This window comes from Arsenophonus sp. PmNCSU2021_1, from assembly GCF_036919435.1.
GTDB classification, from domain to species: domain Bacteria; phylum Pseudomonadota; class Gammaproteobacteria; order Enterobacterales; family Enterobacteriaceae; genus Arsenophonus; species Arsenophonus nilaparvatae.
Genome location: NZ_JAZHPL010000011.1, coordinates 469,426 through 522,207 on the forward strand (window position 1 = coordinate 469,426; position 52,782 = coordinate 522,207).

The following is a 52,782-nucleotide window of genomic DNA, read 5'->3' on the forward strand; positions in this document are numbered from 1 at the left end:
CTTTTTAAAATACGGCGGGGATAATGGCGATTCTCACGCCAGGCACTCACGCGACGTCCGGCATTGACCCGTTCAATGTGGTGAAACCAGCGCCCACTGTCGTGACCGAGACGTTTGGCCAACTGAAGGTCACGCTGCACCCAGCCCAAACCGCCGTTGTAGGCCGACAGGGTCATCGCCATACGTTCACAGCGATTGACCGCCGATAATCGTTGCCATAGCTAGTTATCAAAACTCACCACCGCACGTAAACTCCAGCTGGGATTGAGTGGCGCTTTGGCCGCCAGTGCCGGCATTACCTCCCCAATCCAGGCCGTGGTCGCGGGCATAAACTGCCCCAGACCCTGCGCACCGATACGGTTGGTGATGGCCGGCTGCCAGCCACTTTCGTGCTCAATCTGGGCGGCAAAATCCGCCACTGGCGCATTAAGCCCCCACACCAGACGGGCGTTGCGTATCAGCTCAGCCCGGTATGGCAGTGCGGCTTGTGGGGGACGCGCCGCATCGGCATCAAGCGCGCCACCAAGGAGCACTATCAGCAAAAGGAATAACAGCCATCCGGGGTCGCCCTGCGGACGTTGATAGCGGTTCATGGTCATAACCCCATCGCCACACTCAGACACACTGCTGCCACAATCACCGCGCGACGCAGTTGGGCTGCCGCAAACACCTGATGGCAGCCGCCGCGTACCGGATGTCGACCCTGTGCCACCTCCGGGTGGTCATGGTGCAGATATTGACCGGGGCGGGCCTTGGGGAACAGCGAACGGTCAAGCCAGTAACCCACGACTGCCGCCAGGGTGATTAAGGCCAGCTTGTAGAGCACCACCGGCAATTGCTGCGGTGAGACCAGGCCAATCACCAGCAACAAACCAGCCGCAGTGAGCAACCAGCCGCCGAGGCGTGGGGTTTTAAAGGGGGGTAACATCAATTTTTTTCGGGTTTTCATGGCGGTCTCCCTCAATATCAGGCAGACAGTGTGACAAGGCAGTGCGCCAATCGCTTTTAAAGCGGTTTACTAGTGGGGATAGCCGGTAGTCGCTAGATTACGCTCAGCAATTGCCCCGAATGGGGCAAGGGAAAAAGCGCGACCCGCCCTGTGAGTCAACCGTGGCGCTTTCCGTTCTCGAGAACAGGAAAGAGTCTACACGAATTTCCATTAGTGAAAAAGGCTTACAGTGAATGCAACAATATTTTTTACCGATACTGCCCTGGATGGGCGGTAAACGGCGGCTGGCAAAACAGATTTTACCGCGCTTCCCGGCGCATACCTGCTACGTCGAGCCGTTTTGTGGCGCAGCGGCGCTCTTCTTTATGAAGTCACCCAGCAAAGCGGAGGTCATCAACGATATCAACGGTGAGCTGGTCAATCTCTATCGGGTGCTGAAACACCATCTGGAAGAGTTTATGCGCCAGTTTAAATGGGCGCTGGTCAGCCGGGCGATGTATCACTGGTTGAAAATGACCCCGACCGAGACCTTAACCGATATCCAGCGGGCAGCCCGCTTCTACTACCTGCAAAAACAGGCGTTCGGTGGTAAGGTGGCGGCGCACACCTTTGGCGTGACTACCACCACGGGGCCACGCCTGAATCTGTTACGCATGGAAGAAGAGCTGTCGCTCGCGCATCTGCGGTTATCACGCACCACCATAGAACAGCTGGACTGGGCCAGCTGCATTGCCCGTTATGACCGTCCGCACACGCTGTTTTACTGCGACCCGCCGTATTGGGGGACCGAGGGCTATGGCGTGGATTTTGGTCTGGCGCAATATGAAAAACTGGCGGGGATGGGACGAGACCTAGCGGGCATGATGATTATTTCGGTTAATGATATTCCCGAGATGCGGGCAGTGTTTCGAGGCTTTGCGATGGAGAGCGTCCCGATTCGGTATAGCCTTAGCAGTAATCAGCCCACCCAACGACGTGAGCTGATTATTACCGTCAAATAACCCTCTCCACTGCAACGGAGAGGGATGGGTCATGCGCGGCTGCGGGCGGCTTTTTTCTCTGCCATTGCTGTCAGGGTGCGTTTAGCCACTTCGCGGGTTTCACCCGGAATATGTCGAAAGGCAGTTAATACCTCTGCCTCTTCCTCATCCCGCACTACATCGAGCGCACTGGCTTCATCGCTGCGCTCACCAGTCATCACATAAAGAAGATCGACTCCTAACGCTTTCGCCGCGATTAAGTAGCCCGCATCAGGATGTCGTTCGCTTTTTTCATAGTTGTATTGAGTGAGCTTTTTAACCCCGCACCGTTCGGCGAAGATTTCCTGGCTAAGCCCCAATCGCAGGCGCTCGGATTTGAGGCGTTCTCCCACGCCTTCTAGCGTCAGCGTGACCCACTGCTGTGCATCAACGGGTGTTTGTTCATCGCTTGCAGCAACCGACGAGGTTTTGCCCGCCAGTTGCTGGCTTAGCTGTTGCAGTTGCTTCTCTTTTTCGGCGACCAGTTGTTGACTGCGTTTAAGGGCTGCCTCATCTTTACGTAACGCTGCCTTTAACTCCCTGACTGACATGCGGTCAACATCATCCAGTGTCAGACCCGCGATGGTGCCGCCTTCGGCCAATTCCGCCAGATCATCGTCGTCTTCCAGCATGAGTTCATAGAGTTTTGAACGGCCTAAACCTGAAAACGTATTCACCTTTGACTCAAGTGTCGGTGAAAGATATTTCAATGCTGCTTGTGCCATTTTTCGTGCTATTCGATATTCAAGACCTAACTGCTCTTGTACTATCTTCATGAATGTTCCATGTGGCTCATTCTCCTTAAGAATAATCAGCCGTTTCCCCGCCTCCAGCATGGCTTCGGCACTTTGCGCCATATAGAAGCGGGCTTCATGCACAATCCTTTCCCGTTCATAGGGTAGCCCATCCCCAAAACGTGCCATTACTTCCTGTTGGGCGCTGTTTTCTGCATTTTTTTCAGGGTATGCAATTGCCCCCCCCCCCCCCGCAATCGTGATATTGTCCGCCGTAGTTACAGACAGGCTGGTTGCCGCTTTTTTCTTTGCCATACAGGTCTCCTTTAGGCCGATAACAGCCAGTGGTTTTTTACGGCAATAAAGAACATACAAAAACAAACAAAAAAGACTTTACATTATTTTGAATGCCATTGTATATTTATTTTTAACTTTTTATGACGGAGGTAACACCATGTCACTGCAACACCCCGCCGACTTTAAGCGCAATTTTTATGATCGTGTCTATCAGAACTACCCGACGGTGGCGGCGTGGGCACGCCAATCCGGCTTCAAACCCTATCAGGTTTATATGTTGCTTGATGGCTCCTGCCAGGGCTGGCGCGGGGAAGCCCGCAAAATCAAACAGGCGATTGAACAGATAATGGGTTCTCCCATGCCATCGGGAAAAAAGCGCCATAAAAAATAACATTCGCCCGTTTCACTGACGGTAACACAATTTCCATTAATGAAAAAGAGGCATCCGATGAAAAACACCTTATTACTGCACCCTTCTTCACGCACACGACGGGCGCTGCGTATTTTGAAAGCCATGAAAGGGCATTACCGCGATGGCCTGTCCAATAAAGCCCTGGCGGCGCTAATCAATGACTCTGCGGCCAATATCAGTCGCACCCTGCCATTTTTAGTGGAAGAAGGAATGATTGAGAAGCGCTTCAATGGGAATTACGGCCTCGGTGAGGAATTGATACAGATTGCCCTGGCCTTTTTTGATGAAACCGAACGGGCGCAAATCAAGATGGCAGAAAGGCATGGCCGCTGCGTAGCATCAGCGTCAAAACCGTAAGAGGAAAAAATAATGGGTAGAAAAGCGTTACCGATAACGGCTGAAATTGCCCCCGAACAGCCTTTGGCACCGGATTTAATGAACAACCTTAATGCCCTGGCTGAACATCAGCAGGCCATTATGGATAAGTACGGCGAGGGGTTGCCCTATGAACGCGAGCGCATTGTGCATGAAGCGCGCTTCTATATGGCACAAAGTGCCGAAGCCATGCTGGAGGCGGGGAAACGGCTGATTATTCTTAAGGAGAATGAGCCACATGGAACATTCATGAAGATAGTACAAGAGCAGTTAGGTCTTGAATATCGAATAGCACGAAAAATGGCACAAGCAGCATTGAAATATCTTTCACCGACACTTGAGTCAAAGGTGAATACGTTTTCAGGTTTAGGCCGTTCAAAACTCTATGAACTCATGCTGGAAGACGACGATGATCTGGCGGAATTGGCCGAAGGCGGCACCATTGCGGGCTTGACGCTAGACGAAGTTGATCGCATGTCGGTGCGGGAACTAAAAGCAAAACTGCGTAAAACGGAAAAGTCACTTGAAGCCAGCCGCCGTCTGGCCAATGAGAAAGATCAAAAGATCAATGAACTGAGCGAAAAACGCCTGCTTAATCAGCATCGCCCGTTAGGGGAAGAAGGCATACGCCAGCTCCGTGAAGAAATTGGCCTGGTGGGCTTTGATGTTAAAGCCATATTAATGGGGCGCTTTCGGGAAGGGCTGGAAAAACTGAGCAGCCACAGTGGTGATATCACATCCCACGCCGACTATTTAGCGGGCTTGCTTAATGATATTGAGTTTGAAATCAATGTGTTACGTAGTGATTTTTCGTTACCCCACCACGCAGTATCAGCGTTGGTGCCTGACTGGACAAAAGCCGATGCGGATGCCGACGATGCGGATTTTCAGTTACCGGAACACCTGCGCGGCACCGGACAGGATAATGTCGAGGAGGTGGTGCAATGAACCCCATCCTGACCGAACGTCTGTTAACCATTGCCCAGACTGCTGAAAGAGCCGGGCATGGCGGCAAAGACGCGGTGTATCAGACAGGCTGTCAGGCACTCGGTATTTCCAAAGCCACGCTGCTGCGAAAAATCAAACAGGTCAGTTATAAACCGCCGCGCAAGCAGCGGGTGGATTATGGTACCAGCGCCCTGACACGCGACGAAGCCCTGCTGATATCCGGCGTCATCATGGAATCTGAACGCAATAATGGTAAACGCCTCTACAGTCTACAGCAAACGGTTAATGACCTGCGGGCGAACAACCTGATTGATGCCGGGTATATTGATAATGAAACTGGCGAGTGGTTTCCGCTGTCGGTCGATGCCATCAGCCGGGCACTGTACCATTATCGCCTGCATCCCAACCAGTTACGGGTACCTGCCCCGTGCGTTCAATTAAAAACCGGGCATCCCAATCATGTCTGGCAGCTGGATGCGTCGCTGTGTGTGCTCTATTACCTGAAAAATCCCGCCAAAGGGCGCACCACGCGCGATAGCGGCCTGCGCATGATGAGTGAGGCCGAGTTTAACAAGAACAAGCCCAAAAATCTGGCCCGTATTGTCAATGACCGCGTCTGGTCATTTGAACTGACCGACCACACCAGCGGCTGGATTTACGCCGAGTACCGCTTCGGCGGCGAAACGGCACAAAACTTTACCGATGTGCTGATTAATGCCATGCAGGAGCGCAGTGGGGCCGACGTATTACATGGTGTACCGCGTATCCTTTATACCGACCCCGGCTGCGCGCTGGTCTCAGCCACGATGCGCAACCTGTGCAAAACCCTCGGTATTCAACTTATCGCCCATAAAGCCCGTAATGCCCGCGCCACCGGCTCAGTGGAAAAGGCGCGCGATATTCTGGAGTGTAGTTTTGAATCCGGCCTGCGGTTTGTGCAAGTCGATAATATTGATGAACTGAACCACCGGGTCGGGTTATGGCGTAAAAAGTATAACCGTACCGCGCTGCATCGCCGTACCGGCATGACCCGTACCGACAGCTGGCTACGGATCACTCCGCAGCAGTTAATCAAGGCACCACCCGTTGAAGTGTGCCGCGAACTGGCGGTGAGTCTGCCGGAAAACCGTAAGGTCAATGACTATCTTCGCGTGTCATTTGGGAGCAAAGAATATGACGTTAGGGGTGTGCCGGGTGTTTGTAACAACGATTGGCTACAGATAGTCCGTAACCCTTGGCGCGACAGTGAAGCACAGGTGGTGATAATCAATGAGGACGGCATGGAAGTCTTTTACCGGGTACCGGAAGTGGTGAAAGACGAGTACGGTTTTCCCCTCAATGCCCCAACATTAGGCGAATCCTTCAAGGCATTACCCCACACCCCGGCGCAACACCATCTGGCGGAAGTCGAGCAGGCGATGTATGGCACCACCTGTCCCACCGAAACCGCTGCCGCGCAAAAAGCCAAAGCGCTGCCACTGGGCGGTCGCTTTAACCCTTATCTGGACAATGAACGCGATACCCCACCCATTTACCTGCCCAAACAGGGCCAGGCTTCCACGGTTTGCGCGCCACGTTTTGAAGAACGTTTAAACCCGGTCGTGGTGGTTCAACAGTTGCGCGCGCGTTTCCAGGCGGCGGGCAAGACCTGGCGCAGTGAATTTTACACCACGCTAACCCAACGCTTCCCGGACGGCATACCCGCTGACCAGGTCGACGCGCTGGGTGATGAGCTGATGGCCCAGTCCACCGAGGTGGTGGTCAGTCTGGCCAGTCACGGTTAACGGGAGGCCATCATGCTGAAACTCAAAACCCTGTTACAACACCACAACCTGACCCAGGCAGCACTGGCCCGTGCGCTTGACCTTTCCGAGGCGACGCTGGCGCAAATAGTCAATCACCATCAGTGGCCGAAACAGGATACCGACGCACTAAAACACCGCATCCGTGGCTGGCTAAGTGACCAGGGCATCGCGGCGGACGACTGCTTTGACGGGGTCACATCCAGCAGCAAGGAAAAGCACACACCACCTAGCAACGAGGAAGACACCATGTTACTGAAAAAACAGGTATTACTGACTGCCACCAAAAAGCATTTTGGGCTGTTTCGTGCCCCATTTGACGACAACGCGGTACAAGGTCATGAAGATGTGTTTTTAACCCCTGAAAGTCGTTATGTGCGCGAGGCGTTGTACCAGACCGCCAGCTATGGCGGCTTTATCGCGGTTATCGGTGAATCCGGCTCGGGTAAAAGCACGCTGCGACGTGACCTGACTGACCGCATCTATCGGGAAAACGCCCCGGTGGTGGTGATTGAACCCTACGTGCTGGCGATGGAAGACAACGACCATCAGGGCAAAACCCTGAAAGCCGCCAGTCTCGCCGAGGCTATTGTCCATACCCTGGCCCCACTGGAAAAACTCAAACGCTCGCCGGAGGCCCGCTTTCGTCAGCTACACCGACTATTAAAAGAGAGCAGCCGCGCCGGGTACAGCCATGTACTGGTGATTGAAGAAGCCCATTGCCTGCCCATCCCGACCTTAAAGCACCTTAAACGCTTCTTTGAGCTGGAAGACGGCTTTAAAAAACTGCTGTCCATCGTCCTGCTGGGACAACCCGAACTGGGCGACAAGTTATCCGAGCGCCTGTTAGCGGTCAGGGAAGTGGTACAGCGCTGCGAGGTAATTGACCTGCCGCCGCTAGATGAACACTTGAACGACTTTCTTGATTTCAAGTTTAAACGCGTCGGCGGCGACCTTAGCAAAGTCCTTGGCCCGGATGCGATACCGGCACTGCGTCAACGCCTAAGCTGGCTGCGCCCGAAAAAAGACACGCCGGTCAGCCTGCTTTACCCCTTGGCTATCGGCAACCTGCTGACCGCCGCCATGAACCTGGCCGCGCAAAACGCCATCCCGGTTATCGACGCCAATATTATTCACAGTGTGCATTAAAGGAGGCTTTTATGCTGAACCCCGCCGTGACCATTAAAAACCCGTCAGCGATGACCTACCAGGCCATCCAGCAGCAGTTCAGGCAATGCCTGTCGGTGATGGATAAACTCAGCCAGGAAGGTTTTATCGTCAGTCAGTTTACCGTTGATGGCTATAGCCGTCCGACCCTTACCCTGCTGCATGACCGACGGTGTGATGCGTTATATAAAAACGGCCATGCCGTTCGCTATGCCCTGGGTACTGACCGTCAGGGCCGCTGGGAAAAATACCAGTTCCTGCAAGATAACTGCCGAATCACCTGGGAGGTACGTTAATCATGACAACACGCCCTGTCCGTATTACCGCTCGCCAATCGGTTTATTTGGCAAAGACCGTCGATATGCCGGAACAGGACGATGAAACCTATTTGTCGATTTGCGAGAACTGCCGTGATTTTGATGAACAAGACCAGCGTCTTGGTGAAATCGCGACCCGATACAACATGAATTTATTTGAGCATATTCAACACAGTGACGCCCTGGAAGACATTATTTTCGAGCGCGTTTAATTCCCGACGTTGTTAATGAAAAGGTAAAAAAGATGGCAAAGAAAATAACGCGGCTTAAAGCCGCGGCGGGTGCCTGCACGCCGCAAACCCGTGAGCAGGTAATAAACGATATTAAAAATCTGGGCGATATCCAGCGGGAAATGACCCGACTGGAGACAGAGATTAATGATGAAATTGCGCGGTTAACCCATCAACATGCGGCTGATATTGAAGCCAGGAAAGCCCGCATCACCCTGTTGCAAAGAGGTATCCAGACCTGGTGCGAGGCCAACCGTGAGGCGCTTACCCAAAACGGCAAAACCAAAACCGCCAACCTGATAACCGGCGAGGTGTCATGGCGTAACCGCCCACCGTCCGTTTCGGTAAAAGGGGTGGATGATATCATTCAGGCGCTGGAAGAAAACGGACAGACCGACTGCATTATTCGCAAAGCACAGCTTGATAAAAATGCCCTGCTCAAAAATCAGGACACTATCCAGCGACTGAATATTCCCGGCATTACGTTTCGCAATCAGCTTGAGGATTTCATTATTACGCCCTTCGAGCAGGAGGTGACCTCATGAGCTATCAGGAAATAAAACCTCTGCGCCGCCAAATTGAAAGGCACATAAACCGCGCCATGCATCACCTGCAGGCAGACCATTCTGCCGCCGCGTATTGTGAATTTCAAAATGCCTTCGAGATATTGGCCGAACTCATCGTCGCCTTAGATAAGGAAAACACGTTATGACCATTACCTGCATCAGCTGCCATCAGGCAACGCGACGCCTGAATCCTACCCAGGCCGAGATCATCCAACAACCGGAAAGCGGCGAGTGGGGGATTGACCTGTTACTGACCTGTCCACACTGCGGACAGCGGTATAGCGCCTGGGTACTTAATTGGGATGTCGTGCCGCTAAAAGGTATCACGGCAAAGTCGCCATCAACACCACCCCATCATCAAACGCACGAGGTAAATAAACCATGAACCTTGACCTTTGGTTAGTTTTTTTAGGCGGTGCCTTGCTCAGTGCCGTATTACCCGGCGCTGGCGCTATCCTCACGCTTAACCATGCCTTCCAGCGGGGATGGTGCAAGACGCTACCGCTTATTGCCGGTCAGGCGACCGCATTAGGCTTGATGGTACCCATTGTGGCACTAGGCACGGAAGCGTTGCGCGCTTCAGCGACAGCCTGGCTGTTACTGAAAGGCATTAGCGTACTCTGGCTACTGTTTGCCGCCTACCGAACCTGGCGCGCACCAGTCATCATGGATGCTTACGATGTCGTGACATTGACCCGCTGTGCGCAACGGTTCTGCTGGGGTTTTCTGACCGATATCACCAACGCCAAAGCGCTCGCCTTCCTACTTGCCACACTACCGGTCTTTCTTAATCCGTCCCAATCGTTAGGGCCACAAATTACCCTTATGACTCTGACGATGGTAATGGTCGATGCGCTGATGATGACGCTTTACGCGCTCATTGCCGCCCGCTTGCGGCCTTATTTTCAATCGCCCGAAACCCGCAAACAACAAAACCGCCTGTTTGCCGGTTTCTTGGTGTTCATTGCGGTCAGCCTTTGTTTTATTGAACATCCGACCTTAATTCAGTGAAAGAGGATAAATTATCATGTGGATATTAATTTTAGCCCTATACGCCAGTCCCTATGCCGGTAATGCTTTTTCCACGCTGCATACACAGGCGTTTGACACGGCAACCGCCTGTCAACAGGCCGCCAAACAGTTCGCAGAAAAATTTGAAACCTTCAAGGATATGGATGCCAAGGCGATTTGCGTGAAGAAGTCATAGCGGAAAAGCGGCGTTTACTGCATTCAATTGTATAATAACGATATTCATTTTATAATCCTTCAAAACCCGAAGGATTATTTTTTTATTCATGGCATAAGGAATCCTGACCCCGACCACAACGATAAAGGACGCCTCCGATGACCCGACAAAAATACCTGCAGTTAATCCATATTGCCGCCCACCACCTCAAACTGGATGACACGACTTACCGCCAGATGCTGCACAGGCTAACGAGGAAAACATCAGCAAAAGCCCTGAATATCGGTCAACTGGCGCAAGTGTTAAACGCCCTAAAAGCCAAAGGTTTTCGTATCCAGCCGACTCAACCCACGACGAAAAAGCAGACCGACCGTCCGCAAATCCAGAAAATGCAGGCCCTGTGGCAGGCAATGGCCGATGAGGGCATTGTCCGGGATGCGTCAGCAACAGCCCTGGCCCACTTTGTTAAACGGGAAACCGGCGGTGATTCGCCTTACTGGCTAGATAGCCAACAGGCCAGCCAGGTTATCGAGAAACTCAAGCAGTGGCAAAAACGCGTGGCAAGGACAACCTCATGCTAGAGCATACCTTTCGCAGTAAAGGGCCGGAGTTACTGGTTGAGCTGGCCGACCACACGGCGCAGATCGTCAGACAGATTATCGATGTTGACCCCGCTGTTGCCAGCCAGATAGGCGATGCCGTCGCCAGTCAAATGATGGCGGTATGGGGCGGGCAAAATGTCTATTTCCCGATGGGGCTGATGTGGAAAATAAACCAGCGCGACCGGGAGATATTTGCCGACTTCAATGGCCATAACCACCGCGCCCTGGCACGCAAGTACGAAGTCTCGCTACAGTGGATTTATTCCGTGATAAAACGGGTTAAAAAAGAAGAAATTGCTCGCATCCAGGGCAATCTGTTTGAAGATGAAGATAAGCCGTCTCGATGACTGTTTCTCGTTTCACATAGTGAAACGTCGGAGAGAAAAATATAACCTATACACCAGATAGTGAGCATTGGTTTAATGCTAACCAAACAATAGAAGGATATTTCATATGCTCGATTCATCACTGCTAAATCTGCCCTGGGCAACATTGGTGACGCTGGCTTCTGGCTATGTTGGATACTTTATTGCCAATGTTGGTCTGAAAGAGCACCACAAAACCGTTGACATAACGTTTTCGACATTAGTTTTTGGTCTTATATCTGCAACCGCTTATGAATCCGTCGCCGTATATGCGGTTTACTGGTCAACCCTTGTAGCGCTGGTTACCGCAATAATAACAGGAGCCGTATGGCGTAAATACGGGCGTAGATGGATGTACAAGCTCATGCGCGCCTTAAACATCTCATGGTCTGATGGCACCCATTCCGCGTGGCAGCAGCTGTTCGGGCAGATTGAGTACCGAGCCACTGAAGTGTTTGTTATTCTCAAGGATGGCAGCGGGTTATTATCGCGGCCTCTGGCTCGTTTTGAAGGGCTCCCTAATGGGCCGTTTGCGCTGGGCAATACGGGAGACGTCATTCTTTATGTAACACACCATAGCGCACCAGATAGTGATGAATGGCGCGAGTTTGCTGGTGTGATCGATGACTCCTGGGGGGCGCTGGCGACCTACATTCCTGCAGAGCAAATAGCTAGGGTGGAAATTAGGAGGAACAAGATTAAAACTGCATCCACGCCTCCTAAGGTTTAGCTATCACTCATTTTTTAGGACGGATACCAGGCGGGTTATTTGACTGTTGCGATGGGGTGGGTTTATTCTCCTTGCTGGCATCTTTTTCAAACGTGACTACTCGGTCATTTTTGGGATTCTCTGTAAAGTCGGAACTATCATGATTGTTGTTCTTGGTCGTCATGGAAACTTCCTCTAAATGAAATCAATCGTAGTAGATTCGATTCTATACTCAACATACTTCAAGATGCAGGCGACTATTCAGCAAAAAGCACGGGTAGTAAGGCCGTTAAGCTTCCTTTCCCTGCATCTTGAAGTTTATTGAGTATAGTTCAGTAAAGAGGATGGTTTCAATTAATGGGTTTTAAAACATGATTTCTGTTTCACTATGTGCAACTTAATCCCTCTGACTTGTCCCAGATAGATCCAGTTTGTCCCAGGTAGATCCACATTTATCGCACGTTTCCCGTTTAAATATCTCACGTCCTATCATAATGGGGGAAAACAGGAAACGAGTTTATCCGATCATATTATGAATGTAGGAATTCGCTCACTTTAAGGTGAAACAATTATGATATTAAATATATTAACGCCAGTCATCGGAATGATTGGTCAGTTGCTTATTGCCTACAGCGCGTGGTCAGTTTATCCGCCCGCAGGGTATTGTGCGGCAGGTATTTTCTGCTTGCTAAATTCTTATCTTACCGCCAAAGCGATAGCTGAAACAAAAAACGGGAAGTAAAACATGTTTTTTCCTGCCCTATTCAAAAAGCATAATGACACCGTTCGCACGTCGTCGGCATTAGCGGAAATAGTCGGAATGAGCTATGACTCGTATACCGGCAAGCGCGTTAGTAGCCAAAGCGCCTTACGCTTAACCGCCGTTTTCGGTTGCGTCCGTGTGTTAACAGAATCGATTGGCATGTTGCCGTGCAATCTTTATCGGACGACTTCAACGGGTAAAGAAAAGGCCATTTCAGAGCCACTTTTCAAGCTCCTTTCAATGCAGCCTAACGGTTATATGACGGCACAAGAGTTTTGGGAACTGGTGGTCGCCTGCCTCTGTTTGCGTGGTAATTTTTATGCCTACAAGGTGAAAACACTGGGCAAGGTATCAGAACTTTTGCCGCTCGATCCCGGGAGTGTTCAGCCATCACTTAATGTTAGGTGGCAGCCTGTTTATAGCGTCACTTTTCCTGACGGTTCAACCGATATACTCGGACAAGAGACCATCTGGCATGTTCGCACAATGACGCTAGATGGCTTGGTTGGCTTAAATCCGATTGCCTACGCCCGGGAAGCCATTGCTTTAGGTTTGTCAACCGAAGAACACGGGGCGAGACTGTTCAGTAATGGCGCTATAACGTCTGGGGTATTGCGCACTGAGCAAGAATTGACAGATGAAGCCTACAGCAGAATAAAAACCGATTTTATCGAGCGGCATCAAGGCTTGGTGAATGCACATCGTCCCATTATACTGGAAATGGGGCTGGATTGGCGGCAGATGGGATTATCCGCCGAAGATAGCCAATTCATTGAAACGCGAAAATATCAATTAGAAGAAATATGTAGATTGTATCGTGTGCCTTTGCATCTGGTACAAAATACTGACAAAGCAACCTATAGCAATATTGAAAATCTTGGCACGAGTTTCGCACCAATAAAAAAACGCTCTATTTTTAAGTTTAATTCAGCATAATATATAAATAGAAAAAATCTCATAAATTAAAAATAACTTATTGTAATTTAAGTAAATTTATACGTCTTAGCAAGTTACAGATTAATTATTATTCTGAAGCCATTTCTAGAATTTTATATGCCCGTGCGAAACTCGTGCTTGGGATTGGATTTATTAATTATTCGCTCGTGCCGTATCTGACTCGCATCGAACAACGGATTAATACTGGCTTGGTGAAGGCCACCAAGCAAGGGATTTCTTTGCCAAGTTCAATACCGGTGCGTTACTGCGTGGTGATATGAAATCCCGCTTTGAAGCTTATGCCACAGGCATCAATTGGGGAATTTATTCACCCAATGATTGTAGAACACTCGAAGATCTTAACCCACGCCCACACGGTGACATTTATTTAACTCCAATGAACATGACCACGAAGCCAGACGATACGAGCAAAGAAAAGATGATTGAGGAAGCAAAGCATGATGACCAAACAGCGACTTGATGTGCCGCTTAAACTAAAATCCGTTAGTGAATCCGGTGAATTTGAAGGCTACGGCTCCGTATTTGGCGTTAAAGATACTTTTGATGATGTGGTGATCCCAGGGGCATTTACCAACAGTTTATGTGATTGGCGAGAAAAAAAGACCCTACCAGCCATGCTCTGGCAACACAAATTAGATGAACCCATCGGTATTTATCATGAAATCAAAGAGGATGAGGTGGGTTTGTATGTTAAGGGACGACTCTTAATCAATGATGACCCGCTAGCGAAACGAGCTTACGCACATATGAAAGCCGGTTCGTTAACCGGTCTTTCTATTGGCTACTTGCTAAAGGATTGGGAGTATGACCATGAAAAATCGGCATTTTTACTGAAGGAAATTGATCTGTGGGAAATCAGCCTCGTCACCTTTCCTGCAAACGATGAGGCAAGGATCGGCGAAATTAAAAGCACCTTCGCCAAAGGTCAAATACCTTCACCTAAACAAATTGAACATGTCCTGCGCGATGTTGGACTGTCACGCACCCAATCCAAAGCTTTTATGTCTGGCGGTTATGCCTCCTTACATCAGCGGGACGCTGATCAGGTGATGATTGGGCTTAATGCATTGAAATCCATTAATTTTTAAAAAAGGAATAGAAAATGGCTGTTGATCAAAAAGATATCGCGTTGGTTGCTGAGGAATTGCAACAAAAATTTGATACTTTTAAAGAAAAAAATAACAAACGTCTTGATGCTATTGAGGCTGAAAAAGGCAAGCTAGCCGGTGAGTTAGAAACGCTTAATCAAAAACTGTCTGAATTGGACGAAACCAAAGCGGCACTTGAAGAGGAATTAAAGGCAATCAAGCGGCCTATTGGCGGCCCAGTACCTGAGGTTAGCGAGCACAAAGCCGCTTTTCTTGCTTTCCTACGCAAAGGGAAAGAAGATAATTTGCGTACGCTCGAACAAAAAGCGCTTAAAATTAGCGTTGATGAAGATCGAGGCTATGCCGTACCAGAGGAACTTGACAGATCTATTTTGTCTTTATTACAAGATGAAATCGTCATGCGTAGAGAGGCCACGACAATCATCGTTAGCGGCAGCCACTACAAAAAACTAGTGAATCTGGGTGGTACCTCTTCTGGCTGGATTGGTGAAACGGATGCCCGTCCAGAAACCAACACCTCAAAACTGGCCCAAATCGAGCCGTTAATGGGGGAAATTTACGGTAATCCCCAAGCAACCCAAACCATGCTCGATGATGCTTTTTTCAATGTTGAACAGTGGATCAATAGTGAACTAGCGCTAGAATTTTCAGAACAAGAAGAAGTCGCCTTTACAAAAGGTGATGGGAAGAAAAAACCTAAAGGCTTTTTGGCGTATGAATCCAGTGCTGAAGATGACAAGACAAGGAAATTTGGCAAACTGGAACATATTGTATCCGGTCATGCAACAAACGTTACAGCTGATGCGGTAATTAAACTGGTTTACACATTGCGGAAAGCGCATCGTAATGGTGCTAAATTCATGTTAAACAACAAGACGTTATTCACTATACGCACCCTAAAAGATACTGAAGGTAATTACCTGTGGCGGCCAGGGTTAGAGTTAGGACAACCTTCTACTTTACTTGGCTATGGTCTTGCAGAAAACGAACAGATGCCGGATATTGCGGCCGATGCAAAAGCAATCGCATTTGGCAATTTCAAACGTGGCTATACTATCGTTGACCGCATTGGAACGCGTATTCTACGCGATCCGTACACCAAAAAACCGTTTGTTTGTTTCTATACTACACGTCGTACGGGCGGCATGTTGACGGATTCACAGGCTATTAAACTGATGAAGACACGAGTTTCGCAATCTCCAAAAAAGAAGTATAAATTTAAAAACAAGAAAAAATCAGGGTGTTCATATTTTGTCGGGTTATCCATGTATTAAAGATATCTATAAAACATTCTTACAAGTAAGCAGTTTAAGATACTCTGGTTTAGCGTTATCAGAAGTAAGCCCATCGCCTTTATCTCATGACACTGTTAGCCGATGGCTAAAAAGTAGATGTTTTAGACCTAAAGACCTATGGCGATTAGTTGAACCTTCTATAGACAAAAAAAGCCCTTGCGTACTAATTGCCGATGATACATTGATTGCCAAAACACGTAGTAAAAAAATAGAGAGGGTCCATTATCAATATTCAGGTAATGAACATGATGTTATTGCTGGCATAGGTTTAGTTAATTTGCTTTGGCATGATCTGACGAAGGTTGAATCAATTCCTATCAATTATCGTATTTAACCTGAGTTCGGGATAAGCATTATCAATTATACTTGAAGATACGTACCTGCAACAGGTATCTTTGGTTTAGATGGCATTAAACAATATGCAACCAGTCCGCCTAATAAATTCACTACAAAGTTAGCCGGAGAGCGATGTCGCGTATGCTCTATTTGACAAAGATTTTTTAACTCATCAAATACCGTTTCAATGACAGAACGATGACGCAAGATGGCTTTGTCGAAACAAGTCTGTTTAATAGGCTTCATTTTCTTTTTGATATTCGTTATAAGGCTAATTCCCATCGTTTTGAGTTGCTGTTTCAGTGAAGCCGATAAATACCCTTTATCTGCGTACAAACAACCAGAAAGATCCTTTGTCAGCTCAGGCAATGGTTTCCGATCATCGGTGTTTCCTGGTGTGAGTCGAAAACTGAGTATTTCCCCCAAATGATTGATAATTACATGAAGCTTGAAACCAAAGAACCAACCTGTTGAATTTTTTCCCCGTTCAGCTATCCCATTGAAGACTTTATGTCTGCGGATCCGTAAGTTATCACACACCGCTATCGGAGTAGAATCGGCAACCGATAGCCCCGTGCATTTTCCCTTAATTGACTCAAACAGTGCCGTTAACGCTAAGGCACTACGCGGAAGTAACTCTACACAGCGTGAATAGGATGGCAAGTTAGGAAATTCCTTCCGGAGATATAAGCGGACATAATAGAGATAAAATACCTTGAATTGCCTGAATCGGAGTTGATGAAACAACACAACCAGTGTCATCATTTCCGCCAACGAAAGCTGAGTAGACCGTCTACGACGCTTAGTACCGTTAGTCAGCAAATATTCATGCATTTTTGGCTCGAAGTCTTTGCAAAAATCATCCATCAGGCAATAAAGTTCAGTAAGATTTTCCATAATTGTTTAACAATGCTCTACTCTTTAACCAGACTGTTAGAGTATTTTAACAAAACAGGCTCATTCAACTATTTGAATATCAAGACTTTCTCTTTATTTCTTATCCCGAACTCAGGTTATTTATGATAAAGATTCTGATGGAAAAACAAAAAACACGCACTTTTCCGAAATGCTCACTCTTGCTAAAAAAAGAGGGATCATGCCAGAAGCCGTAGTGATGGATGCTTGGTATTCTAGCCTGGATAACCTGAAATCAATTCGCTCTCATGGTTGGATCTGGGTAACCACGCTGAGGAAAAATAGGATTGTTAACCATAACAAACAACTGAACAAGTTAGACATCTCAGAAGAAGGAACGTCAATACACTTGCGAGGATATGGTTGGGTAACCGTTTTCAAATTTACAGCCAAAAACGGCCGTATTGATTACATAGTAACAAACAAAGAGAATCCCACCCGTCAATACGTCAAATCTATCATGGATGCCCGTTGGTCTGTTGAAGTTTATCATCGAGAAGTTAAACAAAACTGTGGTATTGAACGCTGTCAGGCTCGCACGAGCCGAGCGCAAAGAAATCATATTTTTCTCGCTATTTCTGCGTGGTTTGAACAACATAAACGTCGTATATCTGAAAAAATAACCCTTTATCAACAAAATTGGGACGTAATCAAAAGTGCTATTACTGAGCAAATCCGTGTTTTATTAGCGTACCCAAATTAGTTTTGTGCGAAACTCGTGACATAGTAACAAACAAAGAGAATCCCACCCGTCAATACGTCAAATCTATCATGGATGCCCGTTGGTCTGTTGAAGTTTATCATCGAGAAGTTAAAACAAAACTGTGGTATTGAACGCTGTCAGGCTCGCACGAGCCGAGCGCAAAGAAATCATATTTTTCTCGCTATTTCTGCGTGGTTTGAACAACATAAACGTCGTATATCTGAAAAAATAACCCTTTCATGAGTTTCGCACAGGCATATAAAGTTCTAGAAATGGCTTAAAAGCAATGGTTAATCTGTAAGTTACTAAAACACATAAATTTTATTAAATTACAATAATTTGTATTTAATTTATAAGGTTTTGTCTATTTATATATCATGCTGAATTAAACTTAAAAATAGCGCGTTTTTTTATTGGTGCGAAACTCGTGCCTTTATCAACAAAATTGGGACGTAATCAAAAGTGCTATTACTGAGCAAATCCGTGTTTTATTAGCGTACCCAAATTAGTTTTGTGGGAAACTCGTGGAAGATTGGAGTGTGATAGCGATGATCTACTTAACCAACGATTTATCGTGGTCGCCGGACGGATGCAATGTAGAAACAATTCGTCAGGGTGAGTACGAGACGATCCCTCATCGAGCGCAAGAAATTGCTACTAATCTCGGTATTCTTGTTAATAGGGATAGTCCACCGCCTGTTGAGGAAAAAGCATCCCGGAAGAAATCAAAACAACAGTGAAAACCCGCTGCCGCCTTAGCGGTTTTTTTATGCCCGTCATTTGCCGGGCAGAGGACTTGCTTATGCTCTTAACGCTTGAAGAAATCAAGGCGAATTGCCGTCTTGAAACAGATTTTCACGAAGAAGATGCTTTTCTGACTTTAATTAGTCAGGCAGTGCAGCAACGCACCGAGACGCATTTAAACCGGAAGTTATACCCACCTGATGCAACGATACCACCAGAGGATAGAAATGGCCTACACCTGACGGCAGATATCAAATTTGGCATGTTGCTCCTCGTGACACAGTACTACGAAAACCGATCAGCGATATCCGATATTGAAAAAAATCAGCTGCCGCTTGGGTTTAAGTGGAATGTACAACCCCACGAGTTTCGCACCAATAAAAAAACGCTCTATTTTTAAGTTTAATTCAGCATAATATGTAAATAGATAAAACCTTATAAATTAAATATAACTTATTGTAAATTAAGTGAATTTATGCATTTCAGTAACTTGCAGATTAATCATTACTTTTAAGCCATTTCTAGAATTTTATAGGCCTGTGCGAAACTCGTGAACCCTACCGGATTATCCCGCTATGAAACGGCGTAATGTAGAAACCAGCGCAACTTATCGCTATCCCGATCCTGGGGAACTCAATATGCGGATCACCGTTCGCCGCCATCGGAATGCGCCTGATGACAAGGTGGGATTTGATGATGTCTATCCTGACAGCTTTCAAGCATGGGCAAAGGTCATGCAGGTTGGAGCAACAATCTATCAGAACTCCGCACAACTTAATGATGTTATCACGCATTTTATTACGCTGCGCTATCGGCGTGATCGTCATATCAAGCGTGATTATGAAGTGGTGATGGGGGATAGCGTATTTCAGGTTAAGCGAGTCCGTGATTTAAATTATGCCCACCGTTTCTGGCTGCTTGAATGTCAAGAATCAGGCAGTGAACCACCAAGGAGAATGGCGCATGGATATATTGCATATTGATTTTGAACAACCTAAAGAGTTGGTTTTTAATCGTGCCCGTTTGAGAAAAGCCTTCACAAAAATTGGTCAGGCGCATGCGCATGTTGCCAGACGGTTAGCCAGACGCATACGCGGGCGTTCTTCCAGAACAGGCGAAACGCCCGCCAGTCAAACAGGAAAACTGGAACGATCCATTGCTTACAACGTGCCGAGAGCCTCTAAACGCCGTTCTGGACTAATGGTCAAGATCGCCCCCAGCTGGAAAGGCGAAAAGCGGAAAAACCTATGGGGCAGAGGCGGAATACCCCTACAAGGGACTTACTACCCCGCCCTACTCCATTACGGTGTTCGCCACGCTTCCTACGGCATGACTAAACAGCATCGGCGACAAAAACGTCATCACAAAATCGGTGGCTGGCGTATTGCACCCCGTGAAAACTATATGGTTGGCGCGCTGGAAAAACTGAAAGGCTGGACACAGCACACGCTCAGCGCCGAACTTCAACAATCACTTCGGCCTCAACCCCGAAAAAGGAAGCCATCATGAAACTCAGCCCCGTTATTAGCGCGCTGCGTACTTATTGCCCTCGCTTTGAGCAACGGATAGGCGGCGCGGCTGAATATGGCACTGCCCTTGAATGTACTCACCTGGAATTGCCGTCAGCCTATGTGGTACCGAGTGGATCTACGGTTGGCGAACAACGTTCGCAAACCGATTATTGGCAAGTGTTAACCGACCAGTTTTCTGTGATTGTCATTCTTAATAACACCGATAAACGTGGTCAGTACGCTTCCTGTGATTTAATTGATGAAGTCCGCAGTGAAATCTGGCGCGCTATCCTGGGTTGGAGTCCTGATCCGGCCTACGGTGCGATTGAATATGCGGACGATGAATATCTGGATATGAACCAGGATGAATTGATCTGGCAATTTAATTTTAAAGCGGAAACAGAAATCAACGCCGAAGATACGCGCCACTATGCTGACTTGAATAATTTACCTGATTTACACACCGTTGCTATTAGTGTGAACGAACATGCCAGCAGTGTTAACTCGCATTTGGAGATAAATATAAAATGATGGGCACACAACCAGAAATTGTTTTCATTAAACCTAAACACGGGCGAAAAGTGCCTATTCCGCAATATATGCACGATACCCAAGAATATTTCGGTAAATATTTACCCGAAGAAGGATTGTATGTTCAAAAAACGCTTTTTTGGATCAGAAGAAAACAGGACGATGATATTGAAGAAGTCAGTCAATCTGATAATCCCCCAATCGTGCAAGAAACGACTGATTCCGCAAGAACCAAATTCAAAAAAGCTAAAGAGGAGACGCCGGAATGACCATTAGCTTTAATACCGTGAACGCTAATCTGCGTGTGCCTGGTTTCTATCCCGAAATGGATAACAGTGCCGCCAATACGATGCAAACCAGCGGCCCTGCACTGCTTATTGGGCATGCATTACCCACTGCACAAATGACTTTGAACTCACCGATGATAATGCCCTCGGCAGAAATGATGCAACAATTAGCCGGTCGTGGCAGCCAGTTACACCGCATGGTGCAAGCGTATCGCCGGATTGATGCTGTTGGTGAACTGTTTGTCATTGCCGTACATGAAACAACGGGCACTGAAGCAAAAGGTGAGATAGCGATAAGTGGCACCGCGACTGATTCCGGTGTGGTTAACCTGTATATCGGCAATCAACGTGTTTTAGCTGCCGTCAAGAAATCGGATACGGCGAATACGGTTGCCGCCGCGCTTGGCAAGGCCATTAACGATAACGAGGACTTACCCGTCACCGCGACGATGGAGGCTGACAAAATCAGCTTGACGGCAAAACATAAAGGGCTAACCGGCAACGATATTCCCTTGATGATGAACTATTATTCGCCGACAGGCGGTGAGAATACGCCTTCTGGTTTGAATATCAGTATTACGCCAATGCGTGGTGGCACTGGCTCACCCGATATGGATACCGTTATCAGCGCAATGGGTGACTTGTTATTTGATTTTATTGGGCTGCCTTTCTCTGATGCTGCCTCTTTGCAAAAGATGGGCGCGGCGATGAACGACAAGAACGGGCGTTGGAGTCCCTATCAGCAGTTGTATGGACATGTTTATACTGCCAAAAAAGGGACAGTCGGCGAACTGGTCGCTTTTGGTGACCCCATTAATGATCCGCATCTCACCATCGCCGGATACGAACCCGCCATCCAAACCGCGCTTGATGAACTGGTTGCGGCACGACTGGCACGGTGCGCGATATTTTTGCGTAATGACCCGGCGAGACCGACTCACACGGGCGAGTTAAACGGGGTGTTACCCGCACCGTCCGGCAAACGCTTCACCTTGACGGAGCAGCAATCCCTGCTTTCACACGGTATCGCTACCGCCAATGTCGAAGGTGGCGTATTACGCATTCAGCGTGATGTGACGACCTACCAGAAAAACAGTTACGGCGTTGCCGATAACAGCTATCTGGACAGTGAAACACTCTATACCAGTGCCTATGTTTTGCGGCGATTAAAATCCGTTATCACCAGCAAGTACGGGCGGCAAAAACTGGCTGATGATGGTACCCGATTCGGGGCAGGGCAAGCGATTGTAACGCCAGCCGTGATCAAGGGTGAACTCTGTGCGGTGTATCGTCAGTTGGAAAAAGAAGGCATTGTCGAGAATTTTGATGCTTTTCGTAAAAAGCTAATCGTTGAACGTAACGGAAATGACGCTAATCGAATTGATGTCGTCTTTCCGGCGGATTATATCAATCAACTGCGGGTATTTGCGTTGGCGAATCAATTCAGGCTGCAATATAACCAGGGCGAGGTGGTGTGATGACAAGCAAAAGAAAAATAGGCGGCACCTGCTATTTTAAGGTGGACAGCCAACAACTCTCACTGAATGGCAGTGTGGAAGTGCCGATGAATACGGCTATCCGTGAAGATCTAGTGGGTATTGATGGCAGTGTGCATTACAAAGAAACCCATCGAGCGCCTTATATCAAGGCAGAATTTAAAGTCGAGAAAAGTTTTCCCATCCAAAAACTCACTACAGCTGATGAAATGACCATTACCGCTGAATTAGCTAACGGTATGGTGTATGTGTTGTCAGGCGCGTGGCTATCCGGCGAATCTTCACATAATGCTGACGAAGGCACGGTCGAGATGGAATTTCGCGGAGACGAAGGATTTTATCAATGAGTGAAAAAAATAATACTTTAACGCTTGCAAAGGCAATAACAGCGCATAACGAAACATTAACCGTACTTGAATTTCGTGAACCAACCGGAAGAGATGTACGCGAGTTGGGCTATCCGTATCAGCTTAACCAGGACGACTCAATCAAATTACTGTCAGGTGTCACCGCAAAATACATAGTCCGTCTTGCTGGGATCCCAATGAACGCTGTTGATGAGATGTCAGCAGCAGATTTAAATGTTGCCAGTCATTTGGTGGCCGGTTTTTTCCACCAAACCTGAGCGTAGACGAATTGCTATGCCAATATTGCGACTGTGCGTACTATTGGCGTATTGATCCGTTCACTTTGCTCAATAAGCCGTTGAGTGATTTGTACTTCTTGATCCAACAAGCAAATCGCATTGAAAAATATCGGAGTTGAAAGTGTCTCAGGTTGAATTAAAAGCGGTGATCACCGCCAAAGATCGCCTTTCGCCCAAATTAAGCGAATTGCAGAAAAAGATTAAGAAATTTCGCAAAGAATCGGCGGTAATAAGTCGAGGTGGTATCGGTATGGCGGCGGGGCTTGCAGGAGGAGCCACCGCCTCTTTGATCGCCTTTGCCAAACAGGAGGATGCAGCAACAAGCTTAAAGTCCGCCATGATGGAGGCAAACGGTCAGGTTGCACCGACTTTTAACAAAATTAATCAGCTTGCTTTAAAACTCGGTAATAAATTACCAGGCACAACGGCTGATTTTCAAAATATGATGCAGATGTTGGTACGGCAAGGTATACCAGCAGAAAACATTTTAAATGGAGTTGGTCAGGCATCAGCCTATCTTGCTGTGCAACTCAAAAAACCACCAGAAGAAGCCGCTGAATTTGCTGCGAAAATGCGGGATGCTACCGGAACGGCATCAAAAGATATGTTAACACTTTTTGATACGATGCAACGTATGTCCTATCTTGGTCTGAAAGATAGCGATATGTTGCAGTTTTTTGTCAAATCGAGTTCTGTCCTTAAAATGATTAGTCAGGATGGATTGAAGGCGGCACAAGCACTTGCACCCATTGGGGTATTGTTGGGTAACGCAGGTATGGCTGGGGAAGAATCGGGCAACGCCGTGCGGAAAGTACTGCAAGCTGGGCTTGATGTGAAGAAGGTTCGTGGCGTTAATAAACATCTGCTACGGCAATATAAAATTAAACTTGATTTCACAGATAAAAAAGGTTCGTTTGGCGGACTAGATAATTTTTTTGCTCAACTTGATAAGTTGAATAAATTGAAGGAGGACACAAAAAAAAGAGAGGTGATTAAAGCGCTATTTGGTGATGACAACGAAACATTATCGGTAGTGAACAAATTATTGGAAAAAGGTGCTGCCGGATATGATGAAATCGTCAGTAAGATGCGACGACAAGCGGATTTGAACCGACGTGTTGAAATGCAGCTTGGCACGCTAACCAATCTTTGGGATGCCATGACTGGCACAGCAACAAACGGACTTGCCTCAATAGGGCGTGCATTTGAAAAGGATACCAAGGCAACAACAAAGTGGCTTGGTGATTTGAGCGGTCGCTTTGATGAGTTTGTGACCCAACATCCGAACGTCGTTCGGAGTGCGGTGGGTATTGCAGCAGGACTAACAACGGTGAAACTGGCTGTTTGGGGATTACGCGCCGCTTTAATCGCCTTGGGAACATCAACACCTATTGGTTGGGTATTGACAGCAATCGGTGTTGCGCTCGGCGCAATCGCGGCTAACTGGGAAGATGTCAAGAATGCTTTCTCAACGGAAGAAACGCCAAAAATTAAAAAACAACAAGAAGAAATCAAAAAAGTTGTCCCGCCGGAAGTCCTGAATACCCATAGAGGTATAGAAATGGCTTCCAATTCAATGGGATTAATACAATCACCGTTTTCTTCTTCAAGTCTTCTTCCTCCAAAGACAGAAAATTCACCCCAAAAAGCACCCAATACGATTGGGCTGATGCCTTCACCTTTTGCCCAAAATTTCTCGACAAAAAACACGAGATCCGAAGCCCAGGATAAAGCTATCGAAAAGCTCAGATTGTCTGTGCCGTCACGAGAACAAAAGTTGCAATTGCAAGTTGATTTCAACAACGCACCACTTGGTATGACGGTGAAACCAGAAGGTAAGCAACCATCCTGGTTTGACCTGGATTTTACCTATAAAGGCTATAACCGCTTTGCCAGACCCTAACCGCTTCGGCGGTTTTTCTTTTTAAGGAGGGGTGATGAGTAACTGGAAAGATAACCTGCGTCCAGCGTCCTTTCGCGGGATACCGTTTCAGGTAGACGATGACGAGGGGACATTCGGGCGACGGGTACAGGTTCACGAATATCCCAATCGGGACAAGCCGTATACCGAAAATTTGGGCAGAGCAACGCGGCGCTTCACTATCAATGCCTATCTGATCGGTGATGATTTCTTCGAGGCCAGAGATCGGCTCATTGCGGCTATCGATACGACAGGGCCAGGCACTCTGGTTCACCCTTACTACGGTGAAATGGCTGTTTGTATTGATGGCGAGGTGAGAGTGAGCCATAGCGGGCGCGAAGGTCGTATGTGGCGCGTTAGTTTTAGCGTGGTTGAGGCTGGAGAGCTTTCTTTCCCAACAGCCGGTGTTGCGACGGGCCAAACGTTAATTTCTTCCAGTTCAGCACTAAATGATCGCATTGGCGAAGCTTTTGCTCATGTAGGCTTAAAAAGCTTACCGGATTTTGCACAGGCTGGCGTGTTAGCACGTACTAAAAGCATGATTAACAACGTCACCAAAGCCTTTGACACTATTGATAGCGGCATTACTGCCGCGTCAAGGCTATTGCATGGCGATATTTCGGTGATCTTAAAGTCCGGCTCATCCGGTAAAAACCTGGTCGAAGCGATACAGCGGATGTGGCGTGCTGGCAGGCGTACCGCGCAAGATGCTTCTACATTGGCACAGCAAATCAAAACGCTATCGGGTGTCACACTCGGGAATGATTTAGCGCCGCGTGGAGTATGGAACACGAGTTTCGCACCAATAAATAAACGCTCTATCTTTAAGTTTAATCCAGCATAATATATAAATAGACAGAATCTTATAAATCAAAAGCAACTTATTGTAATTTAATAAAATTTATGTGTTTTAGTAACTTGAAGATTAATCATCGATTTTAAGCCATTTCTAGTATTTTATACGCCTGTGCGAAACTCGTGTGGAAAAGCGACAGGCCAAGCGTACAGTCTGAACGCATTCAGGGTAATGCTATCGCCGCTGTTTTGCGCACGACGGCGATCCATGAAGCCGCCTGGCGATTAACACAATTACCGCCGCCGCGTACCGCCATGTTACCGGTTAATCAACGTGCAAAACGTCAGGTACACCTCAATATATCCCATCCCGCATTACACTCGGTTTCTCATACGGCAGGCAGTCATATTGAAGGACTGGCGACGGTAACGTGGGATGCGTTGGTCACGGTGCGAGAAACGCTGAATCAGGCTATCGAGCACGAACAGGCATTAACGCTTGATGATGCCCTGTTCCTTGCCTTGCAACAGGTGAAAACCGATGCTAACCGGGATATTGCAACACGACTGGCGCAAGTTGAAAAAACGGTAACACGCACGCCCGAGGCAGTGCTACCGGCGCTGGTTCTGGCCGCTAAGTGGTATGACAATGCGGCACGGGAAACCGATATCACCCGCCGAAATGCCGTTAATCATCCAGGCTTTATACCGGTTAAACCCTTGAGAGTACCTGCAAGATGAGTGATTACGTGATATTGCGCGTCAACGGGCGCGAATGGGGGGGCTGGACGCGGGTACAGATTTCAGCAGGCATAGAGCGGCTGTCACGCGATTTCAATGTAGAAATCACCCGCCAATGGCCTGGGGAATCAGGAAGCGTACCACTACAGCCCAGAATTAAAAAAGGTGAACCTGTCGAAGTCCTCATCGGTCAGGATAAAGTCCTCACCGGCTGGATTGAAGCCACCCCGATACGTTATGACGCTAAAAGTATCCAGGTTGGTATCAGTGGTCGTAGTAAAACAGCAGATTTAATCGACTGTGCTGCGAATACGACGCTTTTTACGGGCAAAACCTTATATCAAATCGCGTCAGCACTGGCAAAACCGTTTAGCATTAAGGTCATTAGCCAAAAGGCCCCAAAAACGCCGCTACAGGCTTTTCAGGCCGATTATGGCGAAACAGTACACGAAGTATTAAACAAGGCGCTAGGAAGCCAACAGGCGCTCGCCTGGGATGACGAAGACGGCAATTTGTTAATTGGTCTGGTTGGTAATGACAAAGCCACCACCGCGCTGGTCTGGGGTGAAAATATTCTTACCTGTGATACCGAGCAAAGTATCCGTGAACGCTTTTCTGAATATCAAGTAGCCGGTCAACGATCGGGTGATGATGACGATTTCGGGGAAGCTACGCTGACAGCACTCCGCGCCAGAGCCAGGGATAGCGAAATCACCCGCTATCGCCCTCAACACCTCCAGCAATCCGGCAATGCAACGGGGGCCAGTTGCAAAGCACGTAGCGACTTTGAAGCCAGGCAGCGGGCAGCCAGAACCGAAGAAACCACCTATACGGTACAAGGCTGGCGGCAAGGTGACGGTAGCCTGTGGAAACCTAACCAGCGGGTTATTGTTTTTGATCCCGTGCTCGGCTTTAACAATCGGGAACTGGTCATTAGCGAAGTTGTTTATACGCAGGACGAAGGCGGAACACTCTGTGAACTCCGTGTTGCACCCGAGGCCGCGTATATTCCTCCGCTTGAGGAATTGAAAGCACCAGACGAAGAACAAGAAATTTAAAGAAATTTCATGCATATTATTTATATGTGGAATCCTATTCTTTTCCCAGTAGGTAATGTTATATCAATACTTAATTCACCACCTAGGGCAGAAACATAACGTTTCAATGTTGATAATCGTGGATCGTTATCCGGTTGTTCAATTTTGGCTAAAGTAGGCTGTTTAACCCCCATAGCAGCTGCGAGTTCAGTTTGTGATAGATTCAGTTCCTCGCGTAACTGATTGAGCATCACATCACGTCGTATTTCGTCAGTTCGTGATTCAATACGCGCTAAGCTTTCTGGACTACGTTTGGCTAAAAGTTCATCTAAAGTTGCCATGATTATTCTCCTAATTTTGCTATATGTATACTGAATTCAGCATCAGCAAGTTTGATCATATCTTTGTAAAATCGCTTTTCATTGACACCAATTTTATCACCGGCGCATAGCACTATTGCTTTACGTTCAGGATCGAACGCAAAAAACACCCTGATCGGATGACCTGCAAATTGCACTCGTAGTTCTTTCAAGTTTGGATATTTTGACCCCCTGACAGTATCAACTTGCGGTCGTCCCAGATTGGGGCCAAATTCGCTCAAAATTTTAAATGCAGCAAGTATTTCATCTTGCAATAATTCCGACTGCGCCTCATACCACTCATCAAAAAGTACCGTTGTAATCACATTCCACATACATAGTCCATTATAGCTTATTAGCTATGATTTATGCTATAGCCTATTGGCTATAAAATCAAGAAGAATCATCTCATTTAAAGGTTGAAATTTTATGAAAAACGCCCTAGCCATGCTACAGCGCGGCTTGTCGCGCCTGTGGTCGCGGGTATTGGTGCAAAGACTCGACAGTACAAATGCTTGTCAGACCGCCGATGCTGGCTTATTGGCTGGCGAGGTAAAGCATGGGGTGGAATATCTCGAACCTTACGGCTTTACTTCAACGGCTCATTCCGGTGCAGAAGGTGTAGCGCTATTTCTCGCTGGCGATCGGTCACACGGCATTGTCATTAACGTTGCAGACCGACGCTATCGGCTCAAGGGTCTCAAAAGCGGTGAAGTGGCTATCTATACCGACGAAGGCGATAGCATCGTGCTTAAGCGTGGCCGGTTAATCAAAGCGACAACAGAAACGTTCATCCTGAATGCTAAAAACAAGGTGGTACTTAATACCGCATTAATTGAAACACCTGGTGCAATCAAGGCGGAGAAATCAATTACGTCTGCTGCGGAGTTGCAAGATAAAGTGGGTTCATTAAGCACGATGAGGAAACAGTACAACAGCCATGCTCATTCAGGCGATAGTGGCGGTATGACCGGCACACCTACTCAAGGTATGAAATAACATGACAGGCGTTCCCATTCAACATGATGACCGATTAAGCCGTGCCGTGATTATCTCGCTATTTACCTGGCCACGGGCTGAACCGGATGATGACACCGATACGCCGTTTGGGTGGTGGGGAGATACGTGGCCGACCGTACAAAACGATCGGATTGGTTCTCGATTGCACTTGTTAAAACGTAGCACTTTAACTAATCAGACGGCGCAAAAGGCAAAAGAATATATCGCTCAGGCGCTCACATGGATGACAGACGACGGTATCGCGCTTCGGGTTGATGTCGACGTGGTGCGCTCTGGCATCGATAAATTAACCGCAACCGTTACCCTTACCTTGCCTGATTATTATACAAAAAAGATGAACATCAATAATTTGTGGAGCGTAATCCATGCAAAATAGCGGTTTTTCGCGCCCGACCCTGCCACAACTGATAGACACCATTCGCGGTGATTTGCTCACACGATTTAATGAAGATAGCGTGTTGCGCCGTCTCGATGCTGAAGTGTACGCCAGAGTACAGGCTGCCGCCATTCATACTCTATACGGCTATATCGATTATTTAGCGCGCAATATTTTACCTGATTTAGCGGATGAAGACTGGTTGACCCGACACGGTAATATCAAGCGTTGTCCCCGAAAAGGAGCAACCAAAGCGAGCGGTTTTGTTCGGTGGGAGGGTGTACAAAATGCCATATCGCTGCCCGCTGACACTGAAATACACCGTGATGATGGTCAAATATACACCACAACCGCCCCAATAACCTCAGCAAAGGGTGTACTTCGTGTGTCCATCGTCGCAAAAAGCAGCGGTCAGGCTGGCAATTGTGAAGACGGCATCGCGCTACGACTTGCTACGCCTATTTCTGGTTTATCTTCGACCGGTTATGCCGATAACATCAGGACAGGAGCCGATATTGAAGATTTGGATAGCTGGCGACAACGCATCATGGCGCGCTGGTACGATACGCCACAAGGCGGTGCGGATAGTGATTATGTTCGCTGGGCGAAAGAAGTTTTAGGCATAAGTCGCGCATGGACACATCGACATAAAAACGGTATCGGCACAGTTGGGGTGATGGTGGCGAGTGATGATGTAGACCATCCTGCACCCACACAGGAAATTTTAACCAAAGTCAGAGAGCACATCTTACCCCTTGCCCCCGTTGCCGGAAGTGGCTTAACTATTTTCCCCGTTACAGCAAAAACCGTTGCTATTTCGATAGCCTTATCAACGGATACGCCAGAAATACGGGCAGCGGTTATCGCAGAAATCAAAGCCTTCTTACAACGAGAAGGCGAACCTGGCAGCAAGCTTTTTCTTTCAAGATTCGCTGAAGCCATCAGTCTTGCGGCAGGTGAAGTCGCCCATCGCCTGATTGCGCCAACGGTAGATGTTGAATTGGCCAATACGGAAGTGCCGGTATTGGGTGAATTCACGTGGGCTAAATACAAGGAGTGAGCATCATGACAAATCTGGGCGACGAATATACGCAATTGTTGAGAACGTTATTACCGCCTGGCCCCGCATGGGATGAAGAAGATCCGCTCATTAAAGGGCTAGCCCCTTCACTGGCACAAGCCCATCAACATGCTGATAGCCTGATGATTGAAATTAACCCGGCCCAATCGGTTGAATTAATTAACCGTTACGAAAAATTATGCGGACTGCCGGATAAATGCCTCGCTAATAGAGCGCAAACGCTAGAAGAAAGGCAACAAGTGCTTGATGCCAAAGTGAATAATGTGGGCGGTATTAATGCGGCTTTTTTCAAAAAGCAGTTGGAAATATTGGGCTATCCAACAGCAACAATAGAACAATTTCAACATCTTGATAGTACGCCAGATCTGACTTGGGGCGATAAGTGGCGCTATTACTGGCGGGTGAATATTCCTGCTGAAGCGAATGTACGCTGGATTAGCTGTACCAGTGCTTGCAATGAGTCGATTAGGACGTGGGGAGATAGCGCCGTGGAATGTGTTATTGAGCGCCAGTGTCCTTCACATACCCAAGTACTTTTTGCCTACATTAAAGGAGAAAATGATGCATCGAATTGATACCTCTACCGCCCAAAAAGATAAATTCGGGCAGGGAAAAAACGGGTTTACCAACGGCGATCCGACTACGGGCACGAGTTTCGCACCAATAAAAAAACGCTCTATTTTTAAGTTTAATTCAGCATAATATATAAATAGATAAAACCTTATAAATCAAATACAACTTATTGTAATTTAATAAAATTCATGTGTTTTAGTAACTTGCAGATTGATCATTGCTTTTAAGCCATTTCTAGAATTTTATAGGCCTGTGCGAAACTCGTGTACGGGAATACCGTCAACAAAATTGAATAGTGATCTTTATGATGCACTACAAGAGGAAGTGTGTACCGTTATTGAACGCTCAGGTATTCGTCTTAATAAAAGCCAGCATGACCAACTCTATCAGGCTGTCAAAAAATTGTCTGAGGTAGAAGCGAATAAAGCAAAAAACGCGCTGATTGATGGCTCGCCAATAGATTTGAATACGCTAAACAAGCTTGCTAAAGCCCTTGGCAATGACCCAAAATTTTCGGCAACAGTGACTAATTTATTAAATCAAAAATTAGCAAAAAATCAAAATGGCGCAGACATCCCAGACAAGGATCTTTTTCTGAAAAACATGGGTTTGTTGGAAAAAGAAAATCGGTGGATTAATAAACAGATTTTTAACACGTTAATTAGCGGTAATATTGACGGCAACGCGGTATCAGCAACACGTCTACAAACAGCCAGGAAAATCGCGGGTGTAGCCTTTAATGGAAGTACAGATATCAGTATACCGGCAAGCAATGTCGGCGCTTATACCAAAGCCGAAGTGGATAGTCGCATCAATGCAAAAGGTGCAAAAAATACCGCTCACCTTGCCACCAATGGATGGTGGAAATGTGGTGATACCGGCATTATCAGGCAATGGGGTATTACACCACCACTCAATGCCGGACAAATTTATACGGTATCTTTACCTTATCCCGTCCCTCATGCCATTTTCTCGGCAAACGCGACGGTAAAATACAAAGGCATTGCTTCCGAGGGCAATCTAGGCACCTATGTCGAAATAGTCGGAAAATCGTTAATTATCAGTGCTGATTACACCAGAACAGGGATTAAAGCACCGAGAACATGGGAGCTGGTTTGTTACTAGTTCCACATTATCAGGCGGCCCTGACAATGTAGTTAAATTGCTTAAAAACGGGCGATACGTTAGTTGTTTGGAAACTCGATAGACTGGGGCGCAGCATCAAACATTTAATCGGCTTAATCTCTGAACTGGAAGATAAAAGCATTCATTTTCATAGTTTGACGGATTCTATCGACACCTCTTCGTCAGCAGGTCGTTTTTTCTTTCATGTGATGAGTGCGTTGGTGCAAATGGAGCGAGAACTGATTGTTGAGCGTACTCAGGTAGGTTTAGCCGCAGCGAGAAGTAGAGGACGTATCGGCGGTAGACCTTGCTCGTTATCTTCTCCACAGCAAGAGCAGGCTAAAAAATTGCTTGAGTCCGGTCATAGTAGAAAACAGCTTGCATTACTGTATGGCGTTTCACTGGCTACCATATACAAATATTGTCCAGTTAATCGAAACTCTCAAACAGACCAAAGTGCCTCCGATGAAAAATGACAGTGTATTTCTGTGCTCTGCGTGTAGAAAATGGCTTGCTATTTATCGCCCGTTTTTGCTTCAAATATCGCATGCCGTATCAGTAATACCTCGTAGCATTTGCAATGAATTTAATTTTTTATTCATTTATGCTGAAGTGCATTTTGGCGACCAATTGGTTGATATCCTTGCCATTCAGGTCTAAAAGGAGTACCCATCTCCGATGGAGTGAGATGCACATACAGATCGCTAACTTTATCAAGCAGAAGGCAGTCATCCAGCTTTTTGAGATTGTCTTTATGTTGATACTGAGCATCGATAAGTAATGACGTCAGGGCCTTTGCTTTAGCTTCGAGAGCATTGGGTGCTACAAATAGGTCAAAGGCGTGTAGCTCAGCAAGAGTCGAAGGTTTGTAAGCACCAACGTTCACAAAAAACAATTTATTTTTTCCTGTGGCTGGCACATCAGACAGCGTACACTATACCCATCAGCCCAAGTAATACGAGAATATCCATCAATGTGTACTTTGTCCACATCACCAAACCAAGCTTCTCTAAGAGAAGGCCAAGCATCTTTCGGTTTTTTGGCTGCTACAAACTGGATATCATGAACTTCAATGTTGGCCTTACCAGCATTGCCACCTAAGTAAAACATATACAAATACACCTACCTTTCTCCTTGAATTCATGCCTGATAAGTGGACCTAGAAAATTCTCTGCAACTCTGTCATGCCAATCAGTATGCTTATCTAAATATTTTTATTGATTAATATGACACTTGACAGAGTGCCTGTATTGCGGATGACTTGCTTAGACTACTTATTCAAGAAATTTAAGCCATGACAGTACGTTGACTATACTTCCTTCGCACTTTTTGGCTTCAAATATAGCACATGGGATGATGCACAGCATATTGAATAGCTAGAACTATCGCTCAAAAGAGATTATGGCGGTAAGTATATCAAGTTAAATACATTGGTCACGACAGACTAACTATCCTTCATACATCACTACAAACCCCATTCCTACGATTCACAACTTCCTGATTGCTCACCGTTATGACGAATAGTGAAGCAGCTTAATATTAAAGAGAGGTTTATAAAAATGGCAACCCGTTATATCGGAATTAAAGAAATGTGCCAGTTGACCGGCAAAAGCCATCCTACCTTGTGGCGGATGTGGGCGAAAAAGAAAGATTTTCCTGCTCCACAAAAAAGTAGAAGCGGTACATTCCTAGGCTGGACTGAAAGAGATTATGAAGAATGGGTCGAAGCTCAAAGAGTTAACAACACCCGTTAAAGCACCTGTTATTTTGATTTTTGAGATGGAAATTCATCTAAGCTATTGATTTTATTGGTGCGCCCTGTAGGATTCGAACCTACGACCTACGGCTTAGAAGATAGTAGGTATATTTCTAAGTTATTGTAAATAATGGCCTAATCTGCATTCACAAATGGCAAAAGTGGCAAGTTGTGGCACTCTAATGACACTATTGTGGCACTCCAGTGACGTCACTAATCTGGCACTATGAGGAATAAGTAAGCATACAAGACGCTATTGCAATAATTTATAAAATCATGATTTTTTATCGTAAACTTACTTGATGATTATATACATTATTTCAATGGTTAAATTTTGATCGTCACGATATACTGCCCCAATGACAAAATCCTCACTATCCCAACATGATTCACTGTTCAAAAAGTTCCTTGGCGATATTGCTGTAGCAAGGGATTTCTTGGAAGTACATTTGCCTCCTCATCTGCGGGAGCACTGCGATTTCAGCACTCTTGCGATGGAGTCAGGTAGCTTTATCGAAGATGACTTGCGTACCCAGAGTTCAGATATGCTGTACTCTGTGCAGACGAATTCGGGGAAAGGCTATATATACACAGTAGTCGAGCACCAGAGCCGCCCTGAAAAGCTAATGGCATTCAGGCTTCTACGGTACAGTGTGGCAGCCATGCAGCGGCACCTTGAACAAGGCAACGACACCTTGCCAGTAGTGATCCCGCTGCTGTTTTACCATGGAACCACGTCGCCGTATCCGTACACTACCCAATGGTTTGACTGCTTTGCTGACCCTGAACTGGCAGAATCAGTCTATAGGCAAGCATTCCCGCTGGTTGATATTACCACGATACCGGATGAGGAGATCCTGACACACCGCAGGGTAGCACTCCTGCAATTAGTACAAAAGCACATCCGAACGCGCGATATGTTGGAACTTGCTGTAGAGTTAGCTACTCTAATAGAAAAATGGCAGTATTCCAAAGAACAATGCAAGAGTTTATTATATTATATAGCTAAAGCAGGAAATACGATTGACGGCGAGGGATTCATACGTACCCTTGCGGAAAAGGCACCGACTTATCGGGAGGATTTTATGACTATTGCAGAACAGCTTGAGGCTAAAGGCCGTAAAGAGGGTATCCAACAGGGTATTCAACAAGGCAAACATGAAGGCTACCAGCTAGGCCGACAGGATGGGGTTAAAGAAGCTACTCACCAACTGGCAAAGCAACTATTTGCTAATGGTGTTGATCGGCAAATTATAAAAATATCGACCGGCCTAACCGATGATGAACTAAACATACTATTAGTTTGATATGATCCCCACCTTCAAATAACTGTTAGAAGATGGGGATATGTTAACCTGCTGTTTTTTTTGAAAATACATTTATCTCTTCTTGAGGAGAGTCAGTATCTCCTTCAATTCTGGATAAAATCTCTCTGAACTGCTTCTCGCCCATAGACTCTAACCTCAAAGCAACCCGTTTTTTCTTACCACTCAAATTCAAAAGTGATTGATTATCTGGATCTAATAATTCGAGTAAAAGCATCGTTCCCCTACGAGATAGCAGCCTAGATAGTTGTTTTATCTCATCATTATCAAGATTAGATAAATTGTTAATGATAGAGAGCATATCAGGTGATTGCGATGACATTTCTTCTGTAACCTTTTCATCTTTTTTGTCAATTACCTTGTCTGTATTTGTTCTGTCAGCCGTACCTCCCGTAATATTTTGATTAAATTTCAATGATTTATCATCATACAATAGCCATGCCGTATATTGCCTAAATTTATCTACTTGCAAAACTTTTTCCATGACCTCCGCTCTAGCTGGTTTTTGACCTGATTCATAACACCTTACCGTGCTAAGCGATAAATCAGTTAACTCAGCAAATTCTCGTTGAGTTAATTTTTCTATTTTTCTGATAGCTCGAAGTTTTTGAGCATAATCTATTGACAAGATTGCCATGTGGATATTATCCTTCATTAAGTATTTTTGTGGATATCTATAAATTTCAATGTAGATACCTTTTAAGGCAGATAAATAGTTATTAATGCCTTAACAAAAGAATACCAGAAATTCGGTTTTTAAGCGGTTAGAAGCGGTACAAAGCGGTTGAAAAGAATTAATTAGGGGGCGAAGTGAGTAACGACGACTACGAGATCAGATATCCGATAGACGCAGTGAACATAAAAAAATTTGCTGAGCTGCTCGGTAAAACTCCTAGTGCAGTCAAGGATATGGCTGAAGACCAAAAGTTACCTGTCATTTTCTTGAAAGATCCAACCAAACCCAACGCCAGAAGTGAACGGTGGATATATCTCCCTGAATTCAACCGCATAGTCCGAGAAGCCTACTTTAACCGTCCCGCAGAAGAACGTGATGCTTGGCTTAAGTGGCTTGGGTTGTGAACCAAGCAAGAAATCTGAACAAAAGTCCATAGCCAGCGTTTGCTGCGGAACTGCTCTTTAACAAAACGGTATCAGCAAAAAAAATCTGTGAAACGGATGGCAGGGAAGTTGCGCCTGTCATTTGCTGATAGCTGAGCATGAAGTTTATGTGAAGCGAAGTTGAGCCTACTTTACGTAGGGACTTTCCGATCGGGGTATGCCGATACAGGTGTACACAAACACTGAATAACCAATAGGTGGATTTGTAGTAAGTACGTTTCGTGCTTAGCATAAATCTTCTTATGGAGGAGATATTCATCAATGAATGCTCGCCAACGTTGCCGTGAACGGCGTCAAATGCATTATCGCGACCAATCTCGAATACGAACAATAAGATTAAGTTTACTAAAAAAACGCTCAACCGAAGAAATCATTAATAATATATGGCGGGAACCCGCCGAACATTACACGCAAGAACACGATGTCGTAAACCTTCTCGCGTCATTTAAAACACGAGTTTCGCACAGGCATATAAAGTTCTAGAAATGGCTTAAAAGCAATGGTTAATCTGCAAGTTACTAAAACACATAAATTTTATTAAATTACAATAATTTGTATTTAATTTATAAGGTTTTGTCTATTTATATATCATGCTGAATTAAACTTAAAAATAGCGCGTTTTTTTATTGGTGCGAAACTCGTGTAAAAATCAAGTAGACAGATATCCTACAGACAGTATTAACAACCGCTGTCTAGTAAAAACTTACCTCTATACGGTCAAGAGCCGCTATCGCCGAAGAAGGAAGCAGCATGGACATTCAAACTGAGAATGAAATTCTTCGGGCACTGAAAAAATTAACGATTGAAGAAGAGGAATTCTGTCAGCCGGGCGGGGAATATTTATACGAAAGTTTAAGCAACGTTTATCTTGCTCAAAAACTCGCCGGTGCAGATAAAGGAGATGAATACGACGCATGGTTACTGGCACTGGAAACTACCGACGGATTCGATGAAGTCTTGTACGACGTTACCCAGAAAGTTGAACAAATTTTATATCTGATGCGATGCCGTGATGCTTACTACGAGGTGCCAGCTTAATGACAGAAAAAACGCATTATAGAAAGGCGTTCGATTCACCTTATTTGAGCAGCGCTGATATTGTTGAACCAACAGTATTAACCATCTCTGAGGTTTTATTTGAACCGGATAAGACCAGAAGAACAAAAGATGCTTTTAACACAGCTTATTTTAAAGAGAAAGAAATTAGACCCGACGAGGCAGTTAAGCCAATGATTCTTAATGCGACCAATAGCAAAATGGTTAGACAAATAACCGGTTCGCCGTTTCTTGAAGATTGGCAAAATGTGAAAGTCATGATTTGCGTTGAGCGGGTAAAAAATCGACAGGAATATGTCAATGGTTTAAGAATATACCCCGCTATCATCAAGAAAAAAATATTAACGCCAAGCCAGGTAGAGTCATGGGAAAGAGCCAAACAAAGTTATCTTAATACTGGATCGCTAGAAAAAGTATTAGCACATGTTGAAATGTCGCCGGAAGACCAGGAACGTCTCACGAAGGAGTGCGCTAATGCAATGGCATGATGTGCAGCAAAATACGGAAGTGTGGGATGCGCTTCGTTTAGGAAAAGTTACTGCATCGCAATTTAACTGTTTTATGGCCAACCAGGGAAAAGCTTTTGGCGAACCGGCAAAGCGATATGCGTTACAAATTGCGCTAGAAATTATAACAGAAAAAAAATCAGAATTTAGTTTCACTAATGACCACATGTTACGCGGACACGAACAGGAGCCAATCGCCAGAAGGCTATACGAAGAAACAAATTTTGTTGATGTAACCAATGGCGGATTTTTTGATTGTAGTGATTATGGCGATAGCCCAGACGGATTAGTTGGAAATGATGGGGTTATTGAAATTAAGTCAGTTACCGCACCCGTGCATTATGCCACTTTGCAACGTGAATCTTTTGACCCTGCATACAAATGGCAACTTATAGGCCACCTTGATTGTACAGGACGTGATTGGGTTGATTTTGTCAGCTACTGTTCTGATTTCCCAGAGGGAGGACAGTTAATTGTAAACAGGTTGTATAGAAAAAATCATGGGGAAGATATTAATCAACTTAAAATGCGCCGCACTCAGTTTCTTGACTTTATCCAATCCACCAAAAATAGAATAAAACAGACTATTGCATCTTAAGGAGACGTATCTTGAACAATATCACCTTTACGTACAATCAAGAAGCCGCCTTAGCTGCCGGTCAAAGTGCTTTTATCAATGAATCAGGCGCTTATATTGTCACGATTCAGGAAGCAAAATATATGACCAGTAGCGGCGGCGCTGAATCAATTGAATTTTCGGTTGAAGCAGATGATGGCAAAAAAGCAAATTATCTGAATGTATACACGAAGAAAAAAGACGGTACGCCAAATAAATTCGGTGTCAATATGATTAACGCTATTATGGGCTGTGCTGGCGTTCAGCAGTTAACAACCAAAATGATTAATGCCCATACCCATATAGCGCCGGAACTTACCAATAAGCGTGTTGGACTGGTGCTGCAAAAAACACTAAAGACAAAATCGAACGGACAGGATACTTATAGCTTCGATATTCTCTTACCCTTCATCGCTCAAACAAAACAAACATTAGATGAACAGATTAATGGGCTACCCGCTCAAACAATCGATAAGAAGCTTGCCACACTACAGGATAAAGACGAGCGGAAAATTGCAGAAAAAGGCTATCAGCAATATCAATCAGAATATCCCGGTGATGATGTGTTTTTTAGTGAATAAATTATAAAGTTCAATAGGCTTATCGAGGATAAAAATGATTCTAACTGTTAGTAAGCAGGCGCTTCTTAGTGCGATGATTTTTCAGGCTAAATGTGATGAAAGATATTATTTAAACGGCATTTGTTTTGCGCCTGAGAAAAAACTTTATTCGACTGACGGTCATCGTGCTTTTCTCGGTGAGCATGAATCCGAAGATCTGAAAGAAAACGTTATCGTTGCTATCAAAGGGCCTAAGTTCGTCAAATTTGATAAGGCAAAAATAGACACCGAATTGGGCATTGTCACTTATCTTGATTGTTTCGGTATAAGGGTTGGTGTAGCAATTTGTGAGGTTATTGATGGGGTATACCCTGATATTAGTCGAATAATACCCAAGGAAAACAGGCCCGTTTCAGAAATTGGCTTCAATGCTAGCTATCTTGCGGATATCGAGAAGGCCGCAAAAATTTATAACCCCAAATACAAATCAATAAAGATTAAACTTAACGGTAATGATAATACTGCAATTGCCGAATTAAACAAAAAGACATTCGTTATCGTTATGCCAACGCGGATTTAATTCGTCTAGTGAACAAGTTTTAAAATGGCTGTAAGCGCACCGATTGCCAAAATTAACATACCCCCTAATCTCACTGTTAATTGTAAACCCAGTTTGTCAAAGCGATTTTCCATATCTTTACGAACATCGGCAATCTCAGCAGATAAGTCCTTGCGGATATCGGCAACGTTCCGGTTGACTTCGGCAATTTCGTGTTTCACTTCAACGATATCCGCCTTGGTAGCGACATCGGCCACTTCATGAGACTTGCGAACAGCGATAGAGATCGCTCTGGCCTGATCTTTTGGCAATCCAGCGTTTTCTAGTGTCTCAACAAATTCTTGAGTATCAAATGCAACTTGGCCCATTTAGGAATCTCCTATTTTTTCTTTAGTTTAAACCCTTTTAGGGTCAACAAGCAAAATTTTACAAGTAGCTCGGTAATAGACTTTTACGAAATTTATTTAATAGTAAAGAAATTATTATGACCAAAATCACCAAAACACAACTCATGCTCTTTAAGTCTGCTGATGCAGATATTGAATTACAAGGGACGCTTTACCAAGGAAAGCCTGTGTTCTTTGCGGTCGAACTGGCGAAGGCGCTGGGCTACACAAATCCTTCCAAAGCACTAGCTGATCACTGTAAGCATCTGATAAGGCTTGATTATAACGAATCGTTAGAATTGAATTTAGGTGTTTATCCCAAGGGCGTAGCACTTGCGCCAGAATCCGATCTCTACCGGCTGATACTGAAAAGCAAACTTCCCTCTGCTGAACGTGTACAAGATTGGGTATGCGAAGAGGTGTTACCTGCATTACGCCAGCAGGGCAGCTACAGCATGAAAACAGTACACCGTGACGAAGGTAGCGGCTTACCGGAGTACCGTAAGGCACGAGCGATGCAAATCCAGATGGAGATAGCCGAAAAGACCTTCCAGTGGGCCACAGGTCTTTCCGACACCGCCCGTCAAGCCGTTATTGCTGGACTGATTAATCCTATAGCAGGCAGTGAAGTTATCCCTCTTCCTGTGCTTGAAGAGAAGAGCTATACCGCAACGCAAATTGGCAAGATGTTCAATGTTTCAGCGAACAAGATTGGCCGTATCGCCAATGACAACAATATGAAGACCCATTCATACGGTGAGTACTATCTGGACAAGTCACGCTATAGCACTAAACAGGTTGAATCCTTTCGTTATAACTATAAAGCGCTGAAAAAATTCAACGACATACTTATTGCTGAGCAGGAAGCAACGGCAAGCGAACTCGTTTGACGGCAAGGACAAAAATGAGCTATATTGTACCCAGCACCTTAACAAAACGGGTGCCGGGTTTGAACTCCCGAATTGTAGAGCGGATATAAGCCGCAGTATGCGGTTTTTTTACGTCCGTCATAACCAGCGTTGCGCTCCTATAATGGTGAGGCGTAGCGGGGGAGCCGTAAGGCTCGCCGGGTTCTCTACTACCGGTAGTTCAATCCCGTTACGTCTCGCCACCCTGCTTGAACTCAGGTTGGTGAGGTTTGAAAGAACTTAGTAGAGAGGCAACCGCTATGGTTACTACCCCAATCCAAACTCATCCTAAATTTACCGATACTTACTGGATTATTCCTCTAAATTCAGCTGTTCCCTACGGCAAAGTGTCATTCACGCATAGGGATTTCCGTACCTTCACCGCCCTATTCAAAGATAGCCGTCTAATATGGGCGGGTCGTCAACCTGTGCGCGTTAGTTTGGGAGGCCATTAATATGTGCCAACCAGAATCAATACGAGCAGAAATCAGCTTTGAAAGCCACTGTCGACTTATTAGGGCGCGCGAAGTTGCAGCCAACATTTATAAGTATCTTGAAGGTGGAGAAGCTACATTCAGGCCGATCCCGTGGTTACCTGAAATCCTCGATTATCTGTGCAAAGACATCGATGTGATTTTGCATGAAATAGATGAATGGGAATTCAGAAATAGCCAACCAACCAACATGGCATAGTGCGATTAACTGCAAGCCAAAAGCGTTGATAATGTGAAATAACATCGGGAAGTATATGCCATGAAATTAGTTGAAATAAGAAAGTTTGATCTCGTTACAAATTCTCTTGCTATCGCACAAGGGGTACGGCGTGATCATGACACAATTATTAAGTTGATTGACCGCAACCGTGAAGATCTTGAGGAATTCGGAAGGGTAGGATTTGAAATCCGACCCTTTCAGACAAACGGTGGAATGCAAAAACAAAGAGTTGCCTTGCTGAACGAACAACAGACCACGCTTCTGATTACCTACATGAGAAATAATTGCGAGGTTCGTGCATTTAAGAAAATCCTTGTGAAAGAATTCTTCCGTATGCGTGTGATTGAACTGGAGAGAAAGCGGAAGCATCGAGAGAGTGCGCGATTGGGCTATCCCCACATGATGGAGTCCGTCAAAATTTCGCGGATTTTACAGGGAAAAAAGATAGGGCCGAAGAACTTTAGCATGGAAGCAGACATGATTAACCTTATTGCAATTGGGGTATCTTCTGCTGAATTTAAACAGCGTTATGCTCTGGAGCCACATGCAGCCATCCGGGATTATTTAACGCCGGAACAAATCAGATGTGTGGATGAATTGCAAAAAACCAATGATGCACTTCTGAATGCAGGCTGGGAAATAGAAAGGCGAAAAGAAGTGTTAGTTGAAACATTTAACCGAAAGTATCGGTTCTCCTTAAAAAATGAAAGCCAAAAAATAGCAAGATCCGCCGTAAGTCCTTGTCTGGCGATGGCATAAATATAAGTTAAAAATAAAAAGGAGAACCGTTATGACTAACGTTACCTATGCCTATTTTAAATCAAAAGATGAGGAACAGGCGTTTCTCATGACTGGAAATGATATTGGTTTCACTCAGTGGAATAATGAACTAAAGGAAGCGCTACTACTTGCGCCCATTACATTGAGGCAATACAAGATATTTGATGCGATACACAGACTTACTCTTGGCTGGAATAAAAAATCTGATCGTATCACTAATACACAGTTAGGGAAAATGACGGGTATTCATCATACGCATGTCTGCAAGGTTAGAAAAGAACTTGAAGATATGAATATGATATTAAAAATCAGAAATGAGGTGGCTATAAATCAAAATTATCATGATTGGAGTTTTAATAAAAGTTTAGCTGAATCAGCTAATAAAAATAAGCCAAATCAGCTAAACATTACCAAATTAGCTAAAGGTTGCCAAAACAGCTACACATTAGCTGAAACGGCTAATGAGAGTTTAGCCAAGTCAGCTAAACACCAAAGAAAGGAAAGACAGGAAAGAAATAGTTTAAAACATAAACCACCCCAAACCCCTCCTTCGGCAAAATCAAAATCGTTTGACCCAAGCTCGGTAGAACTTCCCACTTGGCTACCCAAACCAGTTTGGGATTCCTGGGTGCAGTACCGCAAGGAAATCAAAAAGCCGATCAAATCCCAGCAGACGGTGACTCAGGCTATCAAGCTGCTAGGCAAGTGCCGCGATAACGGACATCAGCCTGAAGAAATTATTAACGCCAGTATCGCCAACGGCTGGCAAGGACTCTTCGAGCCTAATCAACCCGGAAGAACTCAGCAGACGAAACCCCACTCTGTCGCAGATAGCTTTGCTGACAAGGACTATGGGGAACCGCAGCTACCTGATTGGGCAAGGGAGTGTCTAGCGAAGGAGGGGCTATGAACTACAGCGCAGAAATTACTACTGTGCGTCAAAAACTGGCAGACCTGAATGCGCCACCCAAGCCACTAGAGCACACGGTTTACGAGGAGAAGGAGGCCATCTGTGACAGGCACGGCTTATTCAAACAGCGTTGCCGCAGGATGGCACTTCACGGCAAAGGAATTGAAACAAGAAGCGAATGCCCAGCTTGCCTGACCGAAAAATTAACCCAGTTGGAGCAAGCCGAAGCAGAGCAGGAAAAACACCGTAAGCGCAGCAAAATTAAAATGCTCATGGATAACCTGAACCTGCCGGAACGCTTTGCCGATGTTACCTTGGATAATTACGAACGAGTGAACACCGATGCGGCACGTTGTTTAAAACTTTGTAACGACTATACCACCCATTGGCCTGAACGTCTTAAGCGGGGTGGCGGCTTGGTGATGTGTGGCAAGCCTGGGACAGGCAAGAATCATCTGGCACTGTCGATTGCGAAACACGTTATCAACGAGCACCAAAATTCAGCGCTATTCACGACAGTTTTGCGAATTGCCCGCGAATTTAAATCAACCTGGAGCAAAAACGCAGAATGTTCAGAAGCTGACGTTATCAAGCGCTATACGCAACCTGACTTGCTCATCATCGACGAAGTAGGCGTTCAGTTTGGTAGCGAGGCGGAAAAAATGATTTTATTCGAGGTCATTAATACGCGCTACGAGAGTATGAAGCCAACGATAATCATCAGCAATCTGGCATTAAACGAACTGGCCGGATTTATCGGGGAGCGCGTTATCGACCGTATGAACGACGGGGGCGGCTGCACATTGACGTTCACGTGGGGCAGTTACCGTTCACGCATGGCTGCATAAACTCAGACATCAGCCAGAAATCAATTTTAACCATGCTAAAACGCCCGTAGCGGCGTTTTTACTCTCTACAACACGAGTTTCGCACAGACATATAAAATTCTATAAATGGCTCAAAAGCAATGATTAATCGGCAAGTTACTAAAACGTATAAATTTACTTAAATTACAATAAGTTGTTTTTGATTTATAAGATTCTGTCTATTTATATATTATGCTGAATTAAACTTAAAAAAAGAGCGTTTATTTATTGGTGCGAAACTCGTGTACAATACTCAAACCTACCACCTCATCGATAAAAGCGCTCACAGTGGCGTAAGGGTGGGATTTGGTTAAATTTTCAAGAGTAGTTAAATAATATGCTCAAAAAAAGCTGGTTTCGACATGAAGCCATTAGTACACGACAAGCCAACAGGCTGGTTAAGCAATACACCCAGAAGGGCTACCATGTTGAGAAAACACTAAATATTGACCCCAAACTTTGGGATGTATCAGTTAAGTTGGAGGAAAGCAGAAACAATCAAACCACGCCACGCTGCATGATTAACAAAGTCTGGAACCCTCCGTTATATAAAAATCCTACTGTGGTTTAGAAATTATGCTAATCAGTCATACACCGAAACCATTCAAAGATCGGTGGCGTACGCCTATTGAAGTATTTCGAGCACTTGATGCTGAATTTAATTTCAAACTGGATGCTGCCGCCGATAAAAGCAACGCGCTATGCAAAGCATTTTTAACTGAACAGCAAGACGCACTGAGATGCGATTGGAATAGCGACGGGGCCATTTTCTGCAATCCCCCCTATAGCAAGATTATGCCTTGGGTGAAGAAAGCGGCTCAGCAGTGTAGAAAACAGAATCAGACTATTGTGATGCTACTGCCTTCTGATACCTCTACAGCATGGTTTTATGAAGCGTTAAAAACATCTGATGAAGTGCGTTTCATCACCGAGGGACGACTCTCATTTATCCCTGCCGAAACAGGCAAGGAAGGAAAGGCGGGCAACAGCAAGGGCAGTGTGTTATTTATCTGGCGACCGTGGAGAAGACTTGGGTGCAGAATGACATATGTCCAAAGAAACAAACTATTAAAAAGAGCGTGAAGCATGAGTAACTATATCAACATTTTTATCCGGTTTTTATTTATTATCCTTGCTCTCCCAATCATTTTTTACCTGGGTGTAGTTCAAAATACTGATTTGAGTTTTTTTATTGGTAGATGGGAAGCCAAGGCTGAAAAGCTCCTTTCATTATTGCAAATATTCTTAGATAAATATTTCCCAGTAAGGTTTGAATGAAAACATGATAATCGAACTCCCTTTCCCGCCCAGCGTTAATACCTATTGGCGACATAATTCAAAACGCCCCTACTTAAGCGATAAAGCTAAAGCATTTAAAGCAACAACCGCAAAAATTGTCAACGAGATGCGCCAGAAATCTGACTGTCAAAAATTTAAAGGTGAGGTCTCTGTATTGATGCAACTCTATCTACCCAACAAGATAAAGCGTGATGTGGACAATTACTCCAAAGGCGTACTCGATTCTTTAACGGGGGCGGATATTTGGGACGATGATAGCCAGGTTCGCGTGATGACCGTTGAGAAGATGGATAACAACGGCGGTGTAAAAGGTGGCAAGTGTGTCGTCATTATTGATGAATATTGTTAACCGTGGCTGACTAAAAAATCATCAACATACCAACAGGGTCAATCACATTTAAAATCCAAGGTAACAACGATGACTTTTTCAAACCAACCAATATTGGTTAACGGAGACTCGTTGCCATATATCAAAACACTGTCAGATAATTCCATCGATCTTATTGTAACTGACCCGCCATACTACCGTGTTAAATCATGCGCTTGGGACAGGCAGTGGAAAACAACCGCGCAATATCTAGCGTGGCTAAATGATTACCTCGTTGAATTCCAGCGGATATTAAAGCCAAACGGTAGTCTCTATCTGTTTTGTAGTGCGGCATTGGCGGCTGATACCGAAATTATGCTAAGAAATCATATGAGGGTGTTAAATAACATTATTTGGGCTAAACCGTTTGGCCCGTGGCGGCGACAGAAGAAAGATACGCTCCGCTCATTTTTCCCCAGCACCGAGCGAATATTGTTTGCCGAGCAGTACGAAGCAGAGGGTACAGCAAAAAATGACGCTGGCTATGCATTGAAATGCGCTGAGTTAAAAGGCAAAGTGTTTGCTCCGCTGATTGACTATTTCATCACCGCAAAAAATCAACTCAATATCACGGGAAAAGAAATAGAAAAGTATATGGGAAGCTACATGCATCGGCATTGGTTCTCGTATTCTCAGTGGCAGCTACCCAACAAATCACAATACGAAAAATTGCAGCAATTCTTTTCGCAAAAAGCAGCAGAGAAGAAATTAGCGTCGTCTCTCGTCAAAAATCACCATCAACTGAGTTTGAAGCACGGCGAACTTCAGCGTGATTATGGTGAACTGATGAAAAACTATGCCGAACTTAAGCGACAATATGAAAACTTGCGCCGACCTTTTTCTGTCACCAAAGACATGCCGTATACCGATGTGTGGAACTTTCCACCCGTACTGTATTATCCCGGCAAACATCCCTGTGAAAAGCCAGCAGCCTTACTTGAACACATTATTAACGCCAGTAGCAGGTCAGGTCATACTGTAGCGGATTTCTTTATGGGTTCTGGTTCGGCGGTAAAAGCCGCAATTCAATTAGGTCGGCAAGCTATCGGCGTAGAGTTGGAAACAGATAGATTTTTGCAGACTAAAAAAGAAATAGAAAATTTTACTCCTCAAATTAATAACAAAGGTATGATTTTTTGACGAAGCGCTCCCCTTTCCTCAGAAGAAACATACCCCATTATTAAAACACTCGAAAATAAATAAAACTATCTATGAATAACATTGAAAAATACACAACAGGCACTGCCTATGGTGCCAGCGCGACGACGTTTCTATGCGGTGCGTTATCGCTCAGCGAGTGGGCGCTGGTGACGGGTATTATCTGTTCAGTGCTGACCATTGGGTTGAACTGGTATTACCGGCACAAGGAATATCGTTATCGAACGAGAAATCTTAATGAATAGCCAACTTCAAAAACGCCTTGCGGCGGCAACGGTAGGCGGCGCATTAGCACTGGCTGCCGTCTTGGTGCAGTGGCACGAAGGTAAGCGCTATAAGCCCTATCGTGATGGCGGCGGCGTGCTCACTGTCTGTCACGGTCATACCGGCAAGGATGTTACGCCAGGGGAAATTTATAACGAAGAAGAATGCAACACGTTGATGAAGCAGGACTTGCTGATAGCACGCTCCGCCGTTGAACGTTATGTCACTGTACCGCTTACCGATTTACAAAAAGCCGCCTTGACTTCATTTGTTTACAACATCGGTAGTCGCGCATTTGCCAATTCAACGCTGCTTAAAAAGTTGAACGCCGGAGATATTCAAGGCGCTTGTGACCAGATGCGACGATGGAAATACGATGAAGGAAAGGTATCAAACGGGCTGATTAAACGCAGGGAGGTAGAACGGGAACTTTGTTTAAATCCACATTTACTCATCCATCCAACCCAATGAGCCTTGGTCTCGCTCAAGGCTTTGCTATACCCATAGCGCCCCGCTGCGTAAAGCATCACATCGAACCTGAACCATTTGAAATGCGCCTTTGAGGAAGTCGGTTAGTGCTGGCGAGCCTCGATGGACTGATTTCCTGGGCGGCAAAGGTTCATTTCAAAAGGAAAACGCAATGCAATATTCAAATGTTGTAGTACTACCTGTATCAAAAAAACCTACCATGAGTAGCCTTGAAATGATCGACTACATTAACGCTGACCGTGCATCAAAAGCAAAAAGTGAAGGATTGGTGTTCCCTTGCAAGAAGTATCGTCGCCTACAGCACAAAAGCTTTATTGCCAAGGTACCAAAAGTTCTTGGTGAGGGATCGGCAAAATATTTTGCCGATTACACCGATGACAAAGGACGAACTTACCCCTGCTACCGATTTCCCAAGCGTGAAGCCTGTTTGATGGCTATGAGCTATAGCTACGAACTACAGGCCACCGTGTTCGACAGGATGACTGAGTTAGAAGGTGGTCAAGATATTAACCTTCTCGACTTGTCAGGTTTAACAGAACTCACCATTAAGCAGATGCAAGATCGGGTCGCACTGGCTGAAAAGTATTCTTTCACGGAGCACGGCCAAAAAGGTAGCAATCTGATGACGCTACGCAGGAAAGAGAAAAAATCAATTAAAAAAGCTGAACAACTGGTGAAAGACCTTATTCAATTCAAGCTGTGCGACTTGGGTGATTTTCCTGATATAGATGAGGAGAAAAAACCGCATGAAGAACTATATCGAATTCATTGAGAAACACGTAGTAACTGAACTTGTTAAGCAGGGTTACGAGCAATCAGTGGCACGAATTAGTGCAGACGTGGCGTTAGAACATTATCGCCGTAATGCAGCCAGCGCAAAGGGTAAGATTTTTGCCGATTGCCTACATGTTGCCAAAGTCTGGGCTGGAAAGTACCAGCCTCAAATCAAAAGATAACGAGGTGTATCCCATGTGGATATTAATTTTTGCTATGTATGCAGCTCCTTTTTCAGAAACTGATTTTGCCTCGGTGAGTAGTCAGGAATTTTCATCAGAAGCACGTTGCGAAAAAGCGAAAGCCATATTTGAGGTAAAGTTTGAAACATTGAGATCAATTAATGGTATAGCGTATTGTGTAGAAAAATGAACTGGAAAATTCCTCTCATTGTCGCTTTGCTACTGACCTCAATGTCAGGTGCCACCCTGTATTACCGGACACTGTATTACGACGCTGAAAAAGCACGGAAGATTGCTGTCTCGGATAGGGAAAAACAACAGGTTGCATTTGAACAGCTAAGTCGGCAGATACAAACCGTCACTGCGCTGGACAGGAAACACACCAAAGAGCTTGAATATGATAAGAAACTTATTACCCAGCTTGAGTGGGATGTGGCTGCTAATCGTCGCCGGTTGCGCGTCAAAGCAACCTGTTCCAATGTGTCAGCCAATGCCACCTCCTCCAGCCTGGATGATGCAGCCAGCGCCAGACTTGACTACACCGCTCAACGAAATTATTTCACTCTCAGACGAAGAATCGAAATTGCCGAGCAGCAAATAAACGGCTTGCAGGACTATGTGCGGCGAGTCGTATTGTCTCATCAACAGGAAGCGAAGAATGAATGAACTGGATTTCTTGTAGTGTTCGTCTGCCAGATATTAACGAAACAGTGCTTATTTATCGAAAGGATAGAAAAGAATGTCTGGTCGGTATTTATCTTGGTAATTACCACTTTCACCATGCAGATTGTTGTCAAGGTATCCAGAAAACGTGCACAGCTAGTTATTGGATGCCATTACCTGAATCGCCAAGTGAAGATGACGATATTGAAGCGGTTAAAAATGCCAAAGATCCTTTTATGGAGGCTTTGTCTAGAATACAGAAAAGACATGCTCGCACCATTAAGATGTTGGGTAAATTATAAAGAGGAATTAAAAATGACATTAAATCAAGCACCACATTATGAAGCAATAGGTCACTGCGTGTTTCTAAAAGAAAAAATTAAATCACGGATTGAGTTTCTTGAATACAGGCTATCTATTATACACGAATTGGGCATTGCTCCATCCTATTTTTTCGGCAACAAACCCCAGATAAGCATACATGAAATAATCATTGATCACGTTGAAAAACTCGCCAATGAAACCAAAGATATTTATTCTGATATTTATCGTTCAGCAGTGGAATATAATAAATGGGCTGAGTTAGCGGGATATGAAGCTATCACGATATTATATGACCAGAAAGATAAACCCCTCTTGGAGAATGAATAATTATGGCAAGAATTAGGTCAATTGGCTCTTATGCAATACAGGTTTCTTTTTATGAAAGCGATACTCAAGAGGAGTATATATCAATATGTGAACCAGTAATAAATAATGATTTCTTGAACTTTACAACGGTTCATCGAATAGAATTTTTTATACCTACTTCAAGAATAAATTATGTGAAGACTTTTCCTATAGAAAAATATAGCGAAAATGACAAGGCTCAATCAATAAAATCGCATGCTTTCAAAATTAATCCTGAATGTCTCAACGATCTCCAGAAAGAATTAAAGGCATTATTTAACCAGAATAATCAAAATACCCAGCCAAATTCCTAGACCTTCCTGTAAAACATGACTGTTCTTATGAAGAAAATTCAACTCTACAATTCTCGCTGGGATAAAGCGCGGCGGGCATTTCTTGCCAAACATCCTTTATGTGCCATGTGTCAAGCCAATAATTTCATCAATCCGGCAACCGTGGTTGATCATATCATACCGCATCGTCTGCGCGTCGCTAAGACGACAGAAGAATTGAAGATAGCCCAAAAACTATTCTGGGATGAAAAGAACTGGCAACCACTCTGTGTTCAGCATCACAACACAACCAAGCAACGGATGGAAAAAGGTAACAAGGGCTTTGGCTGTGATGAAAACGGGATGCCGAGTGATCCCAATAGTCACTGGTATCAACAGAATAAATAGGGAGGGTGGGTTAAAAGTTTCAGTAAATAAAGCTTACTGACCCACGTGCCCCCTCTGTACGCACAGTCGCGAAATGAAATTCCATTTCAAAAAATATCACATGTTATTGAAATACAAATACTTTTATAAAAAATCAACAAAATGGATACCTTTATGGCAGGAAGACGCCCAAAACCCACCGCCTTAAAATTAGTGACCGGCAATCCAGGAAGAAGACCTCTCAATAGCGCAGAGCCTACCCCACCACCCTATTCAGCCCCTCCCCCAAAACACTTATCCAATACGGCAAAAGAAACCTGGGAGCGGCTAACGCTGCTGTTAAATAGCATGGGCGTATTAACGATCGCCGATGCTTTTGCACTGGAAAGGCTGTGTGATATTTACGCTGAGATCCTGCGGTATCTCGCCTTGATAGCGAGCAACGGTGAAACGTTTGAGGTGCATTCTCAAAACGGCGTATTAATCAAGGCGAATCCAGCCGTTTCGATGCTGTCGGATGCGGATAAACGCTTTAAAAGCTATCTGGTTGAATTTGGCTTAACACCCGCAGCAAGAACCAAGGTGAGGACGTATGACAAAGAAAAAACCCCGGACGAGCTCGACGAATTCTTCGCTCACTGATTTGGCCACCCACTATGCCACTCAAGTTGTTTCAGGCGTGGAGATTGCCGGACCTGATATTCGTCATGCCTGTCAACGTCACTTGCGGGATTTATCGACGGGTAATACGCGGGGTCTGTTGTGGGATGTCGGATCCGCACAGCGTGCCATCCGTTTTTTTTCCAACGTATTGAAATTGAACGGCGGTATCTATGAAGGCAAGCCGTTTAATTTACTCCCTTGGCAGTGTTTTATCGTTGGCTCCCTTTTTGGCTGGCTAAACAACGAAGGACAACGCCGTTTTCGGATGGCCTACGTTGAAGCCGGAAAAGGATCGGGAAAATCGCCCCTTGCGGCGGGGATAGGGCTATATTGCCTGGTTGCCGATAATGAAGCGCGAGCCGAAGTCTATGCCGCTGCCACCAAAAAAGACCAGGCGATGATCCTGTTTCGTGACGCCGTCGCGATGGTAGACCAATCGCCAAAGCTGGCCGAACGTATCCAGAAATCCGGTGGGGCGGGTAAGGAGTGGAATCTGGCTTTTTTACAAGCCTGTGCTTTTTTCCGGCCTATCAGTGCCGATGATGGGCAATCCGGCCCGCGTCCTCACTGTGCCTTGATTGACGAAATTCACGAACACAAAAGTAATCAGGTCGTGGAAATGATGCGGGCGGGCACAAAAGGCCGCCAACAGGCATTGATTTTCATGATAACCAACAGCGGACACGACAAAACCAGTGTGTGCTACGACTATCATGAATACGGCCGTAAAGTGGCAGAAGGTAGCATTGAGGATGATAGCTTTTTCGCGTTCATTTGTTCGCTGGATGAAGGTGATGATCCGTTCAAGGAGACAAGCTGCTGGAAAAAAGCCAATCCTTCACTCGGTCATACGTTCAGCGACCGTTACCTACAGGAGCAAGTCACGCAAGCGCGGGGGATGCCTGCCAAAGAGAGCCTGGTTCGTCGTCTTAATTTCTGTCAGTGGGTCGATGCCGAGAATCCCTGGATTAATAGTGATAGCTGGATAGCGTGTGAGAAAACCTCGCTGGATTTAGCGGCGCTGGCAAACTCACCCTGCTACGGTGGCCTGGATTTATCCGGCAAGCAGGATTTAACGGCGCTGGCGCTTTATTGGCCGGAAGAAAAAGTGGCTTATGTCGAGTTCTGGACACCGAAAGACACCTTACTGGAACGTGCCAGGGTCGACAGAGTGCCTTACGATGCCTGGTTGCGAGCGGGTTATCTTAACGCCCCGCCAGGGAATGCGATTAATCTGAGCTTTGTTGCCCAACGGATAGCCGAATTATCCGCACGCTATACCCTCAATCGTATTGCCTACGATGCGTATCATATTGATTATTTACGGCCAGAACTGGAAAACGAAGGGGTGAATACGCTATTAACGCCGCACGGACAAGGCTTCGGCAAATCAAAACAATCCGGACTTTGGATGCCGCGATCCATTGAATTGTTTGAGCAGCATCTTCTCGGTGGCGAATTACGTATTGATTTCAACCCCTGCCTACGCGGGAACGCCGCGAATACGGTTATTGAAGAAGATAAAAACGGCAATC

The 52,782-nt window shown here is 45.5% G+C and carries 76 protein-coding genes and 9 pseudogenes (1 of these 85 only partly in view); 75 read left to right on the forward strand and 10 right to left on the reverse strand.

Annotated features, from left to right (window positions below):
* Together V3224_RS28430 and V3224_RS28435 are read right to left on the reverse strand one after the other, a co-directional pair.
* Positions 1-599, reverse strand: a pseudogene (locus tag V3224_RS28430) (transglycosylase SLT domain-containing protein); the annotation flags it as partial.
* Positions 596-949 carry a putative holin gene (locus tag V3224_RS28435; RefSeq protein WP_334467728.1) on the reverse strand — a complete coding sequence of 118 codons (354 nt, stop codon included), beginning with the start codon at positions 947-949 and terminating at the stop codon, positions 596-598. The pseudogene V3224_RS28430 and the gene V3224_RS28435, both read right to left, overlap by 4 nt.
* 233 nt (positions 950-1,182) lie before the next feature.
* Between V3224_RS28435 and V3224_RS28440 the strand changes: the two genes are divergently transcribed.
* Positions 1,183-1,950, forward strand: a complete 768-nt coding sequence (locus V3224_RS28440; protein ID WP_334469218.1) for a DNA adenine methylase — start codon at positions 1,183-1,185, stop codon at positions 1,948-1,950.
* A gap of 29 nt (positions 1,951-1,979) precedes the next feature.
* Here the strand turns inward: V3224_RS28440 and V3224_RS28445 are convergent, their stop codons facing one another.
* Positions 1,980-3,017, reverse strand: coding sequence for a helix-turn-helix domain-containing protein (locus V3224_RS28445; protein ID WP_334469221.1), 1,038 nt, complete (start codon positions 3,015-3,017; stop codon positions 1,980-1,982).
* 139 nt (positions 3,018-3,156) lie between these two features.
* Between V3224_RS28445 and V3224_RS28450 the strand changes: the two genes are divergently transcribed.
* From V3224_RS28450 to V3224_RS28520, 15 genes are all read left to right on the forward strand, one after another.
* Positions 3,157-3,390 carry a hypothetical protein gene (locus tag V3224_RS28450; protein WP_026821883.1) on the forward strand — a complete coding sequence of 78 codons (234 nt, stop codon included), beginning with the start codon at positions 3,157-3,159 and terminating at the stop codon, positions 3,388-3,390.
* 57 nt (positions 3,391-3,447) lie between these two features.
* The gene (locus V3224_RS28455) at positions 3,448-3,768 is read left to right on the forward strand and encodes an IclR family transcriptional regulator (protein ID WP_334469232.1); all 321 of its coding nucleotides are present in this window, start codon (positions 3,448-3,450) and stop codon (positions 3,766-3,768) included.
* 12 nt (positions 3,769-3,780) lie between these two features.
* Positions 3,781-4,734: a DUF3102 domain-containing protein gene (locus tag V3224_RS28460; protein WP_334469234.1), complete on the forward strand. Its 954-nt coding sequence runs from the start codon at positions 3,781-3,783 to the stop codon at positions 4,732-4,734.
* Complete coding sequence (locus tag V3224_RS28465; RefSeq protein WP_334467737.1) at positions 4,731-6,518, forward strand: integrase catalytic domain-containing protein; 1,788 nt, start codon at positions 4,731-4,733, stop codon at positions 6,516-6,518. The genes V3224_RS28460 and V3224_RS28465 overlap by 4 nt, the downstream gene beginning before the upstream one ends.
* 12 nt (positions 6,519-6,530) lie before the next feature.
* A complete protein-coding gene (locus tag V3224_RS28470; RefSeq protein WP_334467739.1) occupies positions 6,531-7,685 on the forward strand; it encodes an AAA family ATPase in 1,155 nt (384 codons plus the stop codon).
* An 11-nt stretch (positions 7,686-7,696) separates the two neighbouring features.
* Entirely contained in the window at positions 7,697-7,999 is a 303-nt protein-coding gene (locus V3224_RS28475; RefSeq protein ID WP_334467740.1) for a hypothetical protein, read from the forward strand.
* A gap of 2 nt (positions 8,000-8,001) precedes the next feature.
* Positions 8,002-8,232: a hypothetical protein gene (locus tag V3224_RS28480; RefSeq protein ID WP_334467742.1), complete on the forward strand. Its 231-nt coding sequence runs from the start codon at positions 8,002-8,004 to the stop codon at positions 8,230-8,232.
* A gap of 32 nt (positions 8,233-8,264) precedes the next feature.
* The gene (locus tag V3224_RS28485) at positions 8,265-8,795 is read left to right on the forward strand and encodes a host-nuclease inhibitor Gam family protein (RefSeq protein WP_334467744.1); all 531 of its coding nucleotides are present in this window, start codon (positions 8,265-8,267) and stop codon (positions 8,793-8,795) included.
* Positions 8,792-8,962, forward strand: coding sequence for a hypothetical protein (locus V3224_RS28490; protein ID WP_334467745.1), 171 nt, complete (start codon positions 8,792-8,794; stop codon positions 8,960-8,962). Before V3224_RS28485 ends, V3224_RS28490 begins: the two co-directional genes overlap by 4 nt.
* Complete coding sequence (locus tag V3224_RS28495) at positions 8,959-9,201, forward strand: hypothetical protein (RefSeq protein WP_334467747.1); 243 nt, start codon at positions 8,959-8,961, stop codon at positions 9,199-9,201. Before V3224_RS28490 ends, V3224_RS28495 begins: the two co-directional genes overlap by 4 nt.
* Positions 9,198-9,827 carry a LysE family translocator gene (locus V3224_RS28500; RefSeq protein ID WP_334467749.1) on the forward strand — a complete coding sequence of 210 codons (630 nt, stop codon included), beginning with the start codon at positions 9,198-9,200 and terminating at the stop codon, positions 9,825-9,827. The genes V3224_RS28495 and V3224_RS28500 overlap by 4 nt, the downstream gene beginning before the upstream one ends.
* 16 nt (positions 9,828-9,843) lie before the next feature.
* Positions 9,844-10,023 (forward strand): hypothetical protein, encoded by a 180-nt coding sequence (locus tag V3224_RS28505; RefSeq protein WP_334467751.1) that lies wholly within the window; start codon positions 9,844-9,846, stop codon positions 10,021-10,023.
* 137 nt (positions 10,024-10,160) lie between these two features.
* Positions 10,161-10,583 carry a gp16 family protein gene (locus tag V3224_RS28510; protein ID WP_334467753.1) on the forward strand — a complete coding sequence of 141 codons (423 nt, stop codon included), beginning with the start codon at positions 10,161-10,163 and terminating at the stop codon, positions 10,581-10,583.
* Entirely contained in the window at positions 10,577-10,951 is a 375-nt protein-coding gene (locus V3224_RS28515) for a Mor transcription activator family protein (protein WP_334467755.1), read from the forward strand. The genes V3224_RS28510 and V3224_RS28515 overlap by 7 nt, the downstream gene beginning before the upstream one ends.
* Positions 10,952-11,057: 106 nt before the next feature.
* On the forward strand, positions 11,058-11,699 hold the full coding sequence (locus tag V3224_RS28520; protein ID WP_334467757.1) for a hypothetical protein: 642 nt from the start codon (positions 11,058-11,060) through the stop codon (positions 11,697-11,699).
* 7 nt (positions 11,700-11,706) lie between these two features.
* Here V3224_RS28520 and V3224_RS28525 read toward each other — a convergent pair whose 3' ends face one another.
* Positions 11,707-11,862, reverse strand: a complete 156-nt coding sequence (locus V3224_RS28525) for a hypothetical protein (RefSeq protein ID WP_334467759.1) — start codon at positions 11,860-11,862, stop codon at positions 11,707-11,709.
* A 387-nt stretch (positions 11,863-12,249) separates the two neighbouring features.
* Here V3224_RS28525 and V3224_RS28530 point away from each other — a divergent pair, with 387 nt between their 5' ends.
* From V3224_RS28530 to V3224_RS28555, 6 genes and pseudogenes are all read left to right on the forward strand, one after another.
* The gene (locus tag V3224_RS28530) at positions 12,250-12,420 is read left to right on the forward strand and encodes a hypothetical protein (protein WP_334473709.1); all 171 of its coding nucleotides are present in this window, start codon (positions 12,250-12,252) and stop codon (positions 12,418-12,420) included.
* A 3-nt stretch (positions 12,421-12,423) separates the two neighbouring features.
* Positions 12,424-13,323 (forward strand): annotated as a pseudogene (locus V3224_RS28535) (phage portal protein); the annotation flags it as partial.
* 200 nt (positions 13,324-13,523) lie between these two features.
* Positions 13,524-13,858, forward strand: a pseudogene (locus V3224_RS28540) (phage portal protein); the annotation flags it as partial.
* Complete coding sequence (locus V3224_RS28545) at positions 13,836-14,486, forward strand: HK97 family phage prohead protease (protein WP_334473711.1); 651 nt, start codon at positions 13,836-13,838, stop codon at positions 14,484-14,486. The pseudogene V3224_RS28540 and the gene V3224_RS28545, both read left to right, overlap by 23 nt.
* 14 nt (positions 14,487-14,500) lie before the next feature.
* Positions 14,501-15,781 carry a phage major capsid protein gene (locus tag V3224_RS28550; RefSeq protein WP_334473712.1) on the forward strand — a complete coding sequence of 427 codons (1,281 nt, stop codon included), beginning with the start codon at positions 14,501-14,503 and terminating at the stop codon, positions 15,779-15,781.
* Positions 15,759-16,133 (forward strand): annotated as a pseudogene (locus tag V3224_RS28555) (IS701 family transposase); the annotation flags it as partial. The gene V3224_RS28550 and the pseudogene V3224_RS28555, both read left to right, overlap by 23 nt.
* A 29-nt stretch (positions 16,134-16,162) precedes the next feature.
* On the opposite strand, the gene V3224_RS28560 reads toward V3224_RS28555, so the two are convergent.
* Positions 16,163-17,035, reverse strand: a complete 873-nt coding sequence (locus tag V3224_RS28560) for an IS982 family transposase (protein WP_334467716.1) — start codon at positions 17,033-17,035, stop codon at positions 16,163-16,165.
* A 118-nt stretch (positions 17,036-17,153) separates the two neighbouring features.
* Between V3224_RS28560 and V3224_RS28565 the strand changes: the two are divergent.
* From V3224_RS28565 to V3224_RS28640, 15 genes and pseudogenes are all read left to right on the forward strand, one after another.
* Positions 17,154-17,756, forward strand: a pseudogene (locus V3224_RS28565) (transposase); the annotation flags it as partial.
* Between the two features lie 20 nt (positions 17,757-17,776).
* Positions 17,777-17,993, forward strand: a pseudogene (locus V3224_RS28575) (transposase); the annotation flags it as partial.
* A gap of 311 nt (positions 17,994-18,304) precedes the next feature.
* The gene (locus tag V3224_RS28580; protein WP_442891138.1) at positions 18,305-18,496 is read left to right on the forward strand and encodes a hypothetical protein; all 192 of its coding nucleotides are present in this window, start codon (positions 18,305-18,307) and stop codon (positions 18,494-18,496) included.
* Between the two features lie 62 nt (positions 18,497-18,558).
* A complete protein-coding gene (locus V3224_RS28585; RefSeq protein WP_334473918.1) occupies positions 18,559-18,900 on the forward strand; it encodes a head-tail connector protein in 342 nt (113 codons plus the stop codon).
* A gap of 175 nt (positions 18,901-19,075) precedes the next feature.
* Positions 19,076-19,483: a head-tail adaptor protein gene (locus V3224_RS28590; protein ID WP_334473715.1), complete on the forward strand. Its 408-nt coding sequence runs from the start codon at positions 19,076-19,078 to the stop codon at positions 19,481-19,483.
* Positions 19,464-20,009: a hypothetical protein gene (locus V3224_RS28595; RefSeq protein WP_334473716.1), complete on the forward strand. Its 546-nt coding sequence runs from the start codon at positions 19,464-19,466 to the stop codon at positions 20,007-20,009. The genes V3224_RS28590 and V3224_RS28595 overlap by 20 nt, the downstream gene beginning before the upstream one ends.
* Entirely contained in the window at positions 20,006-20,542 is a 537-nt protein-coding gene (locus V3224_RS28600; RefSeq protein ID WP_334473718.1) for a phage tail terminator protein, read from the forward strand. The genes V3224_RS28595 and V3224_RS28600 overlap by 4 nt, the downstream gene beginning before the upstream one ends.
* On the forward strand, positions 20,539-20,811 hold the full coding sequence (locus tag V3224_RS28605; protein ID WP_334473719.1) for a DUF2635 domain-containing protein: 273 nt from the start codon (positions 20,539-20,541) through the stop codon (positions 20,809-20,811). Before V3224_RS28600 ends, V3224_RS28605 begins: the two co-directional genes overlap by 4 nt.
* On the forward strand, positions 20,808-22,307 hold the full coding sequence (locus V3224_RS28610; protein ID WP_334473720.1) for a phage tail sheath subtilisin-like domain-containing protein: 1,500 nt from the start codon (positions 20,808-20,810) through the stop codon (positions 22,305-22,307). Before V3224_RS28605 ends, V3224_RS28610 begins: the two co-directional genes overlap by 4 nt.
* Positions 22,307-22,672, forward strand: coding sequence for a phage tail tube protein (locus tag V3224_RS28615; RefSeq protein WP_334473721.1), 366 nt, complete (start codon positions 22,307-22,309; stop codon positions 22,670-22,672). The genes V3224_RS28610 and V3224_RS28615 overlap by 1 nt, the downstream gene beginning before the upstream one ends.
* On the forward strand, positions 22,669-22,950 hold the full coding sequence (locus V3224_RS28620; protein WP_334473722.1) for a phage tail assembly protein: 282 nt from the start codon (positions 22,669-22,671) through the stop codon (positions 22,948-22,950). The genes V3224_RS28615 and V3224_RS28620 overlap by 4 nt, the downstream gene beginning before the upstream one ends.
* A gap of 142 nt (positions 22,951-23,092) precedes the next feature.
* Positions 23,093-24,874 carry a phage tail tape measure protein gene (locus V3224_RS28625; RefSeq protein WP_334473723.1) on the forward strand — a complete coding sequence of 594 codons (1,782 nt, stop codon included), beginning with the start codon at positions 23,093-23,095 and terminating at the stop codon, positions 24,872-24,874.
* A gap of 34 nt (positions 24,875-24,908) precedes the next feature.
* Positions 24,909-25,736, forward strand: a complete 828-nt coding sequence (locus tag V3224_RS28630; protein WP_334473724.1) for a DNA circularization protein — start codon at positions 24,909-24,911, stop codon at positions 25,734-25,736.
* A gap of 134 nt (positions 25,737-25,870) precedes the next feature.
* Positions 25,871-26,428, forward strand: a complete 558-nt coding sequence (locus V3224_RS28635; RefSeq protein WP_334473725.1) for a hypothetical protein — start codon at positions 25,871-25,873, stop codon at positions 26,426-26,428.
* On the forward strand, positions 26,425-27,486 hold the full coding sequence (locus tag V3224_RS28640) for a phage baseplate assembly protein (RefSeq protein ID WP_334473727.1): 1,062 nt from the start codon (positions 26,425-26,427) through the stop codon (positions 27,484-27,486). Before V3224_RS28635 ends, V3224_RS28640 begins: the two co-directional genes overlap by 4 nt.
* 20 nt (positions 27,487-27,506) lie before the next feature.
* Here V3224_RS28640 and V3224_RS28645 read toward each other — a convergent pair whose 3' ends face one another.
* Positions 27,507-27,806: a helix-turn-helix domain-containing protein gene (locus V3224_RS28645; RefSeq protein ID WP_334473728.1), complete on the reverse strand. Its 300-nt coding sequence runs from the start codon at positions 27,804-27,806 to the stop codon at positions 27,507-27,509.
* 2 nt (positions 27,807-27,808) lie between these two features.
* Positions 27,809-28,159 carry a type II toxin-antitoxin system RelE/ParE family toxin gene (locus V3224_RS28650; protein ID WP_334473730.1) on the reverse strand — a complete coding sequence of 117 codons (351 nt, stop codon included), beginning with the start codon at positions 28,157-28,159 and terminating at the stop codon, positions 27,809-27,811.
* Positions 28,160-28,253: 94 nt separating this feature from the next.
* Between V3224_RS28650 and V3224_RS28655 the strand changes: the two genes are divergently transcribed.
* The 7 genes and pseudogenes from V3224_RS28655 to V3224_RS28685 all read left to right on the forward strand — a co-directional run.
* Positions 28,254-28,823 (forward strand): phage baseplate assembly protein V, encoded by a 570-nt coding sequence (locus tag V3224_RS28655; protein WP_334473731.1) that lies wholly within the window; start codon positions 28,254-28,256, stop codon positions 28,821-28,823.
* A 1-nt stretch (position 28,824) separates the two neighbouring features.
* A complete protein-coding gene (locus V3224_RS28660) occupies positions 28,825-29,220 on the forward strand; it encodes a phage GP46 family protein (protein ID WP_334473732.1) in 396 nt (131 codons plus the stop codon).
* A complete protein-coding gene (locus tag V3224_RS28665; RefSeq protein ID WP_334473734.1) occupies positions 29,210-30,280 on the forward strand; it encodes a baseplate J/gp47 family protein in 1,071 nt (356 codons plus the stop codon). The genes V3224_RS28660 and V3224_RS28665 overlap by 11 nt, the downstream gene beginning before the upstream one ends.
* A 5-nt stretch (positions 30,281-30,285) precedes the next feature.
* Positions 30,286-30,876, forward strand: coding sequence for a YmfQ family protein (locus tag V3224_RS28670; protein WP_334473736.1), 591 nt, complete (start codon positions 30,286-30,288; stop codon positions 30,874-30,876).
* Positions 30,863-30,949 (forward strand): annotated as a pseudogene (locus V3224_RS28675) (hypothetical protein); the annotation flags it as partial. The gene V3224_RS28670 and the pseudogene V3224_RS28675, both read left to right, overlap by 14 nt.
* Positions 30,950-31,126: 177 nt before the next feature.
* Positions 31,127-31,999, forward strand: coding sequence for a hypothetical protein (locus V3224_RS28680; RefSeq protein WP_334473737.1), 873 nt, complete (start codon positions 31,127-31,129; stop codon positions 31,997-31,999).
* A 32-nt stretch (positions 32,000-32,031) separates the two neighbouring features.
* Positions 32,032-32,475, forward strand: a pseudogene (locus tag V3224_RS28685) (recombinase family protein); the annotation flags it as partial.
* A 122-nt stretch (positions 32,476-32,597) separates the two neighbouring features.
* Here the strand turns inward: V3224_RS28685 and V3224_RS28690 are convergent.
* Positions 32,598-33,121 (reverse strand): annotated as a pseudogene (locus V3224_RS28690) (DUF1543 domain-containing protein).
* 437 nt (positions 33,122-33,558) lie between these two features.
* Between V3224_RS28690 and V3224_RS28695 the strand changes: the two are divergent.
* Both V3224_RS28695 and V3224_RS28700 read left to right on the forward strand, forming a co-directional pair.
* Entirely contained in the window at positions 33,559-33,753 is a 195-nt protein-coding gene (locus V3224_RS28695; RefSeq protein WP_290606415.1) for a helix-turn-helix transcriptional regulator, read from the forward strand.
* 361 nt (positions 33,754-34,114) lie between these two features.
* Positions 34,115-35,062, forward strand: coding sequence for an Rpn family recombination-promoting nuclease/putative transposase (locus V3224_RS28700; protein WP_334473741.1), 948 nt, complete (start codon positions 34,115-34,117; stop codon positions 35,060-35,062).
* Positions 35,063-35,105: 43 nt separating this feature from the next.
* On the opposite strand, the gene V3224_RS28705 is transcribed toward V3224_RS28700, so the two are convergent.
* Positions 35,106-35,717 carry a helix-turn-helix domain-containing protein gene (locus tag V3224_RS28705; protein ID WP_334473742.1) on the reverse strand — a complete coding sequence of 204 codons (612 nt, stop codon included), beginning with the start codon at positions 35,715-35,717 and terminating at the stop codon, positions 35,106-35,108.
* Between the two features lie 173 nt (positions 35,718-35,890).
* Between V3224_RS28705 and V3224_RS28710 the strand changes: the two genes are divergently transcribed.
* The 7 genes from V3224_RS28710 to V3224_RS28740 all read left to right on the forward strand — a co-directional run bounded on the left by V3224_RS28710 (position 35,891) and on the right by V3224_RS28740 (position 39,517).
* Entirely contained in the window at positions 35,891-36,160 is a 270-nt protein-coding gene (locus tag V3224_RS28710; RefSeq protein ID WP_334473743.1) for a Cox family DNA-binding protein, read from the forward strand.
* A gap of 300 nt (positions 36,161-36,460) precedes the next feature.
* Positions 36,461-36,682, forward strand: coding sequence for a hypothetical protein (locus V3224_RS28715; RefSeq protein ID WP_334473744.1), 222 nt, complete (start codon positions 36,461-36,463; stop codon positions 36,680-36,682).
* Between the two features lie 267 nt (positions 36,683-36,949).
* A complete protein-coding gene (locus V3224_RS28720; protein ID WP_334473745.1) occupies positions 36,950-37,237 on the forward strand; it encodes a hypothetical protein in 288 nt (95 codons plus the stop codon).
* A complete protein-coding gene (locus tag V3224_RS28725) occupies positions 37,237-37,743 on the forward strand; it encodes a hypothetical protein (protein WP_334473746.1) in 507 nt (168 codons plus the stop codon). The genes V3224_RS28720 and V3224_RS28725 overlap by 1 nt, the downstream gene beginning before the upstream one ends.
* Positions 37,730-38,359: a YqaJ viral recombinase family protein gene (locus tag V3224_RS28730; protein ID WP_334473748.1), complete on the forward strand. Its 630-nt coding sequence runs from the start codon at positions 37,730-37,732 to the stop codon at positions 38,357-38,359. The genes V3224_RS28725 and V3224_RS28730 overlap by 14 nt, the downstream gene beginning before the upstream one ends.
* Before the next feature lie 11 nt (positions 38,360-38,370).
* A complete protein-coding gene (locus V3224_RS28735) occupies positions 38,371-38,958 on the forward strand; it encodes a DUF669 domain-containing protein (protein WP_334473031.1) in 588 nt (195 codons plus the stop codon).
* Positions 38,959-38,992: 34 nt separating this feature from the next.
* Entirely contained in the window at positions 38,993-39,517 is a 525-nt protein-coding gene (locus tag V3224_RS28740; RefSeq protein WP_334473749.1) for a hypothetical protein, read from the forward strand.
* Positions 39,518-39,522: 5 nt separating this feature from the next.
* Here the strand turns inward: V3224_RS28740 and V3224_RS28745 are convergent, their stop codons facing one another.
* Positions 39,523-39,864 carry a DUF1640 domain-containing protein gene (locus V3224_RS28745; protein WP_334473750.1) on the reverse strand — a complete coding sequence of 114 codons (342 nt, stop codon included), beginning with the start codon at positions 39,862-39,864 and terminating at the stop codon, positions 39,523-39,525.
* A 116-nt stretch (positions 39,865-39,980) separates the two neighbouring features.
* Here V3224_RS28745 and V3224_RS28750 point away from each other — a divergent pair, with 116 nt between their 5' ends.
* From V3224_RS28750 to V3224_RS28855, 22 genes are all read left to right on the forward strand, one after another.
* Positions 39,981-40,772: a BRO-N domain-containing protein gene (locus V3224_RS28750; RefSeq protein WP_334473751.1), complete on the forward strand. Its 792-nt coding sequence runs from the start codon at positions 39,981-39,983 to the stop codon at positions 40,770-40,772.
* A gap of 278 nt (positions 40,773-41,050) precedes the next feature.
* Positions 41,051-41,245, forward strand: coding sequence for a hypothetical protein (locus V3224_RS28755; RefSeq protein WP_334473752.1), 195 nt, complete (start codon positions 41,051-41,053; stop codon positions 41,243-41,245).
* 1 nt (position 41,246) lies between these two features.
* Positions 41,247-41,483, forward strand: a complete 237-nt coding sequence (locus tag V3224_RS28760) for a hypothetical protein (RefSeq protein ID WP_334473753.1) — start codon at positions 41,247-41,249, stop codon at positions 41,481-41,483.
* Between the two features lie 60 nt (positions 41,484-41,543).
* The gene (locus V3224_RS28765; RefSeq protein ID WP_334473755.1) at positions 41,544-42,263 is read left to right on the forward strand and encodes a Rha family transcriptional regulator; all 720 of its coding nucleotides are present in this window, start codon (positions 41,544-41,546) and stop codon (positions 42,261-42,263) included.
* Positions 42,264-42,294: 31 nt separating this feature from the next.
* Positions 42,295-43,194, forward strand: coding sequence for a replication protein (locus V3224_RS28770; RefSeq protein WP_334473757.1), 900 nt, complete (start codon positions 42,295-42,297; stop codon positions 43,192-43,194).
* Positions 43,191-44,042, forward strand: coding sequence for an ATP-binding protein (locus tag V3224_RS28775; protein ID WP_334473759.1), 852 nt, complete (start codon positions 43,191-43,193; stop codon positions 44,040-44,042). Before V3224_RS28770 ends, V3224_RS28775 begins: the two co-directional genes overlap by 4 nt.
* A gap of 594 nt (positions 44,043-44,636) precedes the next feature.
* Positions 44,637-45,143 (forward strand): phage N-6-adenine-methyltransferase, encoded by a 507-nt coding sequence (locus V3224_RS28780; RefSeq protein ID WP_334473761.1) that lies wholly within the window; start codon positions 44,637-44,639, stop codon positions 45,141-45,143.
* A 3-nt stretch (positions 45,144-45,146) separates the two neighbouring features.
* Complete coding sequence (locus V3224_RS28785; RefSeq protein WP_334473603.1) at positions 45,147-45,338, forward strand: hypothetical protein; 192 nt, start codon at positions 45,147-45,149, stop codon at positions 45,336-45,338.
* A gap of 4 nt (positions 45,339-45,342) precedes the next feature.
* The gene (locus V3224_RS28790; RefSeq protein WP_334473763.1) at positions 45,343-45,708 is read left to right on the forward strand and encodes a RusA family crossover junction endodeoxyribonuclease; all 366 of its coding nucleotides are present in this window, start codon (positions 45,343-45,345) and stop codon (positions 45,706-45,708) included.
* 69 nt (positions 45,709-45,777) lie between these two features.
* Positions 45,778-46,866: a DNA-methyltransferase gene (locus tag V3224_RS28795; RefSeq protein ID WP_334473764.1), complete on the forward strand. Its 1,089-nt coding sequence runs from the start codon at positions 45,778-45,780 to the stop codon at positions 46,864-46,866.
* A gap of 71 nt (positions 46,867-46,937) precedes the next feature.
* The gene (locus V3224_RS28800; RefSeq protein WP_334473765.1) at positions 46,938-47,129 is read left to right on the forward strand and encodes a phage holin family protein; all 192 of its coding nucleotides are present in this window, start codon (positions 46,938-46,940) and stop codon (positions 47,127-47,129) included.
* The gene (locus V3224_RS28805; protein WP_334473767.1) at positions 47,122-47,619 is read left to right on the forward strand and encodes a lysozyme; all 498 of its coding nucleotides are present in this window, start codon (positions 47,122-47,124) and stop codon (positions 47,617-47,619) included. Before V3224_RS28800 ends, V3224_RS28805 begins: the two co-directional genes overlap by 8 nt.
* A 217-nt stretch (positions 47,620-47,836) precedes the next feature.
* Positions 47,837-48,409, forward strand: a complete 573-nt coding sequence (locus tag V3224_RS28810) for a Rha family transcriptional regulator (RefSeq protein ID WP_442891153.1) — start codon at positions 47,837-47,839, stop codon at positions 48,407-48,409.
* A 46-nt stretch (positions 48,410-48,455) separates the two neighbouring features.
* On the forward strand, positions 48,456-48,593 hold the full coding sequence (locus V3224_RS28815; protein WP_334473770.1) for a hypothetical protein: 138 nt from the start codon (positions 48,456-48,458) through the stop codon (positions 48,591-48,593).
* Between the two features lie 13 nt (positions 48,594-48,606).
* Positions 48,607-48,783 (forward strand): hypothetical protein, encoded by a 177-nt coding sequence (locus V3224_RS28820; RefSeq protein WP_334473772.1) that lies wholly within the window; start codon positions 48,607-48,609, stop codon positions 48,781-48,783.
* Entirely contained in the window at positions 48,780-49,259 is a 480-nt protein-coding gene (locus tag V3224_RS28825; protein ID WP_334473774.1) for a lysis protein, read from the forward strand. The genes V3224_RS28820 and V3224_RS28825 overlap by 4 nt, the downstream gene beginning before the upstream one ends.
* Positions 49,256-49,558: a DUF551 domain-containing protein gene (locus V3224_RS28830; protein ID WP_334473776.1), complete on the forward strand. Its 303-nt coding sequence runs from the start codon at positions 49,256-49,258 to the stop codon at positions 49,556-49,558. Before V3224_RS28825 ends, V3224_RS28830 begins: the two co-directional genes overlap by 4 nt.
* Positions 49,559-49,571: 13 nt before the next feature.
* Entirely contained in the window at positions 49,572-49,907 is a 336-nt protein-coding gene (locus V3224_RS28835; RefSeq protein WP_334473777.1) for a hypothetical protein, read from the forward strand.
* A 2-nt stretch (positions 49,908-49,909) separates the two neighbouring features.
* Entirely contained in the window at positions 49,910-50,239 is a 330-nt protein-coding gene (locus V3224_RS28840; RefSeq protein ID WP_334473778.1) for a hypothetical protein, read from the forward strand.
* A 27-nt stretch (positions 50,240-50,266) separates the two neighbouring features.
* Entirely contained in the window at positions 50,267-50,605 is a 339-nt protein-coding gene (locus tag V3224_RS28845; protein WP_334473920.1) for an HNH endonuclease signature motif containing protein, read from the forward strand.
* Positions 50,606-50,758: 153 nt separating this feature from the next.
* The gene (locus tag V3224_RS28850) at positions 50,759-51,226 is read left to right on the forward strand and encodes a phage terminase small subunit P27 family (protein WP_334473779.1); all 468 of its coding nucleotides are present in this window, start codon (positions 50,759-50,761) and stop codon (positions 51,224-51,226) included.
* A protein-coding gene (locus tag V3224_RS28855; protein WP_334473780.1) for a terminase large subunit crosses the window boundary here: on the forward strand, positions 51,177-52,782 show its 5' portion. The gene runs 143 nt beyond the window's last position; the window shows 1,606 of its 1,749 coding nt (coding positions 1-1,606); its start codon is at positions 51,177-51,179; the stop codon falls past the right edge of the window. Before V3224_RS28850 ends, V3224_RS28855 begins: the two co-directional genes overlap by 50 nt.

Bases quoted from the DNA above. Each gene is read 5' to 3' on its own strand.
- V3224_RS28480 (WP_334467742.1), top strand. From the start codon at position 8,002: ATGACAACACGCCCTGTCCGTATTACCGCTCGCCAATCGGTTTATTTG.
- V3224_RS28435 (WP_334467728.1), bottom strand. From the start codon at position 949: ATGAAAACCCGAAAAAAATTGATGTTACCCCCCTTTAAAACCCCACGC.
- V3224_RS28525 (WP_334467759.1), bottom strand. From the start codon at position 11,862: ATGACGACCAAGAACAACAATCATGATAGTTCCGACTTTACAGAGAAT.
- V3224_RS28485 (WP_334467744.1), top strand. From the start codon at position 8,265: ATGGCAAAGAAAATAACGCGGCTTAAAGCCGCGGCGGGTGCCTGCACG.
- V3224_RS28510 (WP_334467753.1), top strand. From the start codon at position 10,161: ATGACCCGACAAAAATACCTGCAGTTAATCCATATTGCCGCCCACCAC.
- V3224_RS28645 (WP_334473728.1), bottom strand. From the start codon at position 27,806: ATGGCAACTTTAGATGAACTTTTAGCCAAACGTAGTCCAGAAAGCTTA.
- V3224_RS28725 (WP_334473746.1), top strand. From the start codon at position 37,237: ATGACAGAAAAAACGCATTATAGAAAGGCGTTCGATTCACCTTATTTG.
- V3224_RS28765 (WP_334473755.1), top strand. From the start codon at position 41,544: ATGAAATTAGTTGAAATAAGAAAGTTTGATCTCGTTACAAATTCTCTT.
- V3224_RS28770 (WP_334473757.1), top strand. From the start codon at position 42,295: ATGACTAACGTTACCTATGCCTATTTTAAATCAAAAGATGAGGAACAG.
- V3224_RS28670 (WP_334473736.1), top strand. From the start codon at position 30,286: ATGACAAATCTGGGCGACGAATATACGCAATTGTTGAGAACGTTATTA.
- V3224_RS28450 (WP_026821883.1), top strand. From the start codon at position 3,157: ATGTCACTGCAACACCCCGCCGACTTTAAGCGCAATTTTTATGATCGT.
- V3224_RS28800 (WP_334473765.1), top strand. From the start codon at position 46,938: ATGAATAACATTGAAAAATACACAACAGGCACTGCCTATGGTGCCAGC.
- V3224_RS28805 (WP_334473767.1), top strand. From the start codon at position 47,122: ATGAATAGCCAACTTCAAAAACGCCTTGCGGCGGCAACGGTAGGCGGC.
- V3224_RS28795 (WP_334473764.1), top strand. From the start codon at position 45,778: ATGACTTTTTCAAACCAACCAATATTGGTTAACGGAGACTCGTTGCCA.
- V3224_RS28620 (WP_334473722.1), top strand. From the start codon at position 22,669: ATGAGTGAAAAAAATAATACTTTAACGCTTGCAAAGGCAATAACAGCG.
- V3224_RS28475 (WP_334467740.1), top strand. From the start codon at position 7,697: ATGCTGAACCCCGCCGTGACCATTAAAAACCCGTCAGCGATGACCTAC.
- V3224_RS28545 (WP_334473711.1), top strand. From the start codon at position 13,836: ATGATGACCAAACAGCGACTTGATGTGCCGCTTAAACTAAAATCCGTT.
- V3224_RS28790 (WP_334473763.1), top strand. From the start codon at position 45,343: ATGATAATCGAACTCCCTTTCCCGCCCAGCGTTAATACCTATTGGCGA.
- V3224_RS28715 (WP_334473744.1), top strand. From the start codon at position 36,461: ATGAATGCTCGCCAACGTTGCCGTGAACGGCGTCAAATGCATTATCGC.
- V3224_RS28640 (WP_334473727.1), top strand. From the start codon at position 26,425: ATGAGTGATTACGTGATATTGCGCGTCAACGGGCGCGAATGGGGGGGC.
- V3224_RS28700 (WP_334473741.1), top strand. From the start codon at position 34,115: ATGACAAAATCCTCACTATCCCAACATGATTCACTGTTCAAAAAGTTC.
- V3224_RS28460 (WP_334469234.1), top strand. From the start codon at position 3,781: ATGGGTAGAAAAGCGTTACCGATAACGGCTGAAATTGCCCCCGAACAG.
- V3224_RS28705 (WP_334473742.1), bottom strand. From the start codon at position 35,717: ATGGCAATCTTGTCAATAGATTATGCTCAAAAACTTCGAGCTATCAGA.
- V3224_RS28850 (WP_334473779.1), top strand. From the start codon at position 50,759: ATGGCAGGAAGACGCCCAAAACCCACCGCCTTAAAATTAGTGACCGGC.
- V3224_RS28580 (WP_442891138.1), top strand. From the start codon at position 18,305: ATGATCTACTTAACCAACGATTTATCGTGGTCGCCGGACGGATGCAAT.
- V3224_RS28665 (WP_334473734.1), top strand. From the start codon at position 29,210: ATGCAAAATAGCGGTTTTTCGCGCCCGACCCTGCCACAACTGATAGAC.
- V3224_RS28785 (WP_334473603.1), top strand. From the start codon at position 45,147: ATGAGTAACTATATCAACATTTTTATCCGGTTTTTATTTATTATCCTT.
- V3224_RS28530 (WP_334473709.1), top strand. From the start codon at position 12,250: ATGATATTAAATATATTAACGCCAGTCATCGGAATGATTGGTCAGTTG.
- V3224_RS28600 (WP_334473718.1), top strand. From the start codon at position 20,006: ATGAAACTCAGCCCCGTTATTAGCGCGCTGCGTACTTATTGCCCTCGC.
- V3224_RS28505 (WP_334467751.1), top strand. From the start codon at position 9,844: ATGTGGATATTAATTTTAGCCCTATACGCCAGTCCCTATGCCGGTAAT.
- V3224_RS28490 (WP_334467745.1), top strand. From the start codon at position 8,792: ATGAGCTATCAGGAAATAAAACCTCTGCGCCGCCAAATTGAAAGGCAC.
- V3224_RS28455 (WP_334469232.1), top strand. From the start codon at position 3,448: ATGAAAAACACCTTATTACTGCACCCTTCTTCACGCACACGACGGGCG.
- V3224_RS28745 (WP_334473750.1), bottom strand. From the start codon at position 39,864: ATGGGCCAAGTTGCATTTGATACTCAAGAATTTGTTGAGACACTAGAA.
- V3224_RS28515 (WP_334467755.1), top strand. From the start codon at position 10,577: ATGCTAGAGCATACCTTTCGCAGTAAAGGGCCGGAGTTACTGGTTGAG.
- V3224_RS28760 (WP_334473753.1), top strand. From the start codon at position 41,247: ATGTGCCAACCAGAATCAATACGAGCAGAAATCAGCTTTGAAAGCCAC.
- V3224_RS28750 (WP_334473751.1), top strand. From the start codon at position 39,981: ATGACCAAAATCACCAAAACACAACTCATGCTCTTTAAGTCTGCTGAT.
- V3224_RS28440 (WP_334469218.1), top strand. From the start codon at position 1,183: ATGCAACAATATTTTTTACCGATACTGCCCTGGATGGGCGGTAAACGG.
- V3224_RS28835 (WP_334473777.1), top strand. From the start codon at position 49,572: ATGACATTAAATCAAGCACCACATTATGAAGCAATAGGTCACTGCGTG.
- V3224_RS28845 (WP_334473920.1), top strand. From the start codon at position 50,267: ATGAAGAAAATTCAACTCTACAATTCTCGCTGGGATAAAGCGCGGCGG.
- V3224_RS28840 (WP_334473778.1), top strand. From the start codon at position 49,910: ATGGCAAGAATTAGGTCAATTGGCTCTTATGCAATACAGGTTTCTTTT.
- V3224_RS28730 (WP_334473748.1), top strand. From the start codon at position 37,730: ATGCAATGGCATGATGTGCAGCAAAATACGGAAGTGTGGGATGCGCTT.
- V3224_RS28740 (WP_334473749.1), top strand. From the start codon at position 38,993: ATGATTCTAACTGTTAGTAAGCAGGCGCTTCTTAGTGCGATGATTTTT.
- V3224_RS28615 (WP_334473721.1), top strand. From the start codon at position 22,307: ATGACAAGCAAAAGAAAAATAGGCGGCACCTGCTATTTTAAGGTGGAC.
- V3224_RS28695 (WP_290606415.1), top strand. From the start codon at position 33,559: ATGGCAACCCGTTATATCGGAATTAAAGAAATGTGCCAGTTGACCGGC.
- V3224_RS28820 (WP_334473772.1), top strand. From the start codon at position 48,607: ATGTGGATATTAATTTTTGCTATGTATGCAGCTCCTTTTTCAGAAACT.
- V3224_RS28560 (WP_334467716.1), bottom strand. From the start codon at position 17,035: ATGGAAAATCTTACTGAACTTTATTGCCTGATGGATGATTTTTGCAAA.
- V3224_RS28470 (WP_334467739.1), top strand. From the start codon at position 6,531: ATGCTGAAACTCAAAACCCTGTTACAACACCACAACCTGACCCAGGCA.
- V3224_RS28495 (WP_334467747.1), top strand. From the start codon at position 8,959: ATGACCATTACCTGCATCAGCTGCCATCAGGCAACGCGACGCCTGAAT.
- V3224_RS28720 (WP_334473745.1), top strand. From the start codon at position 36,950: ATGGACATTCAAACTGAGAATGAAATTCTTCGGGCACTGAAAAAATTA.
- V3224_RS28825 (WP_334473774.1), top strand. From the start codon at position 48,780: ATGAACTGGAAAATTCCTCTCATTGTCGCTTTGCTACTGACCTCAATG.
- V3224_RS28655 (WP_334473731.1), top strand. From the start codon at position 28,254: ATGAAAAACGCCCTAGCCATGCTACAGCGCGGCTTGTCGCGCCTGTGG.
- V3224_RS28595 (WP_334473716.1), top strand. From the start codon at position 19,464: ATGGATATATTGCATATTGATTTTGAACAACCTAAAGAGTTGGTTTTT.
- V3224_RS28630 (WP_334473724.1), top strand. From the start codon at position 24,909: ATGAGTAACTGGAAAGATAACCTGCGTCCAGCGTCCTTTCGCGGGATA.
- V3224_RS28755 (WP_334473752.1), top strand. From the start codon at position 41,051: ATGGTTACTACCCCAATCCAAACTCATCCTAAATTTACCGATACTTAC.
- V3224_RS28780 (WP_334473761.1), top strand. From the start codon at position 44,637: ATGCTAATCAGTCATACACCGAAACCATTCAAAGATCGGTGGCGTACG.
- V3224_RS28775 (WP_334473759.1), top strand. From the start codon at position 43,191: ATGAACTACAGCGCAGAAATTACTACTGTGCGTCAAAAACTGGCAGAC.
- V3224_RS28660 (WP_334473732.1), top strand. From the start codon at position 28,825: ATGACAGGCGTTCCCATTCAACATGATGACCGATTAAGCCGTGCCGTG.
- V3224_RS28465 (WP_334467737.1), top strand. From the start codon at position 4,731: ATGAACCCCATCCTGACCGAACGTCTGTTAACCATTGCCCAGACTGCT.
- V3224_RS28830 (WP_334473776.1), top strand. From the start codon at position 49,256: ATGAACTGGATTTCTTGTAGTGTTCGTCTGCCAGATATTAACGAAACA.
- V3224_RS28520 (WP_334467757.1), top strand. From the start codon at position 11,058: ATGCTCGATTCATCACTGCTAAATCTGCCCTGGGCAACATTGGTGACG.
- V3224_RS28605 (WP_334473719.1), top strand. From the start codon at position 20,539: ATGATGGGCACACAACCAGAAATTGTTTTCATTAAACCTAAACACGGG.
- V3224_RS28585 (WP_334473918.1), top strand. From the start codon at position 18,559: ATGCTCTTAACGCTTGAAGAAATCAAGGCGAATTGCCGTCTTGAAACA.
- V3224_RS28650 (WP_334473730.1), bottom strand. From the start codon at position 28,159: ATGTGGAATGTGATTACAACGGTACTTTTTGATGAGTGGTATGAGGCG.
- V3224_RS28610 (WP_334473720.1), top strand. From the start codon at position 20,808: ATGACCATTAGCTTTAATACCGTGAACGCTAATCTGCGTGTGCCTGGT.
- V3224_RS28445 (WP_334469221.1), bottom strand. From the start codon at position 3,017: ATGGCAAAGAAAAAAGCGGCAACCAGCCTGTCTGTAACTACGGCGGAC.
- V3224_RS28810 (WP_442891153.1), top strand. From the start codon at position 47,837: ATGAGTAGCCTTGAAATGATCGACTACATTAACGCTGACCGTGCATCA.
- V3224_RS28500 (WP_334467749.1), top strand. From the start codon at position 9,198: ATGAACCTTGACCTTTGGTTAGTTTTTTTAGGCGGTGCCTTGCTCAGT.
- V3224_RS28590 (WP_334473715.1), top strand. From the start codon at position 19,076: ATGAAACGGCGTAATGTAGAAACCAGCGCAACTTATCGCTATCCCGAT.
- V3224_RS28550 (WP_334473712.1), top strand. From the start codon at position 14,501: ATGGCTGTTGATCAAAAAGATATCGCGTTGGTTGCTGAGGAATTGCAA.